Origin of the sequence: Massilia suwonensis (genome assembly GCF_042655665.1) — a bacterium.
GTDB classification, from domain to species: Bacteria; Pseudomonadota; Gammaproteobacteria; order Burkholderiales; family Burkholderiaceae_D; genus Telluria; species Telluria suwonensis.
Map to the genome: position 1 here is coordinate 946,444 of NZ_JBHSMR010000013.1, position 56,519 is coordinate 1,002,962.

Annotated in this window: 48 protein-coding genes (2 of these 48 only partly in view); 24 read left to right on the forward strand and 24 right to left on the reverse strand. The window is 66.7% G+C overall.

Features of this window, described 5'->3' with window-relative positions; genetic code table 11:
- The 8 genes from ACFPQ5_RS12200 to ACFPQ5_RS12235 all read right to left on the reverse strand — a co-directional run.
- Positions 1-255, reverse strand: partial view of a LysR family transcriptional regulator gene (locus tag ACFPQ5_RS12200; RefSeq protein WP_379755587.1) — the start only. It extends 630 nt beyond the left edge of the window; 255 of the gene's 885 nt are visible here — the first part of the coding sequence; its start codon is at positions 253-255; the stop codon falls past the left edge of the window.
- A gap of 10 nt (positions 256-265) precedes the next feature.
- Positions 266-931 carry an amino acid ABC transporter permease gene (locus tag ACFPQ5_RS12205; protein WP_379755590.1) on the reverse strand — a complete coding sequence of 222 codons (666 nt, stop codon included), beginning with the start codon at positions 929-931 and terminating at the stop codon, positions 266-268.
- On the reverse strand, positions 932-1,669 hold the full coding sequence (locus ACFPQ5_RS12210; protein WP_379760095.1) for a transporter substrate-binding domain-containing protein: 738 nt from the start codon (positions 1,667-1,669) through the stop codon (positions 932-934). It abuts the gene before it with no gap.
- A gap of 151 nt (positions 1,670-1,820) precedes the next feature.
- Positions 1,821-2,240, reverse strand: a complete 420-nt coding sequence (locus tag ACFPQ5_RS12215) for a hypothetical protein (protein ID WP_379755594.1) — start codon at positions 2,238-2,240, stop codon at positions 1,821-1,823.
- Positions 2,241-2,298: 58 nt separating this feature from the next.
- The gene (locus ACFPQ5_RS12220; protein ID WP_379755597.1) at positions 2,299-2,769 is read right to left on the reverse strand and encodes a metallophosphoesterase family protein; all 471 of its coding nucleotides are present in this window, start codon (positions 2,767-2,769) and stop codon (positions 2,299-2,301) included.
- A gap of 19 nt (positions 2,770-2,788) precedes the next feature.
- Positions 2,789-3,079 (reverse strand): DUF378 domain-containing protein, encoded by a 291-nt coding sequence (locus ACFPQ5_RS12225; protein ID WP_379755600.1) that lies wholly within the window; start codon positions 3,077-3,079, stop codon positions 2,789-2,791.
- Between the two features lie 89 nt (positions 3,080-3,168).
- The gene (locus ACFPQ5_RS12230) at positions 3,169-3,822 is read right to left on the reverse strand and encodes a YcbK family protein (RefSeq protein ID WP_379755603.1); all 654 of its coding nucleotides are present in this window, start codon (positions 3,820-3,822) and stop codon (positions 3,169-3,171) included.
- Between the two features lie 123 nt (positions 3,823-3,945).
- Positions 3,946-4,470, reverse strand: a complete 525-nt coding sequence (locus ACFPQ5_RS12235) for a GNAT family N-acetyltransferase (RefSeq protein ID WP_379755606.1) — start codon at positions 4,468-4,470, stop codon at positions 3,946-3,948.
- Between the two features lie 224 nt (positions 4,471-4,694).
- Here ACFPQ5_RS12235 and ACFPQ5_RS12240 point away from each other — a divergent pair, with 224 nt between their 5' ends.
- Both ACFPQ5_RS12240 and ACFPQ5_RS12245 read left to right on the forward strand, forming a co-directional pair.
- Entirely contained in the window at positions 4,695-5,708 is a 1,014-nt protein-coding gene (locus ACFPQ5_RS12240; RefSeq protein ID WP_379755609.1) for a sulfate ABC transporter substrate-binding protein, read from the forward strand.
- 230 nt (positions 5,709-5,938) lie between these two features.
- Positions 5,939-6,925, forward strand: a complete 987-nt coding sequence (locus ACFPQ5_RS12245; protein WP_379755611.1) for a serine hydrolase — start codon at positions 5,939-5,941, stop codon at positions 6,923-6,925.
- 74 nt (positions 6,926-6,999) lie between these two features.
- On the opposite strand, the gene ACFPQ5_RS12250 is transcribed toward ACFPQ5_RS12245, so the two are convergent.
- Positions 7,000-7,161 (reverse strand): hypothetical protein, encoded by a 162-nt coding sequence (locus ACFPQ5_RS12250; RefSeq protein WP_379755613.1) that lies wholly within the window; start codon positions 7,159-7,161, stop codon positions 7,000-7,002.
- A gap of 225 nt (positions 7,162-7,386) precedes the next feature.
- Here ACFPQ5_RS12250 and ACFPQ5_RS12255 point away from each other — a divergent pair, with 225 nt between their 5' ends.
- A complete protein-coding gene (locus ACFPQ5_RS12255; RefSeq protein ID WP_379755616.1) occupies positions 7,387-7,647 on the forward strand; it encodes a hypothetical protein in 261 nt (86 codons plus the stop codon).
- Between the two features lie 329 nt (positions 7,648-7,976).
- Here the strand turns inward: ACFPQ5_RS12255 and recD are convergent, their stop codons facing one another.
- The 4 genes from recD to ACFPQ5_RS12275 all read right to left on the reverse strand — a co-directional run bounded on the left by recD (position 7,977) and on the right by ACFPQ5_RS12275 (position 20,117).
- Positions 7,977-9,914 carry an exodeoxyribonuclease V subunit alpha gene (gene recD / locus ACFPQ5_RS12260; protein ID WP_379755619.1) on the reverse strand — a complete coding sequence of 646 codons (1,938 nt, stop codon included), beginning with the start codon at positions 9,912-9,914 and terminating at the stop codon, positions 7,977-7,979.
- Positions 9,911-13,558: an exodeoxyribonuclease V subunit beta gene (recB, locus tag ACFPQ5_RS12265; RefSeq protein WP_379755622.1), complete on the reverse strand. Its 3,648-nt coding sequence runs from the start codon at positions 13,556-13,558 to the stop codon at positions 9,911-9,913. Before recB ends, recD begins: the two co-directional genes overlap by 4 nt.
- Positions 13,555-16,953 carry an exodeoxyribonuclease V subunit gamma gene (recC, locus tag ACFPQ5_RS12270; protein WP_379755625.1) on the reverse strand — a complete coding sequence of 1,133 codons (3,399 nt, stop codon included), beginning with the start codon at positions 16,951-16,953 and terminating at the stop codon, positions 13,555-13,557. Before recC ends, recB begins: the two co-directional genes overlap by 4 nt.
- Before the next feature lie 92 nt (positions 16,954-17,045).
- Positions 17,046-20,117 carry a CHASE domain-containing protein gene (locus ACFPQ5_RS12275; RefSeq protein WP_379755628.1) on the reverse strand — a complete coding sequence of 1,024 codons (3,072 nt, stop codon included), beginning with the start codon at positions 20,115-20,117 and terminating at the stop codon, positions 17,046-17,048.
- A gap of 101 nt (positions 20,118-20,218) precedes the next feature.
- Here ACFPQ5_RS12275 and ACFPQ5_RS12280 point away from each other — a divergent pair, with 101 nt between their 5' ends.
- Positions 20,219-22,297 (forward strand): prolyl oligopeptidase family serine peptidase, encoded by a 2,079-nt coding sequence (locus ACFPQ5_RS12280; RefSeq protein ID WP_379755631.1) that lies wholly within the window; start codon positions 20,219-20,221, stop codon positions 22,295-22,297.
- Complete coding sequence (locus tag ACFPQ5_RS12285) at positions 22,294-22,812, forward strand: GNAT family N-acetyltransferase (RefSeq protein WP_379755634.1); 519 nt, start codon at positions 22,294-22,296, stop codon at positions 22,810-22,812. Before ACFPQ5_RS12280 ends, ACFPQ5_RS12285 begins: the two co-directional genes overlap by 4 nt.
- A gap of 211 nt (positions 22,813-23,023) precedes the next feature.
- Here the strand turns inward: ACFPQ5_RS12285 and ACFPQ5_RS12290 are convergent, their stop codons facing one another.
- The gene (locus ACFPQ5_RS12290) at positions 23,024-23,635 is read right to left on the reverse strand and encodes an acyl-homoserine-lactone synthase (protein WP_379755637.1); all 612 of its coding nucleotides are present in this window, start codon (positions 23,633-23,635) and stop codon (positions 23,024-23,026) included.
- Positions 23,636-23,846: 211 nt separating this feature from the next.
- Here ACFPQ5_RS12290 and ACFPQ5_RS12295 point away from each other — a divergent pair, with 211 nt between their 5' ends.
- The gene (locus ACFPQ5_RS12295) at positions 23,847-24,068 is read left to right on the forward strand and encodes a helix-turn-helix domain-containing protein (protein WP_379760097.1); all 222 of its coding nucleotides are present in this window, start codon (positions 23,847-23,849) and stop codon (positions 24,066-24,068) included.
- On the opposite strand, the gene ACFPQ5_RS12300 is transcribed toward ACFPQ5_RS12295, so the two are convergent.
- A complete protein-coding gene (locus ACFPQ5_RS12300) occupies positions 24,043-24,777 on the reverse strand; it encodes a helix-turn-helix transcriptional regulator (RefSeq protein WP_379755640.1) in 735 nt (244 codons plus the stop codon). The two genes, ACFPQ5_RS12295 and ACFPQ5_RS12300, sit on opposite strands and share 26 nt — an antisense overlap.
- Positions 24,778-25,144: 367 nt before the next feature.
- On the opposite strand from ACFPQ5_RS12300, the gene ACFPQ5_RS12305 reads away from it, so the two are divergent.
- Complete coding sequence (locus ACFPQ5_RS12305) at positions 25,145-30,076, forward strand: hybrid sensor histidine kinase/response regulator (protein ID WP_379755643.1); 4,932 nt, start codon at positions 25,145-25,147, stop codon at positions 30,074-30,076.
- Positions 30,064-30,927, forward strand: coding sequence for a CheR family methyltransferase (locus tag ACFPQ5_RS12310; RefSeq protein ID WP_379755646.1), 864 nt, complete (start codon positions 30,064-30,066; stop codon positions 30,925-30,927). Before ACFPQ5_RS12305 ends, ACFPQ5_RS12310 begins: the two co-directional genes overlap by 13 nt.
- A gap of 173 nt (positions 30,928-31,100) precedes the next feature.
- Here the strand turns inward: ACFPQ5_RS12310 and ACFPQ5_RS12315 are convergent, their stop codons facing one another.
- Positions 31,101-31,727, reverse strand: a complete 627-nt coding sequence (locus ACFPQ5_RS12315; RefSeq protein ID WP_379755649.1) for a glutathione S-transferase family protein — start codon at positions 31,725-31,727, stop codon at positions 31,101-31,103.
- A gap of 148 nt (positions 31,728-31,875) precedes the next feature.
- Between ACFPQ5_RS12315 and ACFPQ5_RS12320 the strand changes: the two genes are divergently transcribed.
- On the forward strand, positions 31,876-34,533 hold the full coding sequence (locus ACFPQ5_RS12320; protein ID WP_379755652.1) for a M1 family metallopeptidase: 2,658 nt from the start codon (positions 31,876-31,878) through the stop codon (positions 34,531-34,533).
- Positions 34,534-34,590: 57 nt separating this feature from the next.
- Here the strand turns inward: ACFPQ5_RS12320 and ACFPQ5_RS12325 are convergent, their stop codons facing one another.
- The 4 genes from ACFPQ5_RS12325 to glpD form a co-directional block, all read right to left on the reverse strand.
- Positions 34,591-35,097 (reverse strand): nuclear transport factor 2 family protein, encoded by a 507-nt coding sequence (locus ACFPQ5_RS12325; RefSeq protein ID WP_379755656.1) that lies wholly within the window; start codon positions 35,095-35,097, stop codon positions 34,591-34,593.
- A gap of 138 nt (positions 35,098-35,235) precedes the next feature.
- Positions 35,236-36,672: a PA domain-containing protein gene (locus tag ACFPQ5_RS12330; RefSeq protein ID WP_379755659.1), complete on the reverse strand. Its 1,437-nt coding sequence runs from the start codon at positions 36,670-36,672 to the stop codon at positions 35,236-35,238.
- A complete protein-coding gene (locus ACFPQ5_RS12335; RefSeq protein WP_379755661.1) occupies positions 36,659-37,081 on the reverse strand; it encodes a post-PEP-CTERM-1 domain-containing protein in 423 nt (140 codons plus the stop codon). The genes ACFPQ5_RS12330 and ACFPQ5_RS12335 overlap by 14 nt, the downstream gene beginning before the upstream one ends.
- Positions 37,082-37,330: 249 nt before the next feature.
- Entirely contained in the window at positions 37,331-38,917 is a 1,587-nt protein-coding gene (glpD, locus tag ACFPQ5_RS12340; protein WP_379755664.1) for a glycerol-3-phosphate dehydrogenase, read from the reverse strand.
- Positions 38,918-39,038: 121 nt separating this feature from the next.
- Between glpD and ACFPQ5_RS12345 the strand changes: the two genes are divergently transcribed.
- Genes ACFPQ5_RS12345 through ACFPQ5_RS12355 form a run of 3 tightly spaced genes read left to right on the forward strand, consistent with a single transcriptional unit; the run spans position 39,039 to position 40,869 of the window.
- Positions 39,039-39,656: a phosphohydrolase gene (locus ACFPQ5_RS12345; protein WP_379755667.1), complete on the forward strand. Its 618-nt coding sequence runs from the start codon at positions 39,039-39,041 to the stop codon at positions 39,654-39,656.
- 32 nt (positions 39,657-39,688) lie between these two features.
- Complete coding sequence (locus ACFPQ5_RS12350; RefSeq protein ID WP_379755670.1) at positions 39,689-40,060, forward strand: hypothetical protein; 372 nt, start codon at positions 39,689-39,691, stop codon at positions 40,058-40,060.
- Positions 40,057-40,869, forward strand: a complete 813-nt coding sequence (locus tag ACFPQ5_RS12355) for an SIR2 family NAD-dependent protein deacylase (protein ID WP_379755673.1) — start codon at positions 40,057-40,059, stop codon at positions 40,867-40,869. The genes ACFPQ5_RS12350 and ACFPQ5_RS12355 overlap by 4 nt, the downstream gene beginning before the upstream one ends.
- A 272-nt stretch (positions 40,870-41,141) precedes the next feature.
- Here the strand turns inward: ACFPQ5_RS12355 and ACFPQ5_RS12360 are convergent, their stop codons facing one another.
- Complete coding sequence (locus tag ACFPQ5_RS12360) at positions 41,142-43,223, reverse strand: ATP-dependent helicase (protein ID WP_379755676.1); 2,082 nt, start codon at positions 43,221-43,223, stop codon at positions 41,142-41,144.
- Positions 43,224-43,663: 440 nt separating this feature from the next.
- Positions 43,664-43,876 (reverse strand): hypothetical protein, encoded by a 213-nt coding sequence (locus ACFPQ5_RS12365; RefSeq protein WP_379755679.1) that lies wholly within the window; start codon positions 43,874-43,876, stop codon positions 43,664-43,666.
- A 179-nt stretch (positions 43,877-44,055) separates the two neighbouring features.
- Between ACFPQ5_RS12365 and ACFPQ5_RS12370 the strand changes: the two genes are divergently transcribed.
- The 8 genes from ACFPQ5_RS12370 (at position 44,056) to ACFPQ5_RS12405 (ending at position 50,397) form a co-directional block, all read left to right on the forward strand.
- The gene (locus tag ACFPQ5_RS12370) at positions 44,056-44,232 is read left to right on the forward strand and encodes a hypothetical protein (RefSeq protein WP_379755682.1); all 177 of its coding nucleotides are present in this window, start codon (positions 44,056-44,058) and stop codon (positions 44,230-44,232) included.
- A gap of 62 nt (positions 44,233-44,294) precedes the next feature.
- Entirely contained in the window at positions 44,295-44,879 is a 585-nt protein-coding gene (locus tag ACFPQ5_RS12375) for a chromate transporter (protein ID WP_379755685.1), read from the forward strand.
- Positions 44,876-45,460 (forward strand): chromate transporter, encoded by a 585-nt coding sequence (locus ACFPQ5_RS12380; protein WP_379755688.1) that lies wholly within the window; start codon positions 44,876-44,878, stop codon positions 45,458-45,460. Before ACFPQ5_RS12375 ends, ACFPQ5_RS12380 begins: the two co-directional genes overlap by 4 nt.
- A gap of 61 nt (positions 45,461-45,521) precedes the next feature.
- The gene (gene fghA, locus ACFPQ5_RS12385; protein WP_379755691.1) at positions 45,522-46,361 is read left to right on the forward strand and encodes an S-formylglutathione hydrolase; all 840 of its coding nucleotides are present in this window, start codon (positions 45,522-45,524) and stop codon (positions 46,359-46,361) included.
- 189 nt (positions 46,362-46,550) lie between these two features.
- Complete coding sequence (locus ACFPQ5_RS12390; protein WP_379755694.1) at positions 46,551-47,024, forward strand: Hsp20/alpha crystallin family protein; 474 nt, start codon at positions 46,551-46,553, stop codon at positions 47,022-47,024.
- A gap of 76 nt (positions 47,025-47,100) precedes the next feature.
- The gene (locus ACFPQ5_RS12395) at positions 47,101-47,811 is read left to right on the forward strand and encodes a phosphoribosyltransferase (protein WP_379760099.1); all 711 of its coding nucleotides are present in this window, start codon (positions 47,101-47,103) and stop codon (positions 47,809-47,811) included.
- Positions 47,808-49,052, forward strand: a complete 1,245-nt coding sequence (locus ACFPQ5_RS12400) for an SRPBCC family protein (RefSeq protein WP_379755698.1) — start codon at positions 47,808-47,810, stop codon at positions 49,050-49,052. Before ACFPQ5_RS12395 ends, ACFPQ5_RS12400 begins: the two co-directional genes overlap by 4 nt.
- A 4-nt stretch (positions 49,053-49,056) precedes the next feature.
- On the forward strand, positions 49,057-50,397 hold the full coding sequence (locus ACFPQ5_RS12405; protein ID WP_379755701.1) for an erythromycin esterase family protein: 1,341 nt from the start codon (positions 49,057-49,059) through the stop codon (positions 50,395-50,397).
- A 186-nt stretch (positions 50,398-50,583) separates the two neighbouring features.
- Here ACFPQ5_RS12405 and ACFPQ5_RS12410 read toward each other — a convergent pair whose 3' ends face one another.
- The gene (locus tag ACFPQ5_RS12410) at positions 50,584-51,231 is read right to left on the reverse strand and encodes a zinc ribbon domain-containing protein (RefSeq protein ID WP_379755704.1); all 648 of its coding nucleotides are present in this window, start codon (positions 51,229-51,231) and stop codon (positions 50,584-50,586) included.
- Between the two features lie 235 nt (positions 51,232-51,466).
- On the opposite strand from ACFPQ5_RS12410, the gene ACFPQ5_RS12415 reads away from it, so the two are divergent.
- Together ACFPQ5_RS12415 and ACFPQ5_RS12420 are read left to right on the forward strand one after the other, a co-directional pair.
- Complete coding sequence (locus ACFPQ5_RS12415) at positions 51,467-51,955, forward strand: (2Fe-2S)-binding protein (protein WP_379755707.1); 489 nt, start codon at positions 51,467-51,469, stop codon at positions 51,953-51,955.
- Positions 51,952-54,186, forward strand: coding sequence for a xanthine dehydrogenase family protein molybdopterin-binding subunit (locus ACFPQ5_RS12420; protein ID WP_379755710.1), 2,235 nt, complete (start codon positions 51,952-51,954; stop codon positions 54,184-54,186). Before ACFPQ5_RS12415 ends, ACFPQ5_RS12420 begins: the two co-directional genes overlap by 4 nt.
- Before the next feature lie 16 nt (positions 54,187-54,202).
- Here the strand turns inward: ACFPQ5_RS12420 and ACFPQ5_RS12425 are convergent, their stop codons facing one another.
- Positions 54,203-54,547, reverse strand: a complete 345-nt coding sequence (locus ACFPQ5_RS12425; protein ID WP_379755713.1) for a hypothetical protein — start codon at positions 54,545-54,547, stop codon at positions 54,203-54,205.
- Positions 54,548-54,802: 255 nt separating this feature from the next.
- Between ACFPQ5_RS12425 and ACFPQ5_RS12430 the strand changes: the two genes are divergently transcribed.
- Positions 54,803-55,966: a pyridoxal phosphate-dependent aminotransferase gene (locus ACFPQ5_RS12430; protein ID WP_379755716.1), complete on the forward strand. Its 1,164-nt coding sequence runs from the start codon at positions 54,803-54,805 to the stop codon at positions 55,964-55,966.
- Positions 55,966-56,519, forward strand: the 5' end (the start) of a protein-coding gene (locus ACFPQ5_RS12435) for an ATP-binding protein (protein ID WP_379755719.1). 1,693 nt of this gene lie beyond the right edge of the window; the window shows 554 of its 2,247 coding nt (coding positions 1-554); it begins with the start codon at positions 55,966-55,968; its stop codon lies off the right edge, out of view. Before ACFPQ5_RS12430 ends, ACFPQ5_RS12435 begins: the two co-directional genes overlap by 1 nt.

Sequence of the window (56,519 nt, forward strand, 5' to 3'; positions counted from 1 at the left end):
GCGGCGGGCGGTGAAAGTCGCCTCTTCGGCCATGCGCAGGATGCGCGCCGCTTCGGGAAAGAAGGCCTTGCCGGCGGCCGTCAGGCGCACGACGCGGCTGTTGCGCTCGAGCAGGCGCGCGCCGACGTGGTGCTCGAGCAGGCGAATCTGGCGCGAGAGCGGCGGCTGGGTCATGTTGAGGCGCTCGGCCGCGCGGCTGAAGTGGAGTTCCTCGGCCACCGCCACGAAGCAGCGCAGCTGGCTGATTTCGAACATCGTCTTTCCTTTATCGGTGCTGGGCGTGCGGACGGTTCAGCCGGCGCTCGGCCACGCGCTGCAGCTGCTCGAACACGAGACTGAGTATCCAGTAGATCGCGGCCGCCGCCAGGTAGAGCGGCAGCGGCTGGAAGCTGGTCGCGATCGCCTCTTTCGTCGCCAGCATCAGTTCCGTCAGGGCGATCACCGACACCAGCGAGGTGTCCTTGATCAGGCTGATGAGGGTATTGCTCATCGACGGCACCGCCACCCGCAGCGCCTGCGGCAGCACCACGTGGGCCAGGGTCTGGCCGTAGCCGAGGCCGAGGCTGAAGGCGGCGCGCCATTGTCCTTGCCCGATGCTGGCGATCGCCCCGCGCAGGCTTTCCGACAGGTAGGCGCCGCTGTTCAGGGACAGGGCCAGCACCCCGGCCGTCACCGGCGTGAACTCGATGCCGACGCTGGGCAGGCCATAATAAATGACGAAGATCTGCACCAGCAGCGGCGTGCCGCGCATCGCGCTCACGTACAGGGTGGCGGGCCAGCGCAGGAAAGTCCAGGGCGCGATGCGCAGCAGCGCGACCGGCACCCCGATCGCCAGGCCGCCCACCATGGCCGCCAGCGCGAACAGCAGCGTGTAGCCGGCGCCCGTCAGCATGGTGGGCGCCGCATCGCGCAGCAAAGTCGGCAGGTCCATTCAGCGCGCCGGCCGCGAAGCATCGCTGCCGAACCAGCGGGTCGACATGCGCGCCAGGCTGCCGTCACGCTGCAGCTCGGCCAGCGCCCTGTCGACCGCCGCCTTGAACTTCGGATTGCCCTTGCGGAAAGGAATTCCCATGCGCTCGACCGCGCCCACGCGCGCGCCGGCCTTGATCGGCAGCTGCGAGTTCTTCAGGAGGTAGGCCACCATCAGGCTGTCGTTCAGGGCCGCGTCGACCCGTCCGAAGGCAAGGTCCTGCAAATTCTCGGGCGCGGCCGGATAGCTTTTCACCACGATGCCGGGCACCGCCTTGGCCTGCTGCTCGAACACGCTGCCCTGCCCCACGCCCAGGGTCTTGCCCTTGAGGTCGGCCAGGGTCTTGTACTGCAGGCTCTCGTTGCGGCGCACGATGAGTTGCGGCGACGAATAGGTATAGGGCTGGGAGAAATCGAAGGCCTGCTCGCGCTTGGGCGTGATGGCGACCTGGCTGACGATGACGTCGTACTTGCCGGCGGCGAGGCCCGCCAGGATGGCGGACCACTCGGTGCTCACGAATTCGGGCTTCAGGCCCAGCTTGGCGGATACGGCCTTGGCGACCTCAACGTCGTAGCCGGCCAGCTGGCCCGTTTTCGGGTCCTTGAAGTTAAACGGAGGATAGGTCCCTTCCATCGCGATGCGCAGGGTGCCGCGCGCCTTGACCGTGTCGAGCAGGTCGGCGGCCATTGCCGGCCCCATGCAGCCGAGCGCAAGGACGATGGCGCCGAGCCGGGCGGCGCGGCGGCGTGAATCAGAAAGGGACGGCGTGGGCTTCAAGATTGCTCTCCGTTAAAAAAGCGAATATCGCTTTTATAACCGAAAAGCGCGAGGCCCGGGCGGGAAAGCCTTCTCAGTAGGCCCGTGCGGCATTGCCCAGGCCGCCGCGCGAACCGAAGCGGTGGCCCACCACCAGGGTCGTACTGGCGACCAGGCTCGACAGGCCGATCACCAGCTGGATCAGCTTGTCGGCCGGCAGCAGCCAGTAAGAGCCGCGCGGGGGCTCGACGCCGGACGCGGCAGAGATGAGCGGCGTCACCCAGCTCGCCTCGTCGTCGACGTCGAGCTGGATCGCATCTTCATGGGTCTGCATGTAGATGTTGCCGCCTTCGGCCAGCGTGAAGCAGACGCCGTAGCCGGTTTCCTGCGGCTTGATCAGTTCCTGCAGCGCCTGGTCGTGCTCGGCGATCCAGAGTTCGACGTCCTGCGGGGTTTCGAGGTGGATCCAGGGACGGGGACGGAAGCGTGGCGGCGTATCGAGTGGAGCGGTCATCGGGTGCTGAGCGAGATCAAAAGCAAAGGAGCTATCCTACGGCATTTCCGGCGCCGCGTCAGCGCGCGTCGGGTCCCACGAGCGTGACGATGCGGGGCCGCAGCGCGCCCGCCTCGATGATCAGTTCGGCCGCCGAGATCGGCAGGCTGAAGCGGCGCCGCCCTGCGCTGCCGGGATTGATATAGAGGACACCGTCGCGCTCGATGCAGGCCGGCTTGTGCGAGTGGCCCGAGACGACGACGCGCACGCCGGCAGCAAGCGGGTCGATGTCGAGTTCCTTCAGGTCGTGGATGGCGTGCAATGCTACCGTGCCGATGCGCAGCGTGGCGCTGACGGGAATGGCGCGCGCCCAGGCTTCGCGGTCGTTGTTGCCGCGCACGACGGTGAGCGGCGCGATCTGCGCCAGGCGTTCGAGGATGGCGGCGTTGCCGATGTCGCCACCGTGGACGATGTGGTCGCAGCCGGCCAGGAAGTCCAGTGCTTCCGGACGCAGGAGTCCATGCGTGTCGGAGATCAGTCCGACGCGCACGGTCTTGTTTGCTAAGGGCTTAGTGATGGCGCTTCGCCCCGGCCATCTTCGCCGTCGTGTAGATCGAGTACAGCGCGGCCAGGCCGACCAGTACGTAGACCAGGCGCGCCGCCGGGCTGCCGGGGCCGAAGATGGTGGCGACCATGTCGACCTCAAACAGGCCGACCATGGCCCAGTTCAGGCCGCCGATGATCAGGAGCGCCATCGCCAGGTAATCGAGTGCCGACATGGCCGAGCGGCCGCCTTCGCGCATGGCGCTGCGGCGCTCGGTTCCCATGCGGCGATCCATCGGTGCGTTCATCGTTGCCATCGCGTTCTCCTTCGCAAGATCATTCGGGATCGGACTCCGTGGATCTTACGATAGCAAAAAGCGGCGCGATGATGGCGCCCGCAAGCCTATCAACCTTTCCAGGTGCGGTTCAGGCCGGTATCGGCATGGATCCAGCCGCCCTTCGGACCGGAGCGGTAATAGTAGCCGACGCCGCCCTGGCGGAAGCTGCGAATCAGGCCGCCCAGCACTTCCTCGTTCAGGCTGGCGATGCGGATGTCGGCCGCCTTGCCCGACATGTGCAGCGACTTGCGCGCGGCCGGGATGCCCTGCTCCAGCAGGCGCGCGTTCGAGGCCGGCGTGCGGTAGCCGGACAGGATCTCGAGCGGCTGTTCCATGCCGTAGCGGGCGATGAAGGCTTGGGTGCCCCACAGCATTTCGAGCAGCTTGGGATCGATGGGCGCGGTCTCGCGGCCGTTGACGTCGCGCAGCAGGTGGCACAGTTGCTGGTAGGCGGAATCGATGACTTCGCCGTCCTTCCAGTACAGCACCTTGGCGCGCTCGCCGCTTTGCGGACGCGTCACAGACAGGGTGCGCGGCTTGACCCAGAAGTCGAGGTCGAGCAGCTGGGCGTCGAACAGGTCGGGAGGCGGCGTCAGGTCGGCCGGCGCCGCTTGCGGAGCGGCATTGGCCTGGCCAATCAGCGTCGGCGCCACGGTCGTGGCCAATGCGCCGAGGGCGGACAGGCGCATGCCTTGTTGAAGGAATTCTCTACGGGAAGACATAAAGCACTCATCTTTGCGAAGCCCGTACTATAGCCTAAGGAGATCTTGCACAAAAGACGTAGTTTGTTGCTAAATGCCCGCAATTAAGGATGAGTTAAGTTTCTGGCAAGCGGAAGCAGCGTTTTATTCACTGCAGTTGCAGAAACGCTTGCGGGCGGCGGCACCAGCGGCCGGATCGGCATCCAGCTTCTTCCACATCAGGCTGCATTCGAGGCCGAAGCAGGATTTTTCGATGCCGGCGTTGGCATAGCCGTGGCGTTCGTAAAAGCTGGCGCAGCTTTCCGGGCTGTGCAGGTGCAGCTTGCGGATCTCCCAGGCGCGCGCCTGGTCCTCGACAGCGGCCAGCAGGGCACGGCCGACGCCGCTGCGCAGGGCGCCCGGCTCGACATAGCACAGGGCCAGCTTGCCGGCCTGGGTCAGCAGCGCCAGCCCCAGCAGCTCCCCGTCGCGCTCGGCGACGATGGCGTGGTTGCTGGGGGAGCCGAACCAGGCGGCGACGGTGGCCGGCGTCTTGTTGCCCAACCAGGCGTCGAGTACCTCGGGCCGGCCGCGGTGGTCAGGTTCGCAGACCTCCTCGATCGAACGGCGCAGCAGTGCGCAGGCAGCAGCGGCGTCGGTGGGGGCTGCTTTGCGAATATCGATACCCATGAACTTCTATCCAGTATTCCGTAAAAACTGTTGTCTCTTGCTCTACTGCACGTTTTTTGACGTGCGCGGCGATGTGCGGACTATACACCGAAAGCCGCAGAGCTTGCCGAAGCCATGCATACCTCGCGTCGCTTCTAAGCATATGACTATTCTGTTCTTCCGTTTTTCTCCGAATAAATGGAACATCCACGCTGTTCCCATTGTATTGAAAGAGCGAGAAAAATATGCCACATACCCAAGTCCGTTCCCTGCGCCGCTGGATCCTCGCGCTGGCCGTCGGTGCAGCGCTGCCTATGTCGGCAAGCGCCGCGAACGTCGAGCTGCTGAACGTCTCCTACGACGTGGCGCGCGAATTGTACAAGGACGTCAACCCGGCCTTCATCGAGAGCTGGAAAAAGAGCAGCGGCGAAACCGTCACGATCAAGCAGTCGCACGGCGGCTCGAGCAAGCAGGCGCGCGCCGTGGCCGACGGCCTGGAAGCGTCGGTCGTGACCATGAACCAGGCCAACGACATCGACATGCTGGCCGACCGCGGCCTCGTGACCAAGGACTGGGCCAAGAAGTTCCCGAACAACGCGGCGCCCTACTACTCGACCATGGTATTCCTGGTCCGCAAGGGCAACCCGAAGGGCATCAAGAATTGGGACGACCTGGCCAAGCCGGGCGTGCAGGTCATCATCCCGAACCCGAAGACCGCCGGCAACGGCCGCTACACCTATCTCGCGGCCTGGGGCTCGGTCCTGAAGAAGGGCGGCAACGAGGCGCAGGCGCGTGAGCTGGTCGGCAAGATCTTCAAGAACGTACCGATCCTGGACGCCGGCGGCCGCGCGGCGACCACCACCTTCACCCAGCGCCAGATCGGCGACGCCCTGGTTACTTTTGAAAACGAAGTGAGCATGGTGCGCGCCGAGTTCGGCGACAACTTCGAAGTCGTGTATCCGACCGTCTCGATCCTGGCCGAATCGCCGGTGGCCGTGGTCGATAAAGTCGTCGACCGCCGTAATGTGCGCAAGCAGGCCACCGCCTACCTGAACTTCCTGTACACCCCGGCGGGCCAGGAAATCGGTGCCAAGCACTACCTGCGCGTGCGTAACGAAGCGGTGATGAAAAAGTTCGCCGGCAACTACAAGCCGATCACCCTGTTCTCGGTCGATGAGCTGTTCGGCGGCTGGCGTAATGCCCAGAAACGCCACTTCGACGACGGCGGCGAGTTCGACAAGATCTACCAGGCGAAGTAAACACAGAAGCCGCATTCCGTATTTATCCAAACAACGGAATTGTCGCTCCACAAAGGCCCTGCAACAACGCAGGGCCTTTTTTTGTCACGAAATAGTACAGATGGGGCTCGTTTTTGCTTGTGCGCCATAGACATGCGGAAATGCGAATGCTAACCTTCATTCTTTGGTGTGCCCTGAAGCAATACTACGCGCTGCCCTCCCCTGGCCAACCTGACACCTACCCGACACCCATGATGAAAAAACTGTTCGCCGCCGTCCTGTTGTCGATCTCGTCTGCTGCCGCAATCGCGGTGCCCTTCGGTTCGCAATCGGTGCTGGTGGTTGAAGACGACACCGGCAAGGTATTGCTGGAAAAGAATGCCGGCGCAGTCGTGCCGATCGCCTCACTGACCAAGCTGATGACCGCGATGGTCATCCTCGACGCCAAACAGGATATGAACGAGCTGATCGAGATCGACCGCAGCGACGTCGATACCCTCAAGCACAGCAGCTCGCGCGTGCCGGTCGGCGCCAACATCCCGCGCGGCGACGTGCTGCAGCTGGCCCTGATGTCCTCGGACAACCGCGCCGCCGCCGCCCTGGGCCGCACCTATCCGGGCGGCTTGCCGGCATTCAAGGCCGCCGTGCGCCGCAAGATCGCCGCCCTCGGCATGAGCCATACCGTGATCGAAGAGCCGACCGGCCTGTCGCCGAACAACCGCTCGACCGCGGCCGACCTGGTCAAGATGGCCCAGGCCGCTTCCCAGTACAAGGAAATCACCGACCGCACCACCGACGCCAAGAACCTGGTCAGCATCAACAGCCGCGAAGTCGAGTTCCACAACACCAACCGCCTGGTCGGCGCCAAAGGCTGGGACATCGGCCTGTCGAAGACCGGCTACATCCAGGAAGCGGGCCGCTGCCTGATCATGAGCATCAAGGCCGGCGGCAAGAACGCGACCATGGTGCTGCTGAACGCTGGCGCGTCCTCGGCCCGTATCCTCGACGCCCTGAACATCCGCCGCTTCATGACCGGCGACGAAGCGCAGCCTGCCCGCGTCGCGCGCGTCGCCCGCATTTCGCGCGCGGGCGGCCCGATCAAGGCCAGTGCCCGCGCCCCGCGCATCAAGACCAGCGCGCCTGCCCTGCGCGCCAAGTCTAAAGGCGGCGTGCGCGCCAAGGCCAAGGTCGTGCCGACCAAGAAGAAGGCTGTGGTGGTGCGCAAGCGCCGCAATTGATACAAGCCGCCGTCTGGCGGCCGAGTGAATAAAAAAGCCCCGCATTGCGGGGCTTTTGTTTATCTGCTGCGTGCTTACAGCGGCGGCAGCGCGCCGTCCGCGTACGGGGCGCCCGAGAGCTCGAAGGCGCGGCGCAGCTCGGCGCCGACCTTGCGCAGCCAGGCCTTGAAGCCGGCCTTGAAGCCGGCCTTGCCTGGCGTTGCGGTGGTGCTCGGGGTGGCGGTCATCGTGGTCATCTGGGCTCCTGTGTATTCGTTGGCGTTCTTCAATGATGAAAGCTTACGCGGCGTTGAGATATAAATCCAATTTTGGTTTCGGATTGTCGACATAAGCGTTCTCGATATCTATGATCCGGCTCATCATTACTACAAGGGAACAGGTATCACGGGACTGTATATGCTGCGCGACAGCTGCGTGCCCCGGCCGGTAGAATGCGGGACATTCCATGAGGACCTCCCACGATGAAAAAGACCGACCTTGCCAAGAGCGACGCCAAGAAGATCATGAACCAGATGGCGCGCGGCCCCGCCTTCGGCAGCGGCGCCGCGCCGGCGGTCGACAAGCGCGAACAGCGTGAACGCGACCGGGCGCTTGGCCTGGTGCCGTTTGCCGTGAAGCTCAATGGCGACCTGGTGGCGCGGCTGCAGGTGCTGGCAAAAGAGCGCGGCGTCGACATGAACCAGCTCGTCGATGAACTCATCCGCAAGGGGCTCGGAGAGTAAGGTCACGCTCGTGGGCCACGCGATGTAGGGTGGAGCGGGCGGCGAACCGCTCCCGACTCCACGCGGTGCAACGGTCGAGCAATCGAAACGCAAGCTCGGTAACGCGTGGACTCGGGAGTCCACCCTACGTTACTTGGAGAGTAAAGGCGGGGCCCGCGTACTACGAATTGTAGGGTGGGCACTCTGTGCCCACGCGGTACGGCGCTGGCTCACCCGAACCATGACATCGTGCGGCAAGATTGAATCGTCCGGGCGATGGTTTCGTCCGTGGAGCGCAAGCACCGTACCGCGTGGGCACGGAGTGCCCACCCTACGAAACCCAAAGCGATCTAGCGCTCGATCAGATGCCGCAAGCCACTCGCCCGGTGCGTTCTCCGCGCCACCGCTTCCGCCAGCACCGAGCCGTTCGGCGTCACCAGCGTGAACCGGGCGCTGGCGCGCGTGATGCCGGTGTAAACCAGCTCGCGCGTGAGGATGCCGTGGCGGTCTTCGGGCAGCACCAGCACGGTGTGGCGGAACTCCGAGCCCTGCGATTTGTGCACCGTCATCGCATACGCCGTCTCGACGCTGCGCAGGCGCGTGGCGAGCACGCTGCGGACCTCGTCGCCTTCGAGGAAGTAGACGCGCAGCGAACCGGGACGGGCCGGATCGGCGAGCGTCAGGCCGATGTCGCCGTTGAAGACGCGGGTGCCGTAGTCGTTGCGGGTCACCATCACGGGACGCCCGACATACCACTCGCCGGCGCGGCGCAGCAGGCCGGCCGTCTGCAGGCTGGCCTCGATCGCCGTGTTCAGGCCCGACACACCCCACTCGCCCTCGCGCACCGCACACAGGATGCGGAAGGCTTCGAAGCGCTGCAGCACCGCGCGTACCCAGTCCTCGTGCGCGCCTGACGGTCCTTCACGCAGCAGTTCCAAATAAGGCTGGTAGCCGGTCAAGGCCAGGCTCACCACCTGGTGCTGGTGGGCGCCGTCGATCCAACCCAGCGCACCCTCGCTCTCGCCACGCAGCACGGCTTCGGCGGCGTTCGCATCGCCCGCGTTCACGCTGAGCGCCAACTGGCCGATCGGACCGCCGAAACGGCGGCTATGGCGCAGCATCACGGTCTGCTGGGCCAGCGGCCCGGCGCCGCCCAGGTATTCGGGCGGCAGCTCCTCGCCGCTCGCCTCGAGCACGTAGGCAGCCGTATCGAGGCTGTAGCCGCCGGCCTGGGCGTCGTGGCACAGGTCGCCCAGCACGGCGCCCGCCTCCACCGAGGCCAGTTGATCCTTGTCGCCCAGCAGGATCAGGGTCGCGCCCGGGGGCAGCGCGTCGAGCAGGCTGGCCATCATCTCCAGGTGCACCATCGAGGCTTCGTCGACGATCAGGACATCGACGTCGAGCGGGTTGCCGGCATGGTGGGCAAAGGCGCGGCTGTCGGGACGCGCGCCCAGTAAACTGTGCAGGGTACGCGCGGCGCCCATGCGGCCGGTCAGTTCGCGCAGCGGCAGCGCGTCGCCGACACGATCGGCCAGGTCGGTGAGCGCCTTGTCGATCGACTGTTTCAAGCGCGCGGCTGCCTTGCCGGTCGGCGCGGCCAGGGCGATGCGCTGCTGCTCCGCACTCGGCGCGGTCGCGAACAGCAGCGCCAGCAGGCGAGCCACCGTATAGGTTTTACCGGTACCCGGGCCGCCGGTGATGATCGCGACCGAGCCGCGCAGGGCCACCGCGCAGGCCAGCTTCTGCCAGTCCGGTTTCTGCTCGGCGCGCTGCGAGGCGAACAAGAGGTCGAGCCAGCTGCGGACGCCCTGCGACTCGACCGGCCGCGTCGCCGCGGCGCGCGCGCGGATGCTGTTGGCGACCAGGGTCTCGTCGCGCCAGTAGCGACGCAGGTAGAGGCGCTCGCCGTCGAAGACCAGCGGCGCGCCGAAGTCGAATTCCCCGACCTGCCACACTTCCTCGCAGGCGGCCAGCTGCGCGGCCCATGCCCTGGCGTTCTTGGGGAGCGGCGCCACCGTCCCGGCCAGCCCCTGCCACCCCTCCTTCGTCCAGCCCAGCAGGCCGGCCGGATCGTGGGCCAGGTCGGCGATCTGCAGGCAGCTGTGGCCATGCCCTTCGAGTTCGGACAGCACCAGCGCCGCCAGCAGCACAGGCGGCGCGACGGGTCCTAACGAGTCGACGAAGCGGGCGAACGCCAGCGACAGGCGGCGCAGCTCGCCGGCGTCGACCAGGCGCGCCGCTTCTTCCCACAAAGCCGCGGGCGACGTCATCATGGCATTGGACTTCATGCCGTCCTCCCCAGCAGCTGGTCCAGGCCGTCGAGCAGTTCGACGTCCGGTTCGAGCAGGCAGCAGCCGTGCGTCGAGGTGTTGGCGATCCCGCGCAGGAACAGGAACACGGCGCCGCCAAGCTGGCGGGCCGGATCGTACTCCTCGCCGAGCCGGCTCTTGAGCAGGCGGTGCAGCGCCAGCATGTAGATCGCGCCCTGGATGTCGTAGCGGTGGCCGGCCATGCCCTCTTCCATCGCGCGTTTCGTGTAGGCCGCGTCGTTGGCCCCGAGCGCGTTCGACTTGTAGTCGAGCACCCAGTACTTGCCCTCGTGTTCGAACACGAGGTCGGCGAAGCCCTTGAGCATGCCGTGCAATTCCCGCTCCGGCAGCGTCGGACGCGCGGCCTTGCCCAGCAGGCGCCGGCGGCAGAGGCGGTCGAGCGCGGACAGGTCCAGGCCCTCGCTCGGGAACCAGAATTCCATCTCCGGCACCGTGTTCGACAGTTCGCTCAGGCTGGCGCCGATCGGCGGCAATCGCGTCGCCGCGACCAGGCGCAGCCAGGCCAGCGCATCCTCCATGCGGTGGCCCCAGCCGGCGCGCTCGATGCGCTGTCCAAGGCGGGTGTCGAAGTTCGGATCGTCGATCAGGTCGAAGCCTTCCTGCCCCATCCATTCGAGCTGCTCGTGCAGGAAGTTGCCCGGCACCGAGCCGCGCGGGAAGCGGTGCCAGGGCGCGTCCTCGACCCTCGGCGCCGGCGCCGGCTCCTCGTCTTCCAGCAGGGTTTCCTCGGCCGCGCGCATCGGCGGCGCCGTCGTGTGGCGCGTGATCGAGGTGAAGGAGCCGACCGTCCAGTTGCGCTCGAAGTCGGCCCCGAAGGGCGCCGCCTCCACCAGCGCGGGCCGCTCCTCGACCCGGTCGAGCATGGTGCAGCCGTCCAGCGGATCGAGCGTGTGCAGTTCGATGCCGGCGCAATTGCCGCGCAGGCCGGCCAGGCGTTCGCGCAGCACGGTCGCCGGCACCGGTTCGCCGCCGCTGAGCAGGTAGCCGAGCGCCGATTCGTGCAGCAGGTTCTCGTTCTTCTTGCGGCTCGCCACCGCCGCCACGCCCAGCCACAGGAAGTGGCGCGCGCGCGTCAGGGCCACGTACAGCAGGCGCAGGTCTTCTTCCAGGCGCGCCCGGTCCACCGCCTGCAGCGCTTCGTCCGACAAGGCGAGATCGATGCGGCGCCCGCCGTCCTCGTCGACGTACTCGAAGAAGCTGCGGTTGCGCCTGTCGGTCTTGCGCGCGGTGACGGCAAAGGGCAAATACACCAGCGGGTATTCCAGGCCCTTCGACTTGTGTACGGTGATGACTTTCACCAGCTCGGCATCGCTTTCCAGGCGCAGCACGCGCTCGTCGCCGCCTTCGCCCAGGCCCTCGACCTGTTCGGCGAACCAGCGGATCAGGGCCTGCTCGCCGTCGAGCTGGGTGCTGGCTTCCTGCAGCAGTTCGGCCAGGTGCAGCAGATTGGTCAGCCGGCGCTCGCCGCCGGGTTCGCGCAGCAGGCGCGCCGGTAGGCCGAGTTCGTGGATGAAGCGGCGCAGCATGGCCAGCACGCCCTGGCGCTGCCAGGTCGCGTGCAGGGCTTTCAGCTGCTCGACCCGTTCTTCCCACACGGTTTCGTCGCCCGACAAGCGGGCCAGTTCGCCCAGCGGCAGGTCGGCCGTGCGCGTGGCCAGGGCCGCGCGCGCCAGCGTGCCGTCCAGGGGACTGGCGACCGCGTACAGCCAGCGCAGCATGTCCTGCGCCTCCTCGCTCTCGACCACCGAATCCTTGTCGGAGAGGTAGACGCTGGCCACCTTGCGCCGCGCCAGCGCCTGGCGGATCGCCGCCGCCTCGCGCCGGTCGCGCACCAGCACCGCGATGTCGGCCGGCTGCAGGCGCTTGAAGCGTCCGCCCAGGTTCTCGGGATCGGGCTCGGCGAAGCCGACCTGCGGATCGTTCAGCAGCGCGACGATGTGCTCGGCGCAGTGATTCGCGAAGAAGCTGCGGTACTCCTCGGCCTTCATCTCTTCCTGCGCGCTGGTGCACATCGCCAGCGCCTGGTAGGGGCCGTCGACGCCGACCAGGTGCGCGCCGCGCCCGGCCGCGCGCACCGATTCGAAAGGCAGCGGATTGATGTTCCCGCGCCGGAAACGGAAGGCGCCGGCCGCGTGGCCCGGATGCTCGCCATGCCCTTCGGCGTGGCGGAACAGCTGGTTCACCGCATCGACCAGGGCCGCGGTCGAACGGTAGTTGGTGCCGAGCTGGTAGTGGCGGCCCTCGGTCGCGCGGCGCGCCGCCAGGTAGCTGTGGATGTCGGCACCGCGGAAACCGTAGATCGACTGCTTGGGGTCGCCGATCAGGAACAGGCCCTGGGCAGGATCGTTGTCCTCGACCCGGTACAGCAGGTTGAAGATGCGGTACTGGTCGGGAGAAGTGTCCTGGAATTCGTCGATCAGCGCCACCGGATACTGGTTCACGATGCGCTGGCGCAGGGCCTCGCCGTTGACGCCTTCCAGCGCTTCCTTCAGGCGCGCCAGCATGTCGGCAAAGCCGAACTGGCGCTTGCGCGCCTTCAGTTCCATCATGCGCTGCGCGATGTGGCCGGCCGCGTGGCGCAGCAGCGCATGCGAGAGCGGCGCGATCTTCGACACGGCCTCGCGCAGGTCGTCCGTGCAACCGAAGCACTCCGGCACCACGGCATGGAAGTCCTTGCCGAAGGCGTCTTCCAGGCCGTGCGGGCTCAGGCGCTTCCAGGCCGTCTCGTTCAGGTCGGGCGAGACCTGTGCCGGGTCGCCGGCCCAGGTGCGCAGCGCCTCGAACCACTTCGGCACCGAATCGACGCGCATCTTGCTGCCGTTGAAGGCCTTCGGATTGCGCTCGCGGTGGCCGGCGATCCAGCGTTCCATCTCGTTGGCGCGCTCGAACCAGCCTTCCTTCAGTTGGGCCAGCTCCGCCTGCAGGCTGCGCTGCACGCGCGTGACCAGCTGCACCAATGGTTCCGGATCGGGCATGCCGAGCGTGGCCGTGCGGCCCACCAGGTCGCGCACCGCGCCCTTCATCGCCTCGACGTCGCGCCAGCAGCCGAGCACCGCGGCCAGCGCCCCGCTATCGAGCGGATACACGTGCTGGCGCCAGTAATCGTGGGCGGCGTCTTCGAACAGCGCGCGCTCGTCGCTGACCAGTTCCTCGTCGAACAGGCTGCCGCTGTCGAAGGCGTGCTCGCGCAGCATGCGCTGGCACCAGGCGTCGATGGTGAAGATCGCCGCCTCGTCCATGGTCTCCGCCGCGAGCACCAGGCGATGCGCGGCGACCTGGCGCTCGGATTCCGTGTCATAGCTGCTCGCCAGCGCTTCCAGGTAAGGATCGGACTCCTTGCCCTCGCCGCGGAAATAGGCGGCGGCGCCGACCAGGCGTTCGCGCACCCGGTTGGCCAGCTCGCGCGTGGCGGCGCGCGTAAACGTCATCACCAGGATCTGCGACGGCAGCAGCGGCTGGGCGAACGCGTCGGCGCCGCCGTGGTCCAGCACCAGGCGCAGATACAGCGCGGCGATGGTCCAGGTTTTGCCGGTGCCGGCGCTGGCCTCGATCAGGCGCGAGCCGTGCAGCGGGAAGCTGAGGGCGTCGAGCAGCTGGCTCATTGCTCGCCTCCGGCATGCGGCGTCACCTGGATGTGCTGACGGAGCCAGGTTGCCAGGCCTCCGTACAGGGCATCGGCCAGATCCGGCCAGCCACCGGCCGCGACCAGCAGCGAGAACTCCGGCCACAGGCGCGCGAGACAGGGTTCGCGTTCGACTTCGCCCGCGATCTCGTAGCCGCCGTCGTAGGCCGCGCGCGGGTCGCCTTCGGCGAGGTAAGCCAGCGCGGTCCTGGCCGCGACCGGCAGCGGCGCGTTCAGGTTGTGGCGCCACAGTTCGGCCAGCTCCTTCAGCTGCGCCAGCGACAGTTCGCGTTCGATCGGCGCCATGGTGACCACCGCGTCGCGCGCGACCAGGTAGCCGGTCACCGCAGCGCCGGCGGCGCTGGCCGCGAGCTGGCGCAGCCAGGGATCGATCAATTTATCGCCGCGCGGCGCGCCGGATTTATCCAGCACTTTGGAGGAGATCTGCATCAGCCAGGCCGTGCGCTCGCCGTCGCTGCGCAGACGGTCGATCCAGTCTTCCAGCACCAGGCCGTCCAGGTCCAGCGTAACCGCCAGCTTCGGCGCCGCCTGCGGGAAGCGCCGGCCCAGTTCCAGCCAGGCGCGCCGCACCGGCACCAGGCCGTCGACCAGCTGCTGCTGCCACTGGCGGCCGACCAGGCCGATCGGCAGCACCCCTTCGCGCGCCAGGCGTTCGGCGCGCACGTTCAGGGTCTGCCGCACTTCGTCGGGTTCCTCGGCCGTGCCCGAATCGTCGAGCAGACTGTCTTCCAAAAAGTAGCGGTCAAGCGCGTCGAGCGAGAACGGTTCCTCGTCCTCGCCCAGCACTTCGGCCGCGTTGAAGATGACGCCCAGGCGGCGCCGGAAGAAGTAGCGCGAGGGCTGTTTCAGGAAGCTGGCCAGCTCGGACAGCTTCAGGCGGAAGTCGGGTTCCAGTTCGTACGGCGGCAAGGCGTCTGCGTCTTCCGCACGTTCGCTCTCGCCGTGCGCGGTGCGCCATTCGCGCGCATAGGTCAGCAGCCCGCCTTCCTCGAAATAGCGGCGGCTGAAGGGCTGCAGCGCGTGTTCGGTCGTGATGTCCGCGAGGTCCAGGTCCCAGCCGGCGTGCAGATAGTCGCGCAACTGCGCCACCAGCACCGAGGCCGGCTGCTCGCTGTTGTCGCGCACGTTGCGGCCGACCCAGCTGACGTAGAGCCGGTCGCGCGCGGCGAGTAAAGCTTCCAGCATCAGGTAGCGGTCGTCGTCGCGGCGCGAGCGGTCGCCCGGGCGGCTCATGCCCGGCAGCGCGAGCAGGTCGAAATCGTTCTGCGGCGAGCGGCGCGGGAAGTCGCCGTCGTTCATGCCGAGGAGGCAGACCGCGCGGAAGGGCACGGCGCGCATCGGCATCAGGGTGCAGAAGGTGACGCCGCCCGAGACGAACTGGTGGTTCAGGGTCGGCTGGTCGATCTGGCCGAGCCAGGCTTCGCGCAGCACGGCGAGCGGCACCGGCTCGTCGAAGCCGCCCGCTTCCGTCATCTCCATCCAGCAGTTCAGGGCTTCGTTCAGCTGGGCCAGGGTGATGCGGTCGTTCTCTTCGCGGCCGTCGAAGAAGGCGGCCAGCAGGGCGCGCGCCTGCACGCCCCACTCCGCCGGGGTGCGCGCCTGTGCCAGGCGCGCGCGCCAGTCCAGCAGGCTTTCGACGAACTGGGCCAGCGAGCCGGCCAGCGCGGCATCGAGCCCGCCGACTTCGGCGTAGGGCTCGATATCGCCGAAGCGTGCGCCGGCGCCGCTGGCGTAACCGAGCAGCATGCGCCGCACGCCGAAAATCCAGGCGTTCTGTTCGCCCGCCGCGCCCAGGCCCAGGCCGGCGCGGTGCTCGCGGTCCAGGCCCCAGCGCACGCCGGCGCCGTCGATCCAGGCGCCGAGGGTATGCAGATCGTCTTCGCGCAGGCCGAAGCGCGTGGCGACCGCCGGCACGTCGAGCAGGTCGCGGATCTCGCTCTGGCGGCAGCGCTGCTGCGGCAGGCGCAGCAGCCACTCCAGCGCCACCAGCAGGGGATTCACGCTGCGGTCGCGCGTGTCGCCGATCTCGAACGGGATGTGGCGCGGGTCGCTGCGCTTGTGCTGGTCGAAGACGGCGTGGATCGCGGCCGAGAAGCTGTCGATGTCCGGCACCATGACGACGATATCGCGCGGACGCAGCGTCGGGTCTTCTTCGAACCAGGACAGCAGCTGGTCGTGCAGCACCTCGACTTCGCGCTGGGTGCTGTGCGTGACGTGGAAGGCGATCGACTGGTCTTCGATCGGCGGCGGCAGGTGCGGATGCTCGGACAAAGGCAGCAGGTCGCGCACGGCGGCCTGCACCTGCTGCAGCAGGGTCTCGCCCTCGCCGTCGGAGAACAGGTCCACGCGCAGCTTGGCGATGCCGGCGACTTCCGGACGCCCTGCTTCGTTGTCGAATTCGTCGAGCATGCGCACGAAGTCGCGCCCCTGGCGGCCCCAGCTCGCCAGCAGCGGATGGCTGTGCGCGTGCAGTTCCTCGATCGGCAGCGTGGCCAGGTCGACGCCGCCGCGCGCCGGCTGGCGTTTATGGGCGGCCCTCAGGAGTTCGCGCCCCTCGATGATGTCGCCCCAGTAGAACTGGCAGGGATTCGGCACCGCCAGCAGCACCTGCGTGTGGCGCGAGAGCGCGGCGATCGCCTGCAGGGTCTGGTACGGCAGGGCCGACATCCCGAACAGCACCACGCGGCGCGGCAGGCGCCCGCTGGGCGGGTCGCCCGACAGCACCTTGGCCACGAAGACTTCGTGGATCGCGGCGCGCCCGGTACCACGCTGCATCGGCGGCACGCTTTCGTGCACGGCGCGCCACAGGCGTGCCTGCCAGCGCTGGTCCTGGGCGAGCGGTACCGGGTCGCCGCCGGCGCGGCGCAGCTGGTCACGCCCGATTTCCCAGTCGGTCAGCCAGTCGGCGCGGTAGACCTGGTACTGGTCGTAGAGGTCGGCCAGGCGCTCGGCCAGCTGCAGGCGCCGTTCCGGGCAGCCGTCGCCGAGGAAGTGGCTCAAAGGCGCGAACACGGGTTCGTCCAGCAGCGCGGGCAGCAGGCGCATCAGGCGCCAGGTCAGCGGATCGCGGTCGAAGGGAGAACGGGCGGGCACCCGCTCGCGTCCCAGCATGGCGCGGTAGGCCTCCCACAGGAAGCGGCCCGGCAGCGCCACGCGGGTCGCGGCGCAGACCCCGAGCTCCTCGGCCAGCGCGATTTTCAGCCACTCGGCGAAGCCGTTCGACTGCACCAGGATGGTTTCCTGCTCCAGCGGCCCGAGCGGATGCCCGCGCAGCCAGTCGAAGACGGCGGCGCGCAGCATTTCCATCTGGTTGCCGTGCAAAATCAGCAAGCCGGGCGTGATCGTGGAGGACATTGGGAGGCGGTGCGGTCGTTTGGGCGGTTCAAGCCCGACAGGATACTCTTTTTGCCGACCCGGCGGAAGGCGCAGGGCGCGACCGGCCCCGCTCAGCGGCCGTCTGTCGCGCGGGCGCCAAGTTCGGCTGCGACCTGGCGCTCGAGCCGCGCAAAGATGCTGCGAAGACGTGCACTCAGGGCTTTTGCCTGGGAGCTGCTCTGACCCGCGCCCGCACGCTCGAGCTCGGCGCACAGGTCGGCGAAGCTGAACGCGCCCACGGCCCGCGCCGAGGATTTCAGGCGGTGGGCGACCGATCCCGCGCGCGCCAGGTCGCTCGAGGCCAGCGCGATGTCGACTTCGGCCAGGCCTTCGCGCGCGCTGTCGAGGAACATGAAGGCGAACTTGCGCATCTTGTCCGGATCGCTGCCGAAGGTCGCGGCGAGCGCGCCGCTATCCAGCAGGGCCGCCGCCGCCGGCGCCTGGGACGCCGGCTGAGCCTTGTGCGGTGTGGCCGCAGGCTGCGCGGGACCAGGCTGCCGCCCCGCCCCCGCCCGCTCGATGGCGCGCGCGATCGTCGCCGCCAGGTGCTCCGGCGCCACCGGCTTGGTAAGGAATTCGTCCATGCCAGCCGCCATGCAGCGCGCCTGGTCCTCGATACCGGCATTCGCCGTCATCGCGATCACCACCGTGTCGCGCAAGACCGGATCGGCGCGGATGCGGCGCGTGGCCTCGAAGCCGTCCATGACCGGCATCTGCACGTCCATCAGCACGCAGTCGAAGCGCCGCCGCAGCATCTGTTCGAGCGCCTCGCTGCCGTTACCCGCGACCACCACCGCCGCGCCGGCGCTTTCCAGCAGCTCGCGCCCGACCTGCTGGCTGAAGACGTTGTCCTCGACCAGCAGCACCGCGATCCCGTCGAGCCGGCGCGCCGGCGTACTCGGCGCGGGCGCCGGCGCGCCGCTGCGCGCCGCGCGTGCGCCCTCGGCGCCACCCTGCCCCAAGCGCGCCGTGAACCAGAAGGTGCTGCCGCGTCCCGGCTCGCTCTCGACCCCGGCTTCGCCGCCCATCAGCTCGGCCAGCTGCTTGCTGATCACCAGCCCCAGTCCCGTGCCGCCATAGCGCCGCGTGGTCGAGGGATCGGCCTGGTGGAAGGACGTGAACAGCTGCGCCATCTCGCCGGGCTCGATGCCGATGCCGTGGTCCTCGACTTCGAAACGCACCAGGGTGTCGTGCCCGATCGGGCCCAGCGCCCGCGCGCGCACCTGGACACTGCCCTGCTCCGAGAACTTGATGGCATTGCCGACGAAATTGAGCAGCACCTGCTCCAGGCGCAGCGGATCGCCGCGCAGCGGGCGCGCCAGCTCCGGCGCGATGTCGAACGCCAGGCGCAAGCCCTTGGCGGCCGCCGTTTCGCCCAGCTGCGTGTCGATGTTGCGCATCAGGGCGTCGAGGCGGAAGTCGAGCAGCTCGAGTTCGACGCGTCCGGCCTCGATCTTCGAGAAATCGAGGATGTGGGTGATGATCCCGAGCAGGTGCTGGCCCGAGTGCCAGATCTTTTCCAGGTAGCCGCGCAGCTTCGGCTCGTGGACCGACTTCAGGGCCAGATGGGTCATGCCGATGATGGCGTTCATCGGCGTGCGGATCTCGTGGCTCATGTTCGACAGGAAGTCGCTTTTCGCCTGGTTGGCGGCATCGGCGGCGGCCTTCAACTGGTGCAGTTCGGTGACGTCGGTGGCCACGCACAGCACGCCGCTGATGTTGCCGCCAACCTCGCCATCGAGGCGCACCGGCACCTTCACTTCCCACAGCTGGCGCACGCCGTCTTCCAGCCTGATCTCGACCTGGCTGGCGCGGCGGGTGCCGTCGAACACCGCGCGCTCGCGCTGCCAGGCGGCGTCGGCCAGCTCGGCCGGCATCACGTCGACATCGGGCCTGCCGACGATGCGCTCGGCGCTGCGGCCCAGGATCAGCGCCGTCTTCGCGTTCACGTAGCGGAAGCGCCGGTCGCGGTCCTTCATGTACACGAAGGCGTCGATGTTGTCGAGCACCGTGTCGAGCAGGGTGCGCCCCTCGATGGCGACCCGGCGCGACCAGTACAGCGACAGGAACAGGCTATACACCAGCAAGGTCGCGGCGAAGCCGGTGGCCAGCGCCAGCAGCGGCAGGCGCCGGTCCAGCGGCAGGTACAGGGCCGCCTTCGGAGCGCTGAAATGCGCCTTCCACAGGCCGCCGCCGAAATCGACCGGCAGCACGGTAGTAAAAGTGTCGGCCCCGTCGAAGACGCGGGTGCGCACGGCGCCGTCGCCATACAGCAGGCGGTCGGCCGGATGCACGGCCAATGTGGCCCCGGCCGCCGGCCTGGCATCGGCATTCGCCGCGAACAGCGCCAGCGACACCGGATCGTCGGCGCGGCCGCCGAGCGCGCGCTCGACCAGGGCAGGCACCGAGAAGGCGATGCCGACGCCGCCGATGTACGCCGCGCGCCGTTCGGCCACGGTGGCGGGCGTGACGCCGCCGCGGTACACGGGAGCGCGCATGTTCAGCGCCAGGTGCGGCACCGGGCGCTCCACCTGCAGCGGCGCGCCCGAGGCGCTGATGCCGCCGCTGTCGCGCGCGCGATCCAGCGCCTCGGCCACCGCCGGCCGGGCGGCGATGTCCATGCCGAGGCGGTCCAGCATCATCTCCGGCGGCTCGATATAGGTCAGCACCGTGTAGCCGGGACGGCGTCCGGGTGGGCGAATGCTGAAGTCCGGGTAGCCGCGCGGATCGAGGCTGCGGTCGGCGCGCACCTCGGCCTCGAAGGCGGCGCGCCCGGCGTCAAGCACGACCCGGGTGTAGGAGACGGCGTCGATCGCCGGGTAATTCGTCTTGAGGTCGAGCGCGGCGACGTAGCGGTGGAACTGCAGGCGGGTGACCGGCGTATCGTTGGCGGCGAACAGCGAGACCAGGGCGCGGGTGGCGTCGGTGTAGGACTTGATGGCGCCGGCGAGGCGCTCCTGGGTGGCGCGGGCCCGGTTCTCGAAGCGGCGCAGCGCTTCTTCCTCGACCGCGCGGGTCGCCGCCATGTGCAGCAAGGCGCCGACCAGCAGGGACAGCCACAGGCCCGCGCCCCACAGCACGACGCGGGTGGTGCCGCGCGCGCCGGCGGCTGCGCCTATGCTGCGGGTGATCGACAAGGCCATCGCTGTGTCATGCTCAGTGTTATGTATTCTCAACAAGGAAACGTTGTTGATAATATACGCTATCGGGCCGCCATTGGGGCGCCCGGCAAGCGGGGACTTCGATGCAGAAAACGGCGGCAAAACTGGTGATGGGACTGGCGGCATTGGCAGGCGGCGCGGCGGCGCAGGACAAGACCGATCCCTATCTGTGGCTGGAGGACGTGGGCGGCGACAAGCCGCTGGCCTGGGTACGCGAACACAACGCCGTTTCCGAAAAGGCCCTCGGCGGCCCGGCGCACGACGCGCTGCGCGCCCGGCTGCAATCCATCCTCGATGCGAAAGAACGCATCCCCTACGCCAGCCGCCACGGCGACTACCTGTACAACTTCTGGCGCGACGCCGATCACGAGCGCGGGATCTGGCGCCGCACCACGATGATTGAATACCGCAAGGCGGCGCCACGCTGGGAGACCGTGATCGACCTCGACGCCCTGGCCCGCGCGGAAAACGAGAACTGGGTCTGGGCCGGCATCACCTGCCTGGAGCCGCGCGGCACGCGCTGCCTGGTCTCGCTTTCGCGCGGCGGCGGCGACGCCGACGTGGTGCGCGAATTCGACCTGGAGGCAGGCGCTTTCGTGAAGGACGGCTTCGCGCTGGCCGAAGCCAAGAGCAGCGTGGCCTGGGTCGACCGCGACACCCTGTTTGTCGCCACCGACTTCGGCCCCGGGTCGATGACGAGCTCGGGCTATCCGCGCATCGTCAAGGAATGGAAGCGCGGCACGCCGCTGGCAAGCGCGCGGCTCGTGTACGAGGCCGGCGCCACCGACCTCTCGGCCTCGGCGCGCAAGGACATGACGCCCGGCTTCGAGCGCGAATTCGTCTCGCGCCAGATCGGCTTCTACAGCAGCGAACTGTTCCTGCGCCGCGAGGGCCGCCTCCATAAAATCGAGAAGCCCGACGATGCGAACGCGTATGCGGTGCGCGACCAGCTGCTGATCGAACTGCGCTCGGATTGGTCCGTTGCCGGTCGCAGCTGGCCGCAAGGCAGCCTGCTGGCCATCGACTTCGAGCGTTTCATGAAAGGCGCGCGCGACTTCGAGCCCCTGTTCACCCCGAGCGCCACGACCTCGCTCGACGGCGTGACCGTGACCCGCGGCGCCCTGCTGCTCACCGTGCTCGACAAGGTCAAGAACCGCCTGTTCGAACTGCGCCGCGCAGAGGGCAGCTGGCAGCGCCGCGAAGTCGTCACGCCCGGCATCGGCACCCTGGGCGTGGCCGCCCTCGACGAGATCGAGTCGGACGACTACTTCCTGACAACGAGTAGCTTCCTGACGCCGACCACGCTGTATCTTGGCCATGCGGGTACGGACACGCGCGAGCAGCTCAAGGCGATGCCGGCCTGGTTCGACGCGAAATCGTACACGGTGTCTCAGTTCGAGGCGAAGTCGAAGGACGGCACGATGGTCCCCTATTTCGTCGTCATGGACCGGCGCGCGAAGTTCGACGGCAAAAATCCGACCGTCCTGTATGGCTACGGCGGCTTTGAGGTGTCGCTGAAACCGTCCTACAGCGGCATGATCGGCGCCGGCTGGCTCGAGCGCGGCGGCGTGTACGTACTGGCGAACATCCGCGGCGGCGGCGAATTCGGCCCGCGCTGGCACCAGGCGGCCCTGAAAGAACACCGGCAGCATGCCTTCGACGATTTCCTCGCGGTGGCCAAGGACCTCATCCAGCGCAAGGTCAGCTCGCCGCGCCACCTCGGCATCATGGGCGGCAGCAATGGCGGCCTGCTGGTGGGCGCCGCGCTGACCCAGCGGCCCGACCTGTTCAATGCGGTGGTGTGCCAGGTGCCGCTGCTGGACATGCGGCGCTACCACACGCTGCTGGCTGGGGCGTCGTGGATGGGGGAATACGGCGATCCGGACGATCCGAAGCAGTGGGAATTCATCGGCAAGTACTCGCCTTACCAGAACGTCTTCAAGGACAGGCACTATCCGCGTGTCTTATTTACAACATCTACCCGCGACGACCGTGTGCATCCGGGCCACGCGCGCAAGATGGCGGCGCTGATGGAAGGCCAGGGACACGATATTCTGTACTGGGAAAACATGGAAGGCGGGCATGCGGGGGCGGCCAACAACACCCAGCAGGCGCGCATGTGGGCGCTGACCTGGTCCTTCCTGTACAGCCAACTGAAATGAGCACGCACTATATAGAAGAGGCTTGCGTACGGCGGCTGGCCGCGCACGAGTGGCCGCTGTACCGCGCGCTGCGCCTGCGCGCATTGACCGATGCGCCGGACGCCTTCGGCATGACGCTGGCCGAGGCGCAACTGCGTACCGAGACCGACTGGGCCTGGGTGCTGAACCTTGGCGCGAGCTCGAACCGCGACCTGCCGCTGGTGGCCGAGGTGGCCGGCAATGCGGCCGGCATGGCCTGGGCCAAGGTCGATGCGCACGACGCTGCGCGCGTGAACCTGTACCAGGTCTGGGTCGCGCCGGAATACCGCGGGCATGGCGTCGCCGCTGCCTTGCTCGATGCAGCCCTGGCCTGGGCGCGCGCTACGGGTGCGCGGGCCATGCGGCTGGGCTTTGTGTGCGGCAACGAGGCTGCGCGCAGGCTGTACGTACGCGCGGGCTTTCGTGACCTTGGCGAGCCGGAGCCGCAGCGGCCCGATTCGAGCCGCATGGAGCAGATGATGCAACTGGTGTTGTAGGGTGGGCATGCCCACGCGTTTTCATGCTTCTGCACACCCGAACGCCTAATTCCCCCTGTTGCGGCCGAAAAGGCGTTCGGTCATTCGACGCACTGTCCCGCGTGGGCATGCCCGGTGAAGCTGCCGTTGAGGCCATTGGCCTCAACGGCCCCGTACGGTGCGCTACCGCCCGTAACCAGGCCCACGTTGTTGGCCAGCTATGGGCGCCGTCCTATTGCGGCAAGCCACGCGTACGCTGCTTACCCGCCCCATACCGCACGACCGCCGGATAGCTGGCGTCGATGTCGACATACAGCGCCACCGCCGTCTCGATCCCGATCACGACCGGGTCGCCGAGGCGCTCGGTGACGATGCCGGCGCGGCGCAGCAGGCGCTCGATGGCGGTCGTGGTCACCGTCACGTACTTTTCGATGCCGTGCTCGTAGCCGTAGCGGGTAATCGCGGCGAAGGATTCCATCGTGATTTCCGAGAAGCCGAACTGGCCGCTGCCGCCGGTCTCGATGGCGAAGCGCGAGAGTTCCCAGATGTGTTCGTCGCTGGGCGCGTCCTGCCCGTGCAGCAGCTGCGGGAAGGAATCCTTGAGCATGTAAGGGCCGGTGGTCGGCAGCAGGCGCCAGCAGCCGCGCAGGATGCCCTCGCCCGGCTCGCGCATCATCATGTAGTGCGGCTCAAGAGCATCGTAGCCGTCGATCTCCATACCCGACAAGACCGGCACTTCCCAGCCCAGGCGGCCCTGGAATACCTTTGCGCGCAACGTGTGCATCTCGCGGAGATCGCGGGATTGGAATTCGCGCCGTGCTGCGATATCGATTTGCAGTGCCATGTCGTTCTCCCTGTTTGTTGATGAAAATATCTATGCGACAGGCATGAAGCGTCATGCAATCCGGGCATGAGCGGTACTAGCAAGTCTGCTAGGTGGCTAGGAAGTGACACAGTGGAATACTAAGTTTTTCACTCGTTCAACAAGGAGAGGGGCCATGCCAAACGACTTCATCAGTGAATCCATGCTCGCCCGTCCGGGCCTTCAGCCGGGCATGCCGATGCCGATGCCGATGCCGGTGCGGGCGCCGCACGCGGACCTGCGCCAGTTCCGTATCAGCAAGCGTGAAAGTCAGGAGAAATTCTGGGGCCGCTTCGGCGTGACCCAGTCGAGCGGTAGCCGTTTCGAGACCGGGCTGGCGATTCCGGCGCCGGTGGCGATCCTGTTGAAGCTCTACGTTGCCGGCAAACTCAACGATGGCGATCTTCAGGGTTGAGCAGCCCGAGCGCGATGGCCTTCACGACCGCCTGCTGGCGTGTGTTGACGTTGAATTTCTGACGCACGTTGGCCAGGTGGAAGTTGACGGTGGCCTCGGAACAACGGGTGATCATCGAGATCTCCCATGACGACTTGCCCGCCATGACCCAGTTGAGCACTTCGAGCTCGCGCCGGGTCAGGCGCGGCACCTCCTCGCCCCCGCTCGGATGGGCGAAGGGCATCGAGGCGGCAAAGGCATAGTCGCGTACCAGCGTCAGGTCGGCCATGCTCTGGCTGATCTCGCGCGTAAATTTCTCGCCGGGCGCCGTGTCGGACGCCAGGCTGAGCAGACCCACCTCGCCGTTCGGCCCGTGGATCGGCAGCGTCACCCCCGTACGCATGCCATAGGCGCAGGCCTCCTCGTACAGGATGCGCCCGCCCGTGGTGGCAAAGGCGCCCGGCTCCCAGACGATGGGCAAATTACTGATCAGGCAATGGCCGACCGTCGGATCGACGTAGGCGAAGCGTTCGGTATCGTAGCGTTCGCGCCATTCGGGCGAATAGTTGGTCTGGACGAAGGCGTTTTCGTACTGGGCGTGACGCGAATGCACCACCGCATACATCACATGCTCGAAGCCGACCTCGCCGGCGATCGCGAGCAGGGCCCGGCGCCAGGATTCGGCGTCCTTGGATTCCAGCAGCTGCACTAACTGTGCAGTTTCAATCATGGCGCTTGGCTCGCGTAGAAGTAGGGATCGACTATGCTAGTGGCATACTGCAAAGAAAGCATGCGGCCTAGCAATTCTAGCAAGTAAATTGCATATTTAGTTAGCGATTTTTGTAGTAATTTCGCGACGACTTTCGGTTAAGCAATTCAATCGTGCGCTCCGAAAATATTGTTTCCGCTACCCTCCCCCGCTCGCTTGCAAAAATTCCCAGGTTGCAAGTTTTATTCCGCTGTAGAGCTTGACTTGATATCGCACAAGAGTATCGTTTCATATTTCCATGTAACAGTTTCTCCTGCGCGCGACACAAGCCTGCCGAACGCATAACAAGAACGCCGTACCCATTTTCCAAAACAAGGATGACACGTCGATGAACACAATGACCGACATGGCCGAACAGCTGGACGTCAAGCTCCTGCTCGCAACGCTGATGGCCCTGAAAAAGGGTGACTTCTCGGTACGTATGCCTTCCGACTGGACGGGCGTCTCGGGCAAGATCGCCGACACCCTGAACGACATCATCGAGACCAAGTCGAAGATGGTCGAAGCCGTGACCGAAGTGTCGCGCGTGGTCGGCCGCGAAGGCCACCTGACCCAGCGCGCCGACGTGCCGGGCGTGGTCGGCGGCTGGAGCACCCTGATCAGTTCGGTCAACTCCCTCATCGACGACCTGGTGCGCCCGACCACCGAGATGGCGCGCGTCATCGGCGCCGTGGCGAAGGGCGACCTGTCGCAGACCATGGCGCTCGAAGTCGACGGGCATCCGCTGAAAGGCCAGTACCTGCGCGCGGCAACCACCGCGAACACGATGGTGGAACAGCTTTCCTCCTTCTCTTCCGAAGTGACGCGCGTGGCGCGAGAAGTCGGCACCGAGGGCAAGCTGGGCGGCCAGGCGCAGGTGAAAGGCGTGGCGGGTACCTGGAAGGACTTGACCGACTCGGTGAACTCGATGGCGGGTAACCTGACCTCGCAGGTGCGTAACATTGCGGAAGTGACGACCGCGGTGGCGAACGGCGACTTGTCGAAGAAGATTACGGTGGACGTGCGCGGCGAGATCCTGCAGCTGAAGGACACCATCAACGTCATGGTGGACCAGCTGCGTTCCTTCGCATCCGAGGTGACCCGTGTGGCGCGTGAGGTGGGTACCGAAGGTAAGCTCGGCGGCCAGGCCTACGTGCCGGGCGTGGGCGGCACCTGGAAGGACTTGACCGACAACGTGAACTTCATGGCCTCGAACCTGACGGGCCAGGTGCGTAACATCGCGACCGTGACGACGGCGGTGGCGAACGGCGACCTGTCCAAGAAGATTACGGTGGACGTGAAGGGCGAGATTCTCGAGCTGAAGAACACGATTAACGTCATGGTGGACCAGCTGTCCTCGTTCTCCTCCGAAGTGACGCGCGTGGCGCGAGAAGTCGGTACGGAAGGTAAGCTGGGCGGCCAGGCGCAGGTGAAGGGCGTCGCAGGCACCTGGAAGGACTTGACCGACTCGGTGAACTCGATGGCGGGTAACCTGACGGGCCAGGTGCGTAACATCGCGGACGTGACCACCGCCGTGGCGAACGGCGACTTGTCCAAGAAGATTACGGTGGACGTGAAGGGCGAGATTCTCGAGCTGAAGAACACGATCAACGTCATGGTCGACCAGCTGAACTCCTTCGCATCCGAGGTGACCCGCGTGGCGCGAGAGGTCGGTACCGAGGGCCGCCTGGGCGGCCAGGCGAACGTGCCTGGCGTTGCGGGTACCTGGAAGGACTTGACCGACGGCGTGAACTCGATGGCGGGTAACCTGACGGGCCAGGTGCGTAACATCGCGGACGTGACGACCGCGGTGGCGAACGGCGACCTGTCGAAAAAGATTACGGTCGACGTGAAGGGCGAGATTCTCGAACTGAAGAACACGATTAACGTCATGGTGGACCAGCTGTCCTCCTTCGCATCCGAGGTGACGCGCGTCGCGCGCGAGGTGGGTACCGAAGGTAAGCTGGGCGGCCAGGCGTATGTTCCGGGCGTGGGCGGCACCTGGAAGGACTTGACCGACAACGTGAACTTCATGGCGTCGAACCTGACGGGCCAGGTGCGTAACATCGCGGCGGTGACGACCGCGGTGGCGCGCGGTGACTTGTCGAAGAAGATTACCGTGGACGTGAAGGGCGAGATTCTCGAACTGAAGGACACGATCAACGTCATGGTGGACCAGCTGTCCTCCTTCGCATCCGAGGTGACCCGCGTTGCGCGTGAAGTGGGTACCGAAGGTAAGCTGGGCGGCCAGGCGAACGTGTCGGGTGTCGCGGGTACCTGGAAGGACTTGACCGAGAACGTCAACCAGCTGGCGGCAAACCTGACCAACCAGATGCGCGCGATCGGTGAGGTGGCAACGGCGGTGACGCGTGGTGACCTCTCGCGTTCGATTCAGGTCGAAGCACGCGGCGAGGTGTCCTACCTGAAGGACAACATCAACGAGATGATTCGTAACCTGAAGGAGACCACGCAGAAGAACGCGCAGCAGGATTGGCTGAAGACCAACCTGGCGCGCTTCACGCGACTCCTGCAAGGCCAGCGCGACCTGGGCGCGGTGACCAAGCTGATTCTGTCCGAGCTGGCACCGCTGGTCTCGGCGCACCACGGCGTGTTCTACATGATGGACTCGCAGGAAGCCGATGCGCGCCTGCGGATGATCGCCTCCTACGGCTACCGTTCCAGCCGCAAGCTGCCGACCTCGTTCTCGCCGGGCGAAGGCCTGGTGGGCCAGTGCGCGCTGGAGAAGACCCGCATCTGGCTGACCGACGTCCCGCGCGACTACATCGTCGTGTCCTCGGGCCTGGGTTCGGCGCCGCCGAACAACATCGTCGTGCTGCCTATCCTGTTCGAACAGCAGGTCAAGGCCGTCATCGAGATCGCCTCGCTCGACCGCTTCACGGAGACTCACCTGTCCTTCCTCGACCAGCTGATGGAATCGATCGGCGTCGTTCTGAACACGATCGAGGCGAACAGCCGTACCGAATCGCTGCTGACTCAGTCGCAGTCGCTGGCGCAGGAGCTGCAGCAGACCAACCAGGAGCTGGCGGAGAAAGCGCGCCTGCTGTCCGAGCAGAACATCGAGGTGGAACGCAAGAACCGCGAGGTGGAACAAGCCAAGCTGGCGCTGGAAGAAAAGGCGACCCAGCTGGCCCTGTCGTCGAAGTACAAGTCCGAGTTCCTTGCGAATATGTCGCACGAACTGCGTACGCCTTTGAACTCGCTGCTGATCCTGGCGCAGCAATTGTCGGATAACCCGGAAGGCAACCTGTCCGGCAAGCAGGTGGAATTCGCGAAGACCATCCACGGCTCCGGCTCCGACCTGCTGACCCTGATTAACGACATTCTCGACCTGTCGAAGATCGAGTCCGGCACCGTCACGCTGGACGTGTCGGAATACCGCTTCGCGACCCTGCGCAACTACGTGGACCGCACCTTCCGCCACATGGCCGAAGCCAAGCACCTCGGCTTCACCGTCGACCTGGCGGACAACCTGCCGACCGCGGTGATGACCGATACCACGCGCCTGCAGCAGGTTCTCAAAAACCTGCTGTCGAACGCCTTCAAGTTCACCAGCCACGGCCAGGTCGCGCTGAACATCAGCCTGGTGACCAGCGGCTGGACCGCCGACCACCCGCACCTGCTGCATGCGGACGCGGTGCTGGCCTTCTCGGTCAGCGATACCGGCGTCGGCATCCCGTCCGACAAGCTGCAGCTGATCTTCGAGGCCTTCCAGCAGGCCGACGGTTCGACCGCGCGTAAATATGGCGGCACGGGTCTGGGCCTGTCGATTTCGCGCGAACTGGCGCGCCTGCTGGGCGGCGAAATCCGCGTCGAGTCGACCGTGAACATCGGCTCGACCTTCACGCTGTACCTGCCGTACAACCGCGCCGGCTTCATCAACTACGAAGCGACGCGCCAGCCGCAGCCGGCCCGCCTGGTGGCGCCGAGCGCCGCGCCCGTATCTTCCTCGATCTCCGCACCGGTGGTGTACGCCCTGCCGGACGCGGCCGAGAACGGCAACGTGGCCACGATCGAAGTCCAGGCGCCGACCAACAGCAACCTGGTCGAATACGCCTCGATGCTGGACGACCGCGGCCTGATCGCCCCGGGCGACCCGTCGGTGCTGATCGTGGAAGACGACGACCGCTTCGCCAAGACCGTGCTGGAATTCGCGCGCGAGAAGAACTTCAAGGGCATCGTCACCCACCGCGGCGACTCGGCCCTGTCGCTCGCCCGCGACTACCTGCCGTCGGCGATCCTGCTCGACATCGACCTGCCGGACATCGACGGCTTCACGGTCCTCGACCGCCTGAAGCGCGACCCGAGCACCCGCCACATCCCGGTGCACGTGGTGTCGGCGCTGCGCGAGCGCGAACGCGCGCTGCGCCAGGGCGCGATCTCCTTCATCAGCAAACCGGTGGACCGCGACGCCCTGAACGAGGAATTCACCCGCATCCAGAAGTTCCTGGTCGGCGGCAAACGCACGCTGCTGGTGGTGGAAGACGACATGGCCCAGCGCGAATCGATCGTCTCGCTGATCGGCGACGCCGACATCGACATCAAGACGGTCGAGACGGGCAAGGCGGCGATGGAAGCGCTGGAAGCGCAGCACTTCGACTGCATGGTGCTGGACCTGACGCTGCCGGATATCTCGGGCTTCGAGCTGCTCGACGAAATCGGCAAGAAGCCGGCCTTGCGCGACCTGCCGATCGTGATCTACACGGCGCAGGAACTGAACCGCAAGGAAGTCACGAAGCTCAAAAAGTACGCCAAGACCATCGTCATCAAGGACGCCCGTTCGCCGGAGCGCCTGCTGGACGAGACGGCGCTGTTCCTGCACCGTTCGCACGCTTCGCTGCCGGAACTGCAGCGCCGGATGCTGGAAGAGATCCACGCGGCCGACGGCGGTCTCGCAGGCCGCAAGGTCCTGATCGTCGACGACGACCTGCGTAACATCTTTGCGCTGTCGTCCCTGCTCGAGCGCCAGCAGATGCAGGTGCTCTTCGCCGAGAACGGCCGCGACGGCATCGAAGTGCTGGAGAAGGATCCGACCATCGAGATCGTCCTGATGGACATCATGATGCCGGAGATGGACGGCTACGACACCATGCGCGCCATCCGTCGTATTCCGAAGTTCAAGTCGCTGCCGATCATCACCCTGACCGCGAAAGCGATGAAGGGCGACCGCGACAAGTGCATCGCCGCCGGCGCTTCCGACTACATCACCAAGCCGGTCGATGTGGCGCAGCTGCTGTCGCTGATGCGAGTGTGGCTGCATTGACCGCCTTCGCCGCCTTTGCTCAGTTGGCCCCACCATCGCTGGCGGTCGAGGAGCTGGAGATCGACCTGCTGCTGGAAGCCCTGTTTCAGCGCCATGGCTACGATTTCCGCGACTACGACCGCCAGCTGGTGCGCAGGAAGCTCCTTGGCGTGCTGGCCGCACGGGACCTGAAGACCGTCTCGGCGCTGCAGGAACGCGTGCTGCACGAACCGGGCGCCGCGTCCGGCGTGCTGCGCGCGCTCGCCGTCGCGCCGTCCGGCCTGTTCGACGATCCTGCCTGGGCACGGGAGGCGCGTGAGGTGCTGGGAAAGTCGCTGCCGTCGGCGGCCCTGCCGAAGATCTGGCTGGCCGAATGCGCCGGCATCGGCGAGGCCTGGACGCTGGCGATCCTGCTGCAGGAAGCGGGGCTGCTGGCGCGCACCGAGATCTTCGCCACCATTGCCAACGAGGAGATGCTGACCGAGACGCGGGACGCCACGCTGGATGCGACTTCGCTTCCTGCTCTGCAGGAGAGATACGCCGAAGCCGGTGGGTCGGGCACGCTGGCTGACTGGTTCGAGCTCAGGGACGGCCGCGCCCTGCTGCTGCCGCGCCTGCGTGCACGCATCACCTGGGCCGGGCACAACCTGGTGACGGACGCGTCGTTCAACGAGTTCCAGGCCATCCTGTGCCGGCGCGCCCTGGCCGACTTCGGCCCGATGCTGCGCCAGCGCGTGCTGCGCCTGTTTCACGAAAGCCTGGCGCGCTTCGGGGTGCTGGGGGTCGATCGGGAACTGGCGCCGGGGGATGCGCATGCGGGGGCGTACAAGCCCTTGCTGGGCGAGGCGCCGTGGTATCGGCGTGTGGAGTAAATCCTGTGTGAGGGCGGCGATTGCCGCCCTTTTTTATGTGATTGCTCGCACGGCGTCTGGCATACACGTAGGGTGGGCGGGTCCCCCGCCCACGCGGTGATCGTTTGCGGCGAGATCATCCGGCCCGAGAGCGGAGCCGCAATCGATCACCGCGTGGGCACAGAGTGCCCACCCTACTTGGATTGAATCGCGCTCGGCCGCTCGGCGATCCGGTCGCGCCACGCCTGCAGGTTCGCCATCCCCTCCTCGCCCGGCCGGAAGCGCAGCAGGCCGCGGCCGAATTCAAGCGCGCAGAAGGCGGTGATGTCGGCAATCGTGAAGCGCTCGCCCGCGACATAGGGCTGGCGCGCCAGCACCTGGTCGAGCCAGCGCGCGGTGATGCGCATCTTGTCGGCCTGGGCCGCGCCGTAGTCCTTGAACTGCGGCTGTTCCAGCGGCGCCAGCGCCGGATGGGTGTGGCGCGCGCTGTGCGCCGTTTCCAGCAGCAGGTGCAGTTCCATGCGCCGGTCCGCCATCTCGATGAAGGCCCGCTCCTCGAAGTCCACGCCCATCAGGTTCGGTTCCGGATAGCGGCCTTCCAGATACGTGCAGATCGCGCGCGTTTCGCTCAGCACGCGGCCGTCGTCCAACTCCAGCGCCGGCACCCGCCCGAGCGGATTCTTGGCGAGAAAACGCTCGCTGCGCTGTTCGCCGGCGAGGATGTCGACCATCTCGGTCTCGATCCCGGCGATGCCCTTCTCCAGCATGAACATGATCACCCGGCGCGGGTTCGGCGCGTGGCCGCTGATATAGAGTTTCATAGGTCTCCTTCGATTTGTTGTGGTGAGGTGCCGAGGGAATCATAGCCGCAAACGCCGGGCGCGGGCAGCTCTCCTTGGCAGATTGACATGCCGCGGGCGGGAGGCTAGATTGGCGCATTCACTTGACGCCCCACGACGAAAGAACCCCATGCACCGCAGCCTGCTGTCCGCCGCCCTCGCACTCGCCTTCGCCGGCCTCCCTGCCCTTCCCGTAATCGCCGCGCCCAAGGCCGTATCGAAGGCGGTGGCCGAAACCACCACCCAGCTGCCGCGCGGCGTGCGTCCGCTGCACTACGACATCGCGCTGGTGCCGGATGCGCCGAACGCGCGCTTCAGCGGCCAGGCTGCGATCGATCTAGAGGTCACGGCGCCGACCGGCAGCATCACGCTGAACGCGGCGGACCTGAGCTTCGCGAAAGCCACGCTGGCGCCGAAGTCGGGCGCGGCGCAGGAGGCCCGCATCGCCGTCAACGAGGAGGCGCAGACCGCCACCTTCCGCTTCGCCAAGCCGCTCGCCAAAGGCCGCTACACGCTGCGCCTCGACTACACCGGCATCATCGGCACCCAGGCCGTCGGCCTGTTCTCGCTCGATTACGACACACCCGAGGGCAAGCGCCGCGGCCTGTTCACCCAGTTCGAGAACTCGGATGCGCGGCGCATGATCCCGTCCTGGGACGAGCCGGCCTACAAGGCGACTTTCGCCCTGCGCGCCACGGTGCCGGCGGGCGAGATGGCCGTCAGTAACATGCCCGTCAAGTCCAGCACCGCGCTGCCCGACGGCCGCGTCGAACTGCGCTTCGCCGATTCGCCGAAGATGTCGACCTATCTGCTGTTCTTCGCGCTGGGCGACTTCGAGCGCGCCACGGCGACTGTGGACGGCACGGAACTGGGCGTCGTCACGCGCCGCGGCGGCCTGCCGCAGGCGGCCTTTGCGCTGGAATCGTCGAAAGCCATCCTGCGCGAGTACAACGACTACTTCGGCGTGCGCTATCCGCTGCCGAAACTGGACAACATCGCCGGTCCCGGCCGCAGCCAGTTCTTCGGCGCGATGGAAAACTGGGGCGCGATCTTCACCTTCGAATACGCGCTGCTGCTCGATCCGGCGATTTCGACCCAGCGCGACAAGCAGGAAGTTTTCGCCACCGCCGCCCACGAGATGGCGCACCAGTGGTTCGGCGACCTGGTCACGATGCGCTGGTGGGACGACCTGTGGCTGAACGAAGGCTTCGCTTCCTGGATGGAGTCGCGCATGACGGCGCGCCTTCACCCGGAATGGAACACGGCGCTGGAAGCCGTGGGCAACCGCGACGGCGCCATGCGCCGCGACGCGCTGGCCACCACGCACCCGGTGGTGCAGCACGTGAAGACCGTCGAACAGGCCAGCCAGGCTTTCGACGAGATCACCTATCAAAAGGGCGAAGCCGTGATCCGCATGCTGGAAGCCTATGTGGGCGAGGATGCCTGGCGCCGCGGCGTGCGTGCCTATATGCGCGAACACGCCTACGGCAATACGGCCTCGAGCGACCTGTGGCGCCAGGTCGAGCGCGCGGCGGCGAAACCGGTGACGGCGATCGCCCACGATTTCACGCTGCAGCCGGGCGTGCCGCTGATCCGCGTCGGCGAGCCGGTGTGCAAGGGCGGCAGCATGACGGTCGCGCTCACCCAGGGCGAGTTCTCGCGCGACCAGCCGAACCGCAAAGCCCTGAGCTGGCGCGTGCCCGTGATCGCGCAGGCGGCCGGCGGCACGACGCAGGCGCGCACGCTGGTTGCCGGCGGCAAGGGCAGCCTGTCCCTGCCCGGCTGCGCGCCGGTCGTCGTCAACGCCGGCCAGAGCGGCTACTACCGCACCCTGTACAGCCAGGCCGGCTTCGCCCAGCTGGCGCAGCAGTTCGCCACGCTCGCCCCGATCGACCAGCTCGGCATGCTGGCCGACAGCTGGTCGCTCGGCATGGCGGGCCTGCAGCCGGCCTCGAACTTCCTCGACCTGGCCGAGGCCGCGCCCGCGCAGGCCGATCCGCAGGTGTGGGCGCAGGTCGCGCGCGGCCTGGGCAGCCTGCATGCGATGTACGGCGAAGACAAGGCCGGGCGCGCGCGCCTCGATGCCTACGCCGTCAAACGCCTGGCGCCGGTGATGGCGCAGATCGGCTGGACCGCGAAAGCCGACGAGCCGACCTCGCACGCGAACCTGCGTACGCAGCTGATCTCGACCCTGAGCGATTTGGGCGACGAGGCCACGATCGCGGAAGCGCGCCGCCGCTACGCGCTGAGCGCCAGCGACCCGGCCGCGGTCCCGGGTCCGCTGCGCAAGACCATCCTGTCGGTCGTGGCCGAACACGCCGACGCCGCCGGCTGGGAAGCGATGCGCCGCAGCGCGCAGGCCGAAAAGTCGCCGATGATCAAGGACACGATGTATGCGCTGCTGGCGTCGAGCGAGGACCGCGCGCTGGCCGAACGCGCACTGGCGCTGGCCCTGACGGACGAGCCGGGCGCGACCAACGGCGCGGCGATGATCGCCATGGTCTCGCGCAGCCACCCGGAACTGGCCTTCGACTTCGCCCTCGCCCACATCGACGCCGTCAACGCCCGCGTCGACGCCACCTCGCGCAGCCGCTACGTGCCGGGCCTGGCGGGCAGCGCGAGCACGCCGGCGATGATCGGCAAGGTGCGCGCCTACGCCGAGGCCCATATCGCCCCCGAGGCAAGGCGCGATGCCGAGACGGCGGTCGCGGCGATCGAGGACCGCATCAAGGTGCGCCGCGAGCGCCTGCCGGAGATCGATGCCTGGCTGGCGCAGCACGCGCGCTGACGGACAGGCAAACAAAAACCCCGCTTGCGCGGGGTTTGTTCATGGGGCGGATTCGATTCACTTGCGCGCCGGCGCGTCCACGTGCTCATAGCTGTAGATGCGCGCAACGCGCCACTCCTTGCCGCTCAGACGCATCAGGTGCGAGAAATGCGCGCGGCCGACAAAGGCTTCCTTTCTCCCGGGTTCACGCGCATAAAAGTTGTGCTCCCCCGTCACGACGGCGCCATAGACTGTCTTGCCCTCGCGCATCGGGAAGAAACGGAGCGTGCCCGGCACGGCCTCGCGCCGCAGTTTGACGGGATTCGTCTTCATGACGTCGTTCGCGGCCGACAAGGCCTTCTTGCCGATCAGCTTGCCGCCGCGGTCGTGGTAGAACTCGACGTCCGGCGCCAGCCAGGCATTCATGGCATCGGCATCGGCACGGTTGTAGGCGGCCCAGTAGGCCTGGTCGGCCGCACGGGGGCCCGCCTCCCAGGCAGCGTTGCCGCCCTGCTGGGCGAGCACGCCGCCTGCCTGCGTGAATAAGAACAGGCTGGACAGCATGACGATAGGGATCTTGAACATACGGCGCCTCGGGTAAGCGGTGGGAGGAGCAGTCTATCCAGAAGGTTGCAATTACGCAATATCAGGCGATGATCAAGCGCTCTCGCCAAAAAAAACCGCGGCTGCAGCAGCCGCGGTTTCTCGTTCAGGCTTCGGCGATTACCAGCCGATATCCTTGAACAGTTCCATCGTCAGGTCGGTCGGCGCCGTGACCGCATGGGTCAGGTCGGCGCTGATGGCCGGTTCCATCAGCTGGTTGCGGGTGGCGGTCGTGTTGTAGTGCGAGACCGAGGAACCCGGCTGGTACGGATCGGGCGTGAACATCGTGATGCGGCCCTGGGCATCGGCGCCCGACAGCTGGGTCTTCGAACGCTGCATCTTGGCCACGGTGCCGTTCGTATTGCCGTTCGGCTTGGTCAGGCTGGCGGCGAGCAGCGCGCCGTCGGCTTGCGTCACGCGCACCGAAGGGATCGTCACGCTCGGATCCGCGCCGCCCATGCCGGTCACGGCGCCGGGGGCGTTGTCGGCCACGATCACGCCGATCGCGCCGGCGTCCTGGGCGTTCTTGACCTTGACGGCGAAGCCGCAGGTGCCGCGGCTGACCAGGGCGATCTTGTTGCGCACCGCTTCGGCATTGGCCGCGTTGAACGCGGTGCAGGCCGAGCCCGGGCTGTCAGGCTGCAGGGCCACCTGGGCGACCTGGCCGGTCAGCGGCGACTTGTCCAGCTTCGGTCCGAAATCGGCTTCGCCGACCTTGTACATGTCGCCGCTCGGGGTGCGGGCACCGGCGCCGACGACGCGCAGTTCGGCGGTGGCGGTCAGCACCGAGGGCACGGCCGCGGTCACGCGCGGACCGGTCCAGGACAGGCCCGAAGGCTTGAGCGAGGAGGCGGCGCGCTCGGCGTTGGTCATGTTGACCCACAGCTTGCCGGTCGTGTTGTCGAGCAGGTAGTGGTCCCAGGCCGACGGATAGCCGGCGAAGGTGGCGCCGGTCTGGCCGTTGGTGAAGGTCTGGAAGCCCAGGCCATGGCCCATTTCGTGCAGCAGGGTGGCGACGAAGTCGATGTTGCTGCCTTCGTTGGCGTCCAGGCCCAGGTAGAAGCTGCTGCCGGACAGGCAGTTGGCCTTGCCCAGTTCGGAGTTGAAGCGGGCGTTGATCTGCGGACCCGGGGAGTCGGAGATCTCGCTGCCGTATAGTTTATTTGCCAGCGCGTACGAATATAGGGTGCCGGCCTTCGGGGCGCCCGGGAAGTCGGCGAACACCTGGGTCGCGCCGGCGCTGCCCAGCACGGCGCTGGTGGCGGTGCACGACAGCGGAACGAACTGGGCATTGATGACGATCGGCACATTGCTGGTCAGGGTCGCGCCCCAGATGTTGGCCGCGTGGGTGAACGCGATCAGGCGCTGCTGGCCGATGGTGGTCCCGGTGTTGCCGCCGACGGGGGTAGCCGGGGTCGTGTCGTTGAAGCCGACACCGGCCGCGTTCAGGTTGTTGATGACGATCTTGGCAGCTGCGTGAGCGGAGCCCATGCCGGCACAGGCAAGCGCCAGGGCCGCGGCCACCAGGGTCAGGCTTGGGCGCTTATTGGACTTCATGCTGGTGCTCCTCGGAATGCTTGGTCACTGGGGTGGTCAGGGCGGCTTCGGCGGCGGTCTTGCCGTGGATGCAGTCGGCTTCGAGCTTGCCGTCGGCGGTACGGTGCACCACCGAGTAGGACACCGACTCTTCGTCGACGTGGGCGGCGGCGATGCCGTTCTGCTGCAGGCGCACGACACCGGTAGCCGGGGCACCGGCGGCCTGGCGCGCGGCCTTCTGCGCGGCGCGGTCGGCGGCGCGCAGTTCGTTCAGCTGCTTGGCTTCGGCGGCGGTGGCATTGCGGATCTTGCCCGTCTTCTGGTCCTTGGCGACGACCTGGCCCTCCTGGCCGGCGGCGAAAGCCGAACCGGCGAGCGCCAGCGCCCCAATGGCGACGACGCTACGCAGCGTAATTGCTGGGATGTGCATGTTTTCTTGTCTCTCGGAAAAATGTACTTCGATCGGTGTTTCCTATCGTTCCGGTCTTGGTGCCGGTTGCCAATAAGAATAGCCGAGGCAACAATCCGGCGGGCGAAATATTGTTAAAAATATTATATTGTTATGGACCTAAAACGGCATATATTATTTGGCTCATACTCTGAAAAAGCAGAGGCTGTTATATGCACTAGACGTGTTGTTTTTGCCCAAAGTTATGCAGGACAGTGCCTAGGATGAGCATCAGAGCGCCAGCGCCCCTTGCTTCGCCGCAATCCACTCGTCCAGCAGTGCCGCGCTGCCCGGCGCCAGGTGCAGCCCCAGCTTGGTGCGGCGCCATAGGATGTCGGCGCTGCCGCGTGCCCATTCGTGGGTCATCAGGTAGTCGATCTCGGCGGCGTACAGCCCGGGCACGACTTCCTGCCCCATGTCGGCCAGGCTGTTCCTGCGCGCCAGCAAGGTGTGGACGCGGGTGCCGTAGGCGCGCAGGTAGCGTTCCAGCAGCGGCGCCGGCAGCCAGTGGTAACGGCCGGCCTGCCGCGCGCTCCATGCGGCAAATTCCAGCACGCTGCGCTTGTCGGGGCGCGGACCGTAGAGGTCGCCGCCCGGCAGGCAAGCCAGTTCGGTCCAGGCCGGAACGGCACGGCCGAGCGCCCGGCAGATCCAGTCCACGGCCTGCTCGGCCAGCTTGCGGCTGGTGGTGATCTTGCCGCCGAAAACCGACAGCAGCGGCGCCCCGGCCAGGTCGGGCTCCAGCCGGAAGTCGCGCGTGGCCCTGGCCGCGCTGGCGGCCGCATCCTCGACCAGCGGACGCACGCCGGCATAGCTCCACAGCACGTCCGCAGGCGTCAGCTGGCGGCGGAAATAGCGGTTGACCAGCCGGCACAGGTAATCGATTTCTTCAAGGCTGATCGCCACCTTGTCGAGCTCGCCCCGGAAATCGACGTCGGTGGTGCCGACCAGGGTGAATGCGCCCTCGTAGGGCAGCGCGAACACGATGCGTCCGTCCGGATGCTGGAAGATGTAGGCATGCGGATGCTCGAACAGGCGCGGCACGACGATGTGGCTGCCCTTGATGAGGCGCAGCGCCTGCCCGCCCGAGGCGTTGGTCGCGCCGAGCAGGAAACGCGCGGCCCAGGGGCCGGCGGCGTTTACCAGGCAGCGCGCCGTCACGTGCAGGTGGCGGCCTTCGGTTTCCAGGGTGGCGCTCCAGCCGTCCGGGTGGCGCTGCGGCCTGTTGCAGCGCGCATGGGTGAGGACGACGGCGCCGCGTTCGTGCGCATCGAGCGCATTCAGCACCACCAGGCGGGCGTCGTCGACCCAGCCGTCGGAATACATGAAACCGTGCGTGAACTGCGGCTGCAGCGCGTCGCCGGCGGGATGGCTGCGCAGGTCGAGCCCATGCGAGCCGGGCAGGAATTCGCGCCGCGCCAGGCGGTCGTAGAGGAACAGGCCGGCGCGGATCAGCCAGGCGGGCCGCGCCCCGGCGTCATGCGGCATGATGAAGCGCAGCGGCCGCATGATGTGGGGCGCGCTGCGCAGCAGGGTTTCGCGTTCGAGCAGGGCCTTGCGCACCAGGCCGAATTCGTAATGCTCGAGGTAGCGCAGGCCGCCGTGGATCAGCTTGCTGGAGGCCGAGGAGGTGTGCTGGGCGAGGTCGTCCTTTTCGCACAGCACCACGCGCAGGCCGCGCCCGGCGGCGTCGCGCGCGATGGCGGCGCCGTTGATGCCGCCGCCGACGATCAATACGTCGCATTCGTAGCGGGTAGCCTGTTCGTCCACGGGGCCTCCTTTGGAATCGCAAACCGATCCAGTGTATGCCGCCTCCATTCGCCCATGTTCGCATGGATCAAGGGCCTCCGCTTGCGCCTGTCCCCATCCATGCCGGCCGCAACGGTTCGGCTGCCCTGTGTAGAATTGGCCCTATGAGAACGACGAACCGACTTTCCTGATGGCCAGCCAGCGCGCCTGGGTGCGCATGCCCTCGGGCAAACGGCTGGACTTGCTGAACCCGACCCCATTCGACTGGGACGACGCCGACCTCGCGCTCGGCCTGGCCCGCACCTACCGCTGGGGCGGCCACTCGGCCTGGCCGCTGCCGCTCTCGGTGGCCCAGCACTCGATCACGGTCATGCTGCTGCAGCGCGCCGCCCTCGGCCGCATCGATCCCCTGCTCGAACTGCGCGAACTGCTGCACGACGCCGAAGAAGGCCTGCTCGGCTTCGATGCGCTGTCGGTGATCAAGCCCTTCCTCGGCGAAGGTTTCAGGGAATTGAGCAAACGCCTGGAGCAGGCGGTCTTCCTGCGCTACGGTCTGCCCTCGTGGACGGCGCTCGATCACGCCCGCCACAAGCGCGCCGACCGCCTGGCCGCCGCCAGCGAAGCCGTGCACGTGGCCGGCTGGTCGCGCGAGGAAGTGCGCAGCACCTTGAAAATCCAGGCCGCCGTGCTGCAGGACGATCCGCTGGTCGCGCTGTACGGCGGCACGCCCTGGGAACCCTGGCCGCCGGCGCTGGCCTGCGAACGCTTCCTGGAGCAGTTGCAGCGCCTGACGGCGGCGATGCGCTAGTCCCTCTTCGACCCACAGGAGACACCACCCTGATGAAACGCCTGTCCAGTCTTGCCGTAGCGCTCGTGCTCGGATTCAATCTGCCGGCCCAGGCCGCGTGCCCGGCGGCCGAGCAGCTGATCGATGCCTACGACATCTCGTTTTCCGGTTTCGGCAAGCCGCTGCCGAAAGCCGAGCGTCCGCAGCTGCACGGCGCGCGCACCGCGGACCTGGTCGTGGTGCGCCTGCCGAACCGGAAGGGCAAGGTGCCCGACGGCTTCCAGCATTCGGCCTTGCTCGACAAGGGCAGCGGGACGGTGTGGATCCGGCGCAAGGGCGGCTTCGTGCCGGTCGACGAATGGTATGGCCCCGTGAAGCTGAAGGCGCCGGACCTGGCGGGCTGCGCTGTCGAAGCCTACCGATGACGCAGGAGGCCCTGTCCCAGGCCGCGCAGTTGCTGCGCGATGCACAAGCGCTGCTGGTCTGCGCCGGCGCCGGCATGGGCGTCGATTCCGGCCTGCCCGACTTTCGCGGCAGCCAGGGCTTCTGGCGAGCCTATCCGGCCCTGCGCGCGTCCGGCATCGACTTCCACGAGATCGCCAACCCGGCCGCTTTTGAGACCGATCCCCTGCTCGCCTGGGGTTTCTACGGCCACCGCCTGCAGCTGTACCGCGACACGGTGCCGCACGCCGGCTTCGCCATCCTGCGCGAGCTGGCGGCAAAGATGCCGGGCGGCGCCTTCGTCTTCACGAGCAACGTCGACGGCCAGTTCCAGCGCGCCGGCTTTGGCGGCGACCGCATCGTCGAATGCCATGGCTCGATCCACCACCTGCAATGCACGCGGCCCTGCTCGGATGCAACCTGGGCGACCGATGCCTTCGTTCCGGACGTCGACAGCGCCGCCTGCCGCCTGCGCTGCGCGCCGCCCGTCTGCCCGCACTGCGGCGCCCTGGCGCGGCCCAACATCCTGATGTTCAACGACGGCGCCTGGATCAGCGACCGGACCGACGCCCAATTCGAGCGGCTGCGGCGTTGGCGCCAGGCCGTGCGCAAGCTGGTCGTGGTCGAAATCGGGGCCGGCGTCGACATTCCTTCGGTGCGGCGCGTGAGCGAAATGCAGGGGGTGCCCATCGTGCGCATCAACCCGCGCGCGTCCCGGCTCGGCGGCCATCAGGGTGTTGCAATTTCGCTCACAGGACTGGCGGCGCTCAGCGCACTGCAGAGTTTGATCTAGCGCAAACTCCGGCACTCAAGTCTTTGATTTCAATAGAAATGCCTCACTATCCACAGGATTTGTGGATAACTATGTGGAAAAGCACCACTTGACAAGCCGCAAGCGCAGTATTGATGCGGGTTTCAACAAAATGCCCATTCTGCAGGCAGAAATTGTGCCCTTTAAAATCAATGGCTTGCACGAACTAGCGCCGCGTCTACAGCAGGGTTATCAGTAAATTCCTACAAAGTCCTACAACGGGGGATAAGTCAGCCTTGGCCGGGCTTCCCGCTCTACTTCCACGCATTCCTTGCCCGGTCGCGCACCAGCATCCTGACGCTGTCGGGCATCGGTTTTTTCGACTGCGCCTTGTCGGCCGTGATCCAGACGCACTCCTCGAAATGCTTGAGCATGGCCGGCGTGAGGAAGCGCGTGCGCGCGGCATATACGTGGCGGTCGCCCATCTGCGCCTGCTGTTTGATGAAGAAGCGGTTCGGCACCACCAGGTGCAGGTGCTCCTTGGCGCGCGTCATGGCCACGTACAGCAGGCGCCGCTCTTCCTCGATTTCCTCGGCACTGCCGGTGCTCATGTCCGAGGGAATGCAGCCGTCGACGACGTTCAGCACGTGCACCGATTTCCACTCCTGCCCCTTGCTCGAATGGATGGTCGAGAGGATCAGGTAATCCTCGTCCAGCAAGGGCGGGCCGGCGCGGTCGCTGGTCGCTTCCGGCGGATCGAGCGTGATCTCGGCCAGGAAATTTTCCCGGCTGCCGTGGCCGCCCGCCAGTTGCGCCAGCTGGGCGACGTCGGCCGCGCGCACGGCGGCATCGTCGTGCAGGCGCTCCAGGTGCGGCAGGTACCAGTCGCGCACCAGCTCGATGTCCGCCGGCCAGCGCAGGCCGGGCGTGCGCAACCTGCGATACAGGGTGACGAATTCCTGCCAGTCGCCCTGGCTTTTTCCCGGCGGCGTGAACGCCTCGACCGCATCGAGCGCTTCCGGCGCCTCGGCCACCGCGTCGAGCAGGCGCGTGGCCGTGGCCGGACCGATGCCGGGGATCAGTTGCAGCACGCGGAAACCGGCCATGCGCCCGTTCGGATTCTGGGCGAAACGCAGCACGGCCAGCACGTCCTTGATGTGCGAGGCTTCCAGGAATTTCAGGCCGCCGAATTTCACGAAGGGGATGTTCCGGCGCATCAGTTCGAGTTCCAGCGCCGCGCTGTGGCTGGCCGCACGGAACAGCACGGCCTGTGTGGTGAGCTTGATGCCCGCCTCGCGGTGCTCGAGGATGCGGTTGCAGACCCAGCGCGCCTGCTCCGCCTCGTCGGGAATCAGAACCATCTGCGGCAACTGCGTTGCCACCTTGTCCGTCCACAGCGTCTTCGCATGGCGCTCGAGCGCGGCCGCAATCACCGCGTTCGAAGCGTCGAGGATGGGCTGCGTGGAGCGGTAGTTGCGGTCGAGCGTGATCAGCTGCGCCGGCTGGCTGAACTGCTTCGGGAAATCGAGGATGTTGCGCACCGTCGCGCCGCGGAAGGAATAGATCGACTGGGCATCGTCGCCGACCACCATCACGCCGGCGCCGTCCGGCTTCATGCCGCTGATGATGGCCGCCTGCAGGCGATTGGTGTCCTGGTACTCGTCGACCAGCACGTGGTCGAACAGGGAACCGATCTCGGGACCGAGCTCCGGATCCGAGGCCATCTCGGCCCAGAACAGCAGCAGGTCGTCGTAGTCGAGCACGTTCTGCTCCTGCTTGGCGTCGACATAGGCGCCGAACAGGCGCTTCAGCTCCGCTTCCCACTCCATGCACCAGGGGAAGGTGCTCTTCAGCACCAGGTCGAGCGGCTCGCGCGCGTTCACCACCCGCGAATAGATCGACAGGCAGGTGCCCTTCAGGGGAAAGCGCTTGGCGGTCTGGGTCAGGCCGATCTCGTGCCGCACCAGGCCCATCAGGTCCTCGGAATCGCCGCGGTCGTGGATGGTGAAGGATTCGTCGAGTCCGATGCGGCCCGAAAACTCGCGCAGCAGGCGTGCGCCGATGCTGTGGAAGGTGCCGGCCCAGGGCAAGGTCGGCGCGCCGGCGCTGCTGCTTTTCAGGATGCGCTGCAGCACGTTCCCGGCGCGCTGGGTCATCTCGTTGGCGGCGCGCCGCGAAAAGGTCAGCAGCAGGATGCGCTGCGGATCGGCGCCCGAGAGGATCAGGCGCGCCACCCGGTGCGCCAGCGTATTGGTCTTGCCGGAGCCGGCGCCGGCCACGACCAGCAAGGGGCGGCTGCTCCCGGCACCGATGTCGTGCTCGACCGCCGCGCGCTGTTCTGGGTTCAGGGTGGCGAAAGGATCATCGACAAGGGGGACGGCAGCGGCAGCGGACATGAGCAAATGGCAAGGGTAAACAACGCAACTGTACATTTGTCCAGTAGGGCTCCGCAAGCCTATTTTGCACTCGGACTTTTGTACCCTGTAGCATTTAAGTTGCGAATGCGTGGAGAGGACTTCGCGTACTACACGATCCTCTTGGGCTAAGTGGCCGTAACTAAAGAACTTTTCCGGATATCCACAAAGTCTGTGAATAACTTTGTGGAAAAGGCGGGACTTGACAGCCCGAAATGCTGTCCGCATGCGGCTTACAACAACTTGCCCATTCGACGGGCAATGCCGAACTCACGAAAAATCAATGACTTGCGAGATCGTGCGCACAACCATCCCGCATAGGCTCAAAGATAAAAAAAAGAAATTAATGTGCATAAGCGCAGCGCATGTTTTGCAACAAACGTGCAGTTTTGACATCGAAAAGCGCTAACAGTAGGAAACATTCAGGCGCGCGCGCGGCGCCGGTGCGGTTCGAGCAGCACGCGCTCGATGACGTCGCGGCCGATATCGCGCCTTCGCAGGTACTCGACGGCGGACATGGTATTCATGCTGCCCTGCACTGCGATGCCGGCGTCGACGATGCGGCGCTGGCGCAGATTGGTCCGGGCTTCGTCCATGGCCAGCACGGCCGCTTGTTCGATTGGGGCTTTCTCCATCCTGACCTCGCCTTGTCGGGTTTAGTTCCCTAACGAGTATTCATCAATATCAAACAATGTCAATGTCAACTTCCTATCTAAAAGTGTAAAAAACCGAAATAGTCGCTCGGCAAGAGAACGCCGCCGTAGCCGGGATCGTCCTAGAATGGCCGTGTTCACCTTCCACCTGCGAGGCATCCATGGCGACGACGAACGAACCCGACCTGAATCCCGGCGACGAAGCCACTCCCGGCACGCCCGGGGCCGGCGAAGACATCTGCGAAGCCTGCTCGGGCAGCGGCAAACTGTCCGACGGCAAGTCCTGCCCGCAGTGCGGCGGCAGCGGCCGCGTAATGCGCGGGATCGGCGGGGGCTGACTAAGGGAAATCACGGATGAGCGGTCCGTGACAGGAAGACGCCCGAGGGCGATAATGGCTGGATGACATCCCCGCCTAGCACTGAGCAGCTGCACGACCGTCCGCGCCCCACATCCCTGCCCGACCTGTTCGTCGCCTTCACCGTCCTGGCCCTGCAGGGCTTCGGCGGCGTACTGGCGATCGTCCAGCGCGAACTCGTCGAGCGCAAGCGCTGGCTGACCCAGGACGAATTCATCGAGGACTGGGCGGTCGCGCAGATCATGCCGGGGCCGAACGTGGTCAACCTGTCGATGATGATCGGCGCGCGCTATTTCGGACTGCGCGGCGCGCTCACGGCCCTGGCAGGCATGCTGGCCGTGCCGCTGGTGCTGATCCTGCTGCTGGCCGTCGTGCACGCGCGCTTCGCCGACAACACCTACGTCGCGGGCGCCCTGCGCGGCATGGCGGCCGTCTCCGCCGGGCTGATCGCGGCGGCCGGGCTCAAGCTCTCCACTGCGCTGGCGCGCAGCCCCGTGCCCCTGCCCTGGTGCCTGGCCATCGTGGCCGTCGGCTTCGTCCTGGTCGCCCTGCTGAAATTCCCGCTGGCCTATGTGCTGCTCGGGCTCGGCAGCCTCGGCTGCATCCTCGCCTACAGGAAGCTGCGATGAACGGCGCGATCCAGATCACCCTTGCATGGCACGACTGGCTGAACCTGTTCGGCCACTACCTGCTGCTGTCGCTGATGTCGCTCGGCGGCGCCATCTCGACCACCTCGGAAATGCACCGCTTCCTGGTCGAACAGCATGGCTGGCTGACCCAGGCCCAGTTCAACGACTCGATCGCGCTGGCCCAGGCCGCGCCCGGACCGAACGTGCTGTTCGTGGCGCTGATGGGCTGGAAAGTGGGCATGAACGCCGGCAGCACCACGGCCGCCTTCCTCGGCGTGGCGACCACCATGATCGGCATCCTGCTGCCCTCGACCATCTTTACTTACCAGGTCGCGCAATGGGGCCACCGCAACCGCGAGCTGCGTGCCGTACGCGCTTTCAAGCAGGGCATGGCGCCGGTCGTGATCGCCCTGCTGCTGTCGACCGCCTGGATTCTCGCCAGTTCGGCGGGCGGCAGCAGCGAGCACTGGCCGCTGTGGCTGCTGACGCTGGCGAGCTGCATCGTCATCTGGCGCACGAAACTGCATCTATTATGGGTATTAGGCGCGGGCGCACTGCTGGGGGCGCTGGGCTACGTATGAGACAGTGCGTCTCGCTTGCTGAACTGGCATACTTGCGTTACCACTTCTCCCGGACACTTCCATGACCACACTCATCAGCGAGCACGCCAGTTTCGGCGGCGTCCAGCGTTTCTACCAGCACGACTCGAGCGCGATCGGCCTGCCGATGCGCTTTTCCGTCTACCTGCCACCAGGGCACGAGGGCAAGCGCCTGCCGGTGCTGTTCTACCTGGCCGGCCTGACCTGCACCGAAGAGACCTTCGCCATCAAGGCCGGCGCGCAGCGCGTTGCGGCCGAACTGGGCCTGATCGTGGTCGCGCCCGACACCAGCCCGCGCGGCGCCGGCGTGCCGGGCGAGAGCGAGAGCTGGGACTTCGGCGTCGGCGCCGGCTTCTATCTCGACGCCACCGCCGAACCCTGGGCGCGCCACTACCGCATGGCCAGCTACATCCTCGAACTGCGCGAACTGGTGCTGCGCGAATTCGGCGCGGACGAGGCCCGCTGCGGCATCTTCGGCCACTCGATGGGCGGCCACGGCGCGCTGGTGCTGGCCTTGCGCCATCCCGACCTGTTCCGCTCGGTCTCCGCCTTTGCCCCGATCGCCGCGCCGAGCCGCTGCCCCTGGGGCGAAAAAGCCTTCGGCGGCTACCTCGGCACCGACCGTTCCAGCTGGGCCGCCTGGGACGCCACCGAACTGGTCAGCCAGGGTGCGGTGCGCTTCCCCGCCGGCATCCTGGTCGACCAGGGCCTGGCCGACAAATTCCTGCCAGACCAGCTCAATCCGCACCTGTTCGAAGAAGCCTGCCGCGTCGCCGGCCAGCCCCTGACGCTGCGCCGCCATGAAGGCTACGACCACGGCTACTACTTCATCGCCAGCTTCGTCGAAGACCACCTGCGCTTCCACGCCGGCCAGCTCGGCTGAGTACTTCCATCGACCGCCGGAACCGCTTTCGGTTCCGGCTGCCTGCACCGTTTCTGCCCTCTCGCAAAGCCGCCTTGAAGCGGACTCGCGCCGCCTCGTGCGCCCCTTGAAAACGCCTTTTCCCTGCCCTATAAAACAGGTGCGGCGCCATGCCGCGCCTGTTCATCGTGTGTAGAAAGGAGGCTTACCATGAATCTCGTCAGGAGAGGAACGACGCCCCTGTCGGCCTACCGCCCCGGCACGGTCGAGGACGGGTTTGGCCGCCTCGTGGAAAGCATGTTCGAGGACTTCTTCGCACCCATGGCTTTGAATGCGGGACGCCGGCTCGACGAGGGCACGGGCGTGCCGCGCCTGGACCTGGTGGAAACCGACCAGGCCTACGAACTGCAGGCCGAAATGCCGGGCGTCGAGAAGGAAGACCTGAAGGTCGCGATCGATCGTCAGCGCGTCACGATCGAAGGAGAATGCCGCAAGGCAAACGAGCGGCGCGAGGGCGAAAACGTGGTGTATTCTGAACGTTCAGCACGCAAGTTCATGCGCAGCTTTACCTTGCCTTCCGAGGTCGACGATGCGGCCGCGCAGGCGAAACTGGAGAACGGCGTGCTGCACCTGACGCTGCCGAAGAAACAGGGCAGCACGGTGCGGCGTATCGATATCCAGTGAGCCGCCGGGCAACACCGCGGCAGCGTGAGAGCGTGCATGCAGATGCAGTTTGCATGCAGGTGTCGAGGTGATCGCGATGGCCGAAGTTCGCCGTTTCAAAAATCGCGCGCAGGCCGGCAAGCTGCTGGCAAAGGCCTTGGCGGCCTATGCGCACCAGCCCGACGCGATCGTGCTCGCGTTGCCGCGCGGCGGCGTGCCGGTGGCTTTCGCCGTCGCGATGACGCTCGGGCTCGCGCTCGACATCCTGCTGGTGCGCAAGCTGGGGCTGCCCTACCAGCCCGAGTACGCGATCGGCGCGGTCGGCAGCGGCGGCGTGCGCATCCTGCAGGCCGGCGTGCCCGGACTGATGGGCGTGACGCAGGAGCAGGTCGACGCCATCACGGCGCGCGAACTGCTCGAAATCGAGCGCCGTACCCGCCTCTACCGGGGCGGGCGGGCGCAGCCGGAACTGGCGGACCGCACGGTGATCATCGTCGAGGACGGGATCGCCACCGGTTCGACGGCGCTGGCAGCGGTCGAGGTCGCGCGTGGGCACCGTGCCCGGCGCGTCGTCGTGGCCGCACCGGTCGCCCCGCCCGACACGCTGGCAGCGTTGCAGGCGGTGGCCGACGAAGTGATTTGCCTGGCCGCGCCGCCGCTGTTTCGCGCCGTGAGCCAGTGGTACGACACGTTCGACCAGACGAGCGACGAGGAAGTGCAGGACTTGCTGGCGATGGCCTGGCGGAACCAGGCCGATCGCCCGCTCCATACGCAACTGAAGCCACTTACAAGAGAGGACGGAACATGAGATACCCCACCACCACCGAGAAGAACCTCGAGGCAGCCGATCTCGCCAAGCTGCTCGGCGGCGCCGCCGCCGGCGCCCTGCTGATGTACATGCTCGACCCCGACCGCGGCAGCGCACGGCGCGCCACCTCGACCACGGCGCTGCGTAACGCGGGCTCGCGTACCGGCAGTGCGCTCGGCAATGCCTGGCACGGCATTGGCGAGCGCATCGGGCTGGCAGCGCGCCAGGCCGGCGACGCCGCCAGCGACCTGCTCGAAGACGCCGGCAAGACCGGCGGCAAATACCTGGACGAAGCCGGCTCGCGCGCCGGAAAGTACATGGACGACGCCGGCTCGCGCACCCGCGACTACCTCGACGAAGCCGGCACGCGCGCCAAGCGCATGCTCGAATCGGCCAAGCCGAACGGCTCGGCCCGCCGCAGCTACGAAGACGCCATGGATGGCGCCTCGCGCATGCTCGACGATGCGTCCAGCAGCGTCGGCGCCGCCACCTCGCGCTATGCCCGCATGGCCAGCCAGGCCGCCGGCAGCGCCGCGCGCGCCCTGCACCTCGACAACCGCGAAGACCTGTCTTCGCTGCTGCGCAACCCGGCCGTCGTCGGCGGCGGCCTGCTCGGCCTGATCGGGCTGTTCCGCCGCTCGCCGGTCGCCGCGGCGGTTGCCCTGGGTGCGGTGGCGCTGGCCGCACGCAGCAGTGGCGGCGTCGCTGTCGGCAATGGATCGATCCTGTCGAACCTGCTGGGCAGCGGACGCGGCAAGAGCATCGACCTGGAAAAAAGCATCCGCATCGATGCCTCGCCCGACGAAGTCTACGAGATGTGGAGCAAGTACGAGAACTTCCCGCGCTTCATGTCGCACGTGATCGAAGTGCGCGACATCGGCCGCCGCCGCTCGCACTGGGTGGTGCAGGGTCCGGCCGGCACCCAGTTCGAATTCGATTCGATGCTGACCGAGCAGAGCAAGAACCGGCGCCTGGCCTGGCGCAGCGAACCGGGTGCGGAGATCCCGAATTCCGGCTCGGTCGAATTCGAGCCCTACCGCGGCGGCACCCGCGTCACCGTGCGCTTCTCGTACTCGCCGCCGGCGGGCGCGGTGGGCCACGGCCTGGCCGCCCTGCTCGGCTCGGACCCGAAGCGCCAGATGGACGACGACCTTGCGCGCATGAAGCACTTCATCGAGCGTGGCGCCATCCCGCACGACGCAGCGCAACGCGAGAAATCGGGCAGCCGTTTCCTGCACTGACGCCATGACGGCCGCGATCGACATCAGCGCGGCCGCCCTGGCGGCTGCCGCCCGTCCGCTCACCGGCGGACCGGGCGACTACGACGCCCTGATGAAGCTCGTGGGCGACGCCCGCTTCGTCCTGATCGGCGAAGCGACCCACGGCACCCACGAGTTCTACGAGGAACGGGCGCGCATCACCCAGCGCCTGATCCGCGAGAAGGGATTCACCGCGGTGGCGGTCGAGGCCGATTGGCCCGACGCCTACCGCGTCAACCGTTATGTACGCGGCGAAGGTCATGATGCCGACGCCAATGCCGCCCTGTCCGGCTTCGAGCGCTTCCCGGCCTGGATGTGGCGTAACACCGACGTGTCCGCCTTCGTCGACTGGCTGCGCACGCACAATGCGGGCGTCAAGGCCGGCCCCAAGGTCGGCTTCTACGGCCTCGACCTGTACAGCCTGTTCACCTCGGTACGCGAAGTGCTCACTTATCTCGACAAGGTCGACCCGACCGCGGCCGAGGAAGCGCGGCGCCGCTACGCCTGCTTCGACCACTACGGCGAAGACAGCCAGCACTATGGCTACGCCACCGGCGTCGGCCTCTCCGAATCCTGCCAGCAAGGGGTGCTGACCCAACTGCAGGAACTGCAGCAGCGCGCCTTCGACTACATGCAGGCCGACGGCGCCTCGAGCGAGGACGCTTTCTTCTACGCCCAGCAGAATGCGCGCCTGGTCAAGAACGCCGAAGAATACTACCGCACCATGTTCCGCGGCCGCGTGTCCTCATGGAACCTGCGCGACAGCCACATGGCCGAAACCCTGGACGCGCTCGCGCGCCACCTGTCGAAAGACGGCACGCCTGCAAAAATCGTCATCTGGGAGCACAACTCGCACATCGGCGACGCCCGCGCGACCTATATGGGCAACCTGGGCGAATGGAACGTGGGCGAACTGGCGCGCAAGGCCTATCCGGGCCAGACCTGCCTGGTTGGCTTTTCCACCTACGAAGGCTACGTGACGGCCGCCTCCGAATGGGACGGCCCGGCCGAGCACAAGCGCGTGCGTCCCGGCATGCCCGGCAGCTACGAGGAGTTGCTGCACCACGTCGGCATCCCGCGCTTCTATCTGAACCTGCGCGACGAAAGTCCCGCCCGCCGCCTGCTGCTCGAGCGCCGCCTGGAACGCGCCATCGGCGTGCTCTACCTGCCGCGCAGCGAGCGCCAGAGCCATTACTTCGACGCCCAGCTGGCCCAGCAGTTCGATGCCATCATCCACATCGACAAGACCGAAGCCCTGGTGCCGCTCGATGCGACCAGCGGCTGGCATTCGGGCGAACCGCCGGAAACTTATCCGGAAGGGATGTAGGGGTAGGCAAGGCCAATGGCCTTGCCTACGGTTGCATCGGGCATGCCCACGCGTGACGCTCGCGTCATGTTGGCGGGGTCTTTCTCCAAACGAAGCCAACGAAATGTGACTTGCACGCGTCGGCATGCCTACGCGAATGGGATTAACCGATAGCGCCACAAGCAACAGCCCATGTAACGCCGCGATTCACCCCTGCCGCTCGCCGCACTCCGTACAAAACTTGGTCCCCGGCTGCAGCATCGTCGAACACGCCCGGCACGCCACCTGCTGCGCCGTCCTGTGCCCGCACTCCGGACAGAACTTGGCGCCATGGGTCTCGGCGCGGCACTGCGAGCACACCAGCTGCATGGTCTGGGTCACGTCGTGGCGCCCGCCGCGCACCTGACCCTCGGCATTTGCCTTTTCCGATGCGGCCGATACTTCGCCCTGCGCCCGCGCCTGCGTGATCTTGACCTGCACATTGGGCGCGCAGTCGAAGCACAGGCCGCTGGCGGCGTCGAAACATTGGCCGCAGGCATAGTCGTGGCAATTGCCGCAGCGGTTGAAGTGGGCCTTGCCGGCGGCGACCGCTTCCGTAAACGCTTCGTCGCGCGCCGAGTGCCAGCCCGCTTCCGCCATGCTGCCGAGCACGCTGCCGGCATTGCCCAGCAGGCCGCCGAACATGTTGGCACCCTTTTGCAGCCAGCCCGAGGCCTGGGCGCTGCGGTAGGGCTTGAAGTGGGTACGCCAGCGGTCGCTGCAGCGCTCGCAATAGAACTCGAACTGGAAACCGGCGTCGACGCCTGTCGAATTGCTCAGGTCGCGGTAGTTGTTGGCAAACTGCATGTCGGACATGGCGCGCACTCGCGGTAGATGCGGAACAGGGATTATAACTAGTTAGCAAAAAAACACCATCGACCTGCCGCGACAAGAAGACGGTCGTCGCGCCTGCGCCACGCTTCGTCCGATCCACCAGGGCGGCGTCGTCGCCCCAGCAACAAATCTCTAACAATAATCTTTCCACAAGCCACTTCCGGCCCTGCCCTTTTTGATACGATGCTCGGATTTACAGCCAGGCAAGGAAGAGCCGATGACGAAGTACACGCTGAACATCAATGGCAAGCGCCAGGACGTGGATGTCGAACCCGACACCCCGCTGCTGTGGGCACTGCGCGACGGTCTCGGACTCGTCGGCGCCAAGTACGGCTGCGGCGCCGGCCAGTGCGGCGCCTGCACCGTCCACCTCGACGGCGCGCCGACCCGTTCCTGCCTGCTGCCCGTGTCCGCCATCGGCAAGGCCAGGATCACGACCATCGAAGGCCTGCACAAGACGCACCAGCATCCGCTGCAGCAAGCCTGGCAGGAACTCGACGTGCCGCAGTGCGGCTACTGCCAGTCGGGCCAGATCATGAGCGCCTGCGCCCTGCTCAAGCAGCATCCCAAGCCGACCGACGCCCAGATCGACGACGCCATGGCCGGCAACCTGTGCCGCTGCGCGACCTATACCCGCATCCGCGCCGGCATCCACCGCGCCGCCGAGATCGCGCAAGGCGCCAAGACCGGAAAGGGCAAGGCATGAACGCTCCGGTCTCCACTTCGCGCCGCGGTTTCCTGCGCGCAGCCGGCGCCGGCGCCCTCGTCATCGGCATGGGCCCGGGCGGCGTGCTCGCCGCGCAGAACACCAATGCCACCAGCGCGGCTACCGAATTCTCGCCGAACGTCTTCATCCGCATCGGCCGCGACGGCGTCGTCACCCTGGTCTCGAAGCAGCCGGAAATCGGCCAGGGCATCAAGACCTCGCTGCCGATGGTGATTGCCGAAGAGCTGGAAATCGACTGGAAAGACGTGCGCATCGTCCAGGGCGGCCTGAACCCCGCCTACGGCAGCCAGGGCGCCGGCGGATCGACCTCGACGCCGACCAACTACAACGATTTCCATCGCCTGGGCGCGACCGCGCGCACCATCCTGGTGCAGGCTGCCAGCCAGGCCTGGAATGTGCCGGCCACGGAATGCCGCGCCGCCCACGGCGCTGTCCACCACACCCCGAGCGGACGCAAGCTCGGCTACGGCGCCCTGGTGCCGGCCGCGGCCAAGCTGCCGCTGCCGGAAGCGGCGCAAGTCCAGCTGAAGGATCCGGCCACCTACACCCTGCTCGGCACCCGCATCGGCGGCGTTGACAATGCCGCCATCGTCAGCGGCAAGCCGCTGTTCGGCATCGACGTGCAATTGCCGGGCATGCTGTACGCGGTCTACGCGAAGTGCCCGGTCTTCGGCGGCAAGCCGCTCAGCGCCAACCTGGATGCCATCAAGGCGCTGCCGGGCGTGAAGGATGCCTTCATCGTCGAGGGGTCAACTAACCTGAACGGCCTGCGTCCGGGCGTGGCGATCGTCGCCACCTCGACCTGGGCGGCCTTCAAGGCGCGTCGTGCGCTCGAAGTGAAATGGGACGAAGGTGTTGGCGCCGGCCATAGCTGGGCCGATTTCGCGGCGCAGGCCAAGGCCGCCGCCGGCAAGCCGGGCACGACCGTACAGCGCAAAGATGGCGACGTCGCCGCGGCCCTCGCCGGCGCGGCCAAGACCGTGGAAGCGAGCTACACCTATCCCTTCATCTCGCACGCGAGCATGGAGCCGCAGAACTGCACCGCGCTGTTCAAGCCGGCGGACGGAACGCTGGAACTCTGGGCCCCGACCCAGAATCCGGGCGCCGGCCAGGCCCTGGTCAGCACCACCTTCGGCATCCCGAAGGAAAAGATCCAGCTGCACATCATCCGCAGCGGCGGCGGCTTCGGCCGGCGCCTGAGCTCGGACTTCATCGTCGAGGCGGCGGCGATCGCGCAAAAAGTCAATGCGCCGGTGAAGCTGACCTGGACCCGCGAAGACGACTTGCAGCACGACCATTTCCGCGCCGGCGGTTTCCACCATCTGCGCGGCGGCGTCGATGCCCAGGGCAAGCTGGTCGCCTGGCACAACCACTTCGTCACCTTCGCCAACCGCGTCGAACGCGACGGCAAGAGCATCCTGCAGCCGGGCAGCGGCGGCAGCCTCTCGGGCGACGAATTCCCGGGACGCTGGCTCGCCAACTGCCTGCTGGAACAGACCGCCCTGGAATGCCGCATCCCGATGGGTCCGTGGCGCGCACCGGGCAGCAATGTCTTCAGCTGGGTCTTCCACAGCTTCATCGACGAGCTGGCCCATGCGGGCGGGCGCGACCCGGTCGAGTTCCGCCTGGAACTGCTGGGCGACAAGGACATCGTGCCGGGTACCGGCGAACGCGGCCAGCCTTACAGCGTCGCGCGCATGCGCAATGTGCTGAAGGAAGTGGCCGACAAGTCGGACTGGGGCAAGAAGAAGTTCGCGCGCGGCCAGGGCGCCGGCGTGGCCTTCCACTTCAGCCACCGCGGCTATGTCGCGGAAGTGGCCGAGGTGACGGTTTCGAAGACGGGCGAGCTGAAGGTGGACCGGGTCGTGGTCGTGACCGACATCGGCGCCCAGATCGTCAACCTGTCCGGCGCCGAGAACCAGGTGCAGGGTTCGGTCATCGACGGCCTGTCGACGCTGCTGCATCCGGAACTGAATATCGAAGGCGGTCGCGTCGTGCAGAGCAACTTCCACGAGTACAAGCTGCTACGCATGCCGGAGACGCCGACCAACATCGACATCCACTTCCTGAAGACCGATTATCCGGTCACGGGCCTGGGCGAACCGGTGCTGCCGCCGCTGGCGCCGGCGGTCTGCAATGCGATCTTCGCCGCCACCGGCAAGCGCGTGCGCGAGCTGCCGCTCAGCAAAACCGATCTGAGCTGGAGCTAAGAAAAGCGCCGCCGATTCAGGTCTTGACCTGCTTCGGCGGCAGGTGCGCCGGATCGGCGTCGAAGCCGCCGTTGTGCTCGAGGATGGCCTTCGCGCGTTCCACCTGGGAGGCGTCGGCCACCGTCACCGTCATCACGCACAGGTCGCCCCGGTCGGCGGGTTTATAGACGTTCTTGTAGTCGGTGCCGCCCTTGACGGCGGGCGAATCGCCGACATAGAAGTGGCTCTCGGCGGGACCGGCTTCGTCGCTGGTCACGTTGATATCGATGCCGTTGCCGTCGAAACCTTCGGCCAGCAGGCCCTTGCGCGCCGCTTCGGCGGCCTCGAAGCTGGGCAGCATGCGTACGATCTGATGGTTCATGTTTGCTCCATTGTTGCAGTTGTGGCCACCGTACCAGAAAGCCCGTCCCTGCGGCGCTCGCCCGTATCGCGAAGGCGCGTAGCATGGCCGGAGCTGCCTGTGCACCGGCATGTAACGGAACGGCCCAAAAAGAGTTTCTTCAAATCCATTCGCGCTCGCCCCCGGACAAATATTTAGTACAATCAGGAAATGTTGTGGCATGCGGAAGCCACACGGAGACACATTCTTGATTATTTACTTACCAAGCAAAATAAGATGAAGATTTCGCAGCGCATCGCCGCCTCCCGCCCTCTCGCCACGACCGCCATGCATGGCCGCGTCGAAGACTTCCGTAACAAGAGCATGGGCATCATCGATTTTTCGATCGCCATTTCCCACTTCTCGCCGCCTGCCTCCGTGCTCGACGCCGTCGCGCGCGCCATGCAGGACGAGCGCACCATGCCCTACACCGGCGTGGCCGGCGCCCTCGACGTGCGGCGCAGCCTGTGCGGCAAGCTCGAGCGCGAGAACGGCCTCGCGGCGCAGCCGAACGAAGTCATCGTCACCAATGGCGCCAAGCAGGCTTTATATCAGGCGCTGTACGCGATGACCGATCCGGGCGACCGCGTCCTGATCTTCAAGCCGCACTGGCCGGCCTATGTCACCACCTGCCAGCTGCTCGGCCTGGAGCCGGTGCTGGTCGACCTGCCGGACACGGTCACCCCCGCTTTTCTGGCCGACTGCCCGCAGGCCGACCTGGTCATCGTCAACAACCCGCACAACCCGACCGGCAAGGTCTACACGCGCACCGAGCTCGAACACCTGTGCGCGTGGGTGCACGCGCGCGGCGCCCAGGTCATCGTCGACGAGAGCTATGAACACCTCAGCTTCGGGCCGGTCCACACCAGCTTCGCCACCTTGTGCGACTGGCGCGCGCTGGGCGTGGTGACGATCTTCTCGGCCTCGCAAAGCTATGCGATGATGGGCTGGCGCCTCGGCTTCGCGCTGGCGCCAGGCGCGATTGCGAGCGCGATGCAGACCCTGCAGGGCCCGATCACGGCCGCTTGCTCGCACCTGGCCCAGGTGGCCACCGCGGCCGCCTTCGACAGCGGCCCGCAGCAGCACATGATCGACGAATACCGCGCGCGCCGCGACCAGGTGCTGCGCCAGGTAGCCGACGTCCCCTGGCTCGACATGCATTGCCCCGACTCCGGCCCCTACCTGTGGGGCGACGTGCGCAGCCTGAGCTCCGACACCGTCGCCTTCGCCGAAGACTTGCTGGCCGAGGAAGGCGTGGCCATCATGCCGGGCGACGCGCTCGGCGTGCCCGGCTTCATCCGCATCGGCTACATCTGCGACGACGTCGACACCCTGGTCGAAGGCGTGCGCCGCCTGGTAGCCTTCGGCGACCGGCTGCTCGAGCAGCGGGCGGCGGCGTAATGAACAGCGGCCGCCCACTCTTCAAGCTCAACAGCCTGCGCAGCAGGCTGATGCTGCTGGTCGCGCTGGCGATCCTGCCGCTGGCCCTGATGACCATCCTGGGCGGCCTGCGCGAACGCGAGCAGGCGGTCGAAGCCTCGCAGGAAAACCTGCGCCGCCTGACCAACCTGGCCGCGGCCAACGAAGCGCAATCGGTCGAGCGCGCGCGCCAGATCCTGGTGGACCTTGCCAGCGTGCCCGACCTGATGGGCGATACGCCGCGCTGCAATGCGCTGCTGGCGGACGTCCTGGACCGCAACGAAGGCTATGTGAACTTCGGCCTGATCCAGCTGAACGGCGACGTCACCTGCAGCGCCGTGCCCATGCTCCATCCGGTCAACCTGGGCGACCGCAGCCACTTCAAGCGCGCCATCGCCGAACGCCGCTTCATCGCCGGCGACTACGTGTTCGGCCGCGTGATCCGGCGCCACACGATCAACCTCACCTATCCCGTGATCGACCGCGCCGGCAAGGTCGTCGCCGTCGTCTTCGCGGCGATGGACCTGGCCGGCCT

Excerpts from the sequence above, each read along its gene's own strand:
- ACFPQ5_RS12370 (WP_379755682.1), top strand. The coding sequence starts at position 44,056 with ATGGCGACGACGAACGAACCCGACCTGAATCCCGGCGACGAAGCCACT.
- ACFPQ5_RS12305 (WP_379755643.1), top strand. The coding sequence starts at position 25,145 with ATGAACACAATGACCGACATGGCCGAACAGCTGGACGTCAAGCTCCTG.
- ACFPQ5_RS12245 (WP_379755611.1), top strand. The coding sequence starts at position 5,939 with ATGATGAAAAAACTGTTCGCCGCCGTCCTGTTGTCGATCTCGTCTGCT.
- ACFPQ5_RS12210 (WP_379760095.1), bottom strand. The coding sequence starts at position 1,669 with ATGGGGCCGGCAATGGCCGCCGACCTGCTCGACACGGTCAAGGCGCGC.
- ACFPQ5_RS12400 (WP_379755698.1), top strand. The coding sequence starts at position 47,808 with ATGAGATACCCCACCACCACCGAGAAGAACCTCGAGGCAGCCGATCTC.
- ACFPQ5_RS12325 (WP_379755656.1), bottom strand. The coding sequence starts at position 35,097 with ATGTTCAAGATCCCTATCGTCATGCTGTCCAGCCTGTTCTTATTCACG.
- ACFPQ5_RS12360 (WP_379755676.1), bottom strand. The coding sequence starts at position 43,223 with ATGTCCGCTGCCGCTGCCGTCCCCCTTGTCGATGATCCTTTCGCCACC.
- ACFPQ5_RS12230 (WP_379755603.1), bottom strand. The coding sequence starts at position 3,822 with ATGTCTTCCCGTAGAGAATTCCTTCAACAAGGCATGCGCCTGTCCGCC.
- ACFPQ5_RS12315 (WP_379755649.1), bottom strand. The coding sequence starts at position 31,727 with ATGAAACTCTATATCAGCGGCCACGCGCCGAACCCGCGCCGGGTGATC.
- ACFPQ5_RS12255 (WP_379755616.1), top strand. The coding sequence starts at position 7,387 with ATGAAAAAGACCGACCTTGCCAAGAGCGACGCCAAGAAGATCATGAAC.
- ACFPQ5_RS12430 (WP_379755716.1), top strand. The coding sequence starts at position 54,803 with ATGAAGATTTCGCAGCGCATCGCCGCCTCCCGCCCTCTCGCCACGACC.
- ACFPQ5_RS12390 (WP_379755694.1), top strand. The coding sequence starts at position 46,551 with ATGAATCTCGTCAGGAGAGGAACGACGCCCCTGTCGGCCTACCGCCCC.
- ACFPQ5_RS12235 (WP_379755606.1), bottom strand. The coding sequence starts at position 4,470 with ATGGGTATCGATATTCGCAAAGCAGCCCCCACCGACGCCGCTGCTGCC.
- ACFPQ5_RS12420 (WP_379755710.1), top strand. The coding sequence starts at position 51,952 with ATGAACGCTCCGGTCTCCACTTCGCGCCGCGGTTTCCTGCGCGCAGCC.
- recB (WP_379755622.1), bottom strand. The coding sequence starts at position 13,558 with ATGAGCCAGCTGCTCGACGCCCTCAGCTTCCCGCTGCACGGCTCGCGC.
- ACFPQ5_RS12395 (WP_379760099.1), top strand. The coding sequence starts at position 47,101 with ATGGCCGAAGTTCGCCGTTTCAAAAATCGCGCGCAGGCCGGCAAGCTG.
- ACFPQ5_RS12380 (WP_379755688.1), top strand. The coding sequence starts at position 44,876 with ATGAACGGCGCGATCCAGATCACCCTTGCATGGCACGACTGGCTGAAC.
- ACFPQ5_RS12280 (WP_379755631.1), top strand. The coding sequence starts at position 20,219 with ATGCAGAAAACGGCGGCAAAACTGGTGATGGGACTGGCGGCATTGGCA.
- ACFPQ5_RS12410 (WP_379755704.1), bottom strand. The coding sequence starts at position 51,231 with ATGTCCGACATGCAGTTTGCCAACAACTACCGCGACCTGAGCAATTCG.
- ACFPQ5_RS12250 (WP_379755613.1), bottom strand. The coding sequence starts at position 7,161 with ATGACCACGATGACCGCCACCCCGAGCACCACCGCAACGCCAGGCAAG.
- ACFPQ5_RS12275 (WP_379755628.1), bottom strand. The coding sequence starts at position 20,117 with ATGGCCTTGTCGATCACCCGCAGCATAGGCGCAGCCGCCGGCGCGCGC.
- glpD (WP_379755664.1), bottom strand. The coding sequence starts at position 38,917 with ATGGAGGCGGCATACACTGGATCGGTTTGCGATTCCAAAGGAGGCCCC.
- ACFPQ5_RS12365 (WP_379755679.1), bottom strand. The coding sequence starts at position 43,876 with ATGGAGAAAGCCCCAATCGAACAAGCGGCCGTGCTGGCCATGGACGAA.
- ACFPQ5_RS12355 (WP_379755673.1), top strand. The coding sequence starts at position 40,057 with ATGACGCAGGAGGCCCTGTCCCAGGCCGCGCAGTTGCTGCGCGATGCA.
- ACFPQ5_RS12335 (WP_379755661.1), bottom strand. The coding sequence starts at position 37,081 with ATGCACATCCCAGCAATTACGCTGCGTAGCGTCGTCGCCATTGGGGCG.
- ACFPQ5_RS12345 (WP_379755667.1), top strand. The coding sequence starts at position 39,039 with ATGGCCAGCCAGCGCGCCTGGGTGCGCATGCCCTCGGGCAAACGGCTG.
- ACFPQ5_RS12405 (WP_379755701.1), top strand. The coding sequence starts at position 49,057 with ATGACGGCCGCGATCGACATCAGCGCGGCCGCCCTGGCGGCTGCCGCC.
- ACFPQ5_RS12425 (WP_379755713.1), bottom strand. The coding sequence starts at position 54,547 with ATGAACCATCAGATCGTACGCATGCTGCCCAGCTTCGAGGCCGCCGAA.
- ACFPQ5_RS12285 (WP_379755634.1), top strand. The coding sequence starts at position 22,294 with ATGAGCACGCACTATATAGAAGAGGCTTGCGTACGGCGGCTGGCCGCG.
- ACFPQ5_RS12225 (WP_379755600.1), bottom strand. The coding sequence starts at position 3,079 with ATGGCAACGATGAACGCACCGATGGATCGCCGCATGGGAACCGAGCGC.
- recD (WP_379755619.1), bottom strand. The coding sequence starts at position 9,914 with ATGAAGTCCAATGCCATGATGACGTCGCCCGCGGCTTTGTGGGAAGAA.
- ACFPQ5_RS12205 (WP_379755590.1), bottom strand. The coding sequence starts at position 931 with ATGGACCTGCCGACTTTGCTGCGCGATGCGGCGCCCACCATGCTGACG.
- ACFPQ5_RS12415 (WP_379755707.1), top strand. The coding sequence starts at position 51,467 with ATGACGAAGTACACGCTGAACATCAATGGCAAGCGCCAGGACGTGGAT.
- fghA (WP_379755691.1), top strand. The coding sequence starts at position 45,522 with ATGACCACACTCATCAGCGAGCACGCCAGTTTCGGCGGCGTCCAGCGT.
- recC (WP_379755625.1), bottom strand. The coding sequence starts at position 16,953 with ATGTCCTCCACGATCACGCCCGGCTTGCTGATTTTGCACGGCAACCAG.
- ACFPQ5_RS12295 (WP_379760097.1), top strand. The coding sequence starts at position 23,847 with ATGCCGATGCCGATGCCGATGCCGGTGCGGGCGCCGCACGCGGACCTG.
- ACFPQ5_RS12290 (WP_379755637.1), bottom strand. The coding sequence starts at position 23,635 with ATGGCACTGCAAATCGATATCGCAGCACGGCGCGAATTCCAATCCCGC.
- ACFPQ5_RS12215 (WP_379755594.1), bottom strand. The coding sequence starts at position 2,240 with ATGACCGCTCCACTCGATACGCCGCCACGCTTCCGTCCCCGTCCCTGG.
- ACFPQ5_RS12350 (WP_379755670.1), top strand. The coding sequence starts at position 39,689 with ATGAAACGCCTGTCCAGTCTTGCCGTAGCGCTCGTGCTCGGATTCAAT.
- ACFPQ5_RS12320 (WP_379755652.1), top strand. The coding sequence starts at position 31,876 with ATGCACCGCAGCCTGCTGTCCGCCGCCCTCGCACTCGCCTTCGCCGGC.
- ACFPQ5_RS12330 (WP_379755659.1), bottom strand. The coding sequence starts at position 36,672 with ATGAAGTCCAATAAGCGCCCAAGCCTGACCCTGGTGGCCGCGGCCCTG.
- ACFPQ5_RS12375 (WP_379755685.1), top strand. The coding sequence starts at position 44,295 with ATGACATCCCCGCCTAGCACTGAGCAGCTGCACGACCGTCCGCGCCCC.
- ACFPQ5_RS12240 (WP_379755609.1), top strand. The coding sequence starts at position 4,695 with ATGCCACATACCCAAGTCCGTTCCCTGCGCCGCTGGATCCTCGCGCTG.
- ACFPQ5_RS12300 (WP_379755640.1), bottom strand. The coding sequence starts at position 24,777 with ATGATTGAAACTGCACAGTTAGTGCAGCTGCTGGAATCCAAGGACGCC.